The organism is Amycolatopsis sp. NPDC051373 (assembly GCF_040689465.1).
In the GTDB taxonomy this organism is placed as follows: domain Bacteria; phylum Actinomycetota; class Actinomycetes; order Mycobacteriales; family Pseudonocardiaceae; genus Amycolatopsis.
On sequence record NZ_JBFBAE010000024.1, the window covers coordinates 114,115 to 168,802 of the forward strand.

A 54,688-nucleotide genomic window follows, 5' to 3' on the forward strand; every position below is an offset into this window, starting at 1 on the left:
GCGCCGGTGAGTAGGTCCGCGAGCACGGCCGCCTGCTCCCAGGCGGGTTGCACGAGCCCGGCCGGTGCGTGGGCGTGGCGCGCGCAGTCACCGAGTGCGTGAATGCGGCCGTCGCTGGTGCGCAGCAGGTCGTCGACGAGCACGCCGCGGTCCACCGCGAGCCCGGCGGCCTCGGCCAGCGCCGTGTCCGGGCGGACGCCGGCGGCGACCACCACGAGGTCGGCCGGGACGAAGCTGCCGTCGTCGAGCTTCACGCCGTCACCGGGCAGGTGGCGCGCGGCCGTCGCGTCGAAGCGGAAGGTCACGCCCAGCTCGGCGAGCCGCCGCGCGAGCACGCGGCCGGCGCCGGCGTCGAGCTGACGTTCCATCGGGTGGCCGTGCGGGTGCACCACGGTCACGTTCGCGCCGCGCCCGGCCAGGCCCCGTGCCGCTTCGAGGCCGAGCAGCCCGCCGCCGAGCACCACGACCGGAGCACCGGGCCGGGCGGCGTCGAGGATGCGGGTGCAGTCGTCGAGGGTCCGGAACGTCGCGACGCCCGGCCCCGGCTCGAGCCCTTCGACCGGTGGGAGCCACGGCGTGGCGCCGGTGGCGAGCACGAGCGCGTCGTACGCCAGCGGGCCGTCGGTGGTCTCCACGCGACGGTTCGCGCGGTCGACCCCGGTGACGGACGTGGCCAGCCGCAGGTCGACGCAAGCCCGAGCCGCCCAGTCCTCGTCGTGCAGCCGCACTGTCGCCGCGCTCAGCCCGCCCGCAAGCACGGACGACAGCAGCACCCGGTTGTACGCGGGATGCGGCTCGGCGCCCACGATCGTCAGCCGCACCCGTTCCGCCGACGGGTCCCGGCGCCGGAGCTCGTCGGCCAGCCGGGCGCCGGCCATGCCGTAACCGGCCACGACCACGTGCCGGGCGCTCATGCGTCCACCCCGGCGTCCACTCTGGACAGCGCGACCGCGCAGACCTTGAACTCCGGCATGCGGCTCACCGGGTCGAGCGCCGGATTCGTCAGGAGGTTCGCGCGCCCCGCACCGGGGAAGTGGAACGGCAGGAACACCAGGTCGGGCCGCAGCGAGGCGACGCACCGCACTCGGGCGACCGTCTCCCCGCGTCGCGAACGGACCAGCGCCCGCTCTCCCTCCGCGAGGCCCGCGCGGGCGGCGGTGTCGGGGTGGATCTCCACGAACACCTCGGGCACGACGTCCACCAGCTCCGCGATCCGGCGCGTCTGGGCACCGGACTGGTAGTGCTGGAGCACCCGGCCCGTGGTGGCCTGCAAGGGAAACTCGGCGTCGGGCAGCTCCGCGGGCCCGGTGTGGTCGACGGCGGCGAACCGGGCCCGGCCGTCCGGGTGGGCGAAGCGATCGAGGAACATCCGCGGGGTTCCGGGGTGCTCCGCGGAAGGCACCGGCCAGTGCAGCGCCTCACCGGAGCGCAGCCGGTCGTAGGTGACGCCGGAGTAGTCCGCCGTGCCGCCCTTGGACGCCGCGCGCAGCTCCTCGAAGACAGCCGGGGGGTCCACCGGGAACCGCTCGGCGGGCTGGCCGAGGCGGGTGGCGAGCTCCTGCAGCACGTCGAGGTCGGACCGGACGCCCACCGGCGCGTCGACGGCCTTGCGGCGCAGGAGAATTCGGCCTTCGAGGTTGGTGAGCGTGCCGTCTTCCTCGGCCCACTGCGTCACGGGGAGCACGATGTCAGCGCGCTCGGCCGTCTCCGACAGCACGAAGTCGGCGACCACGAGAAGGTCCAAAGCGGACAGTCGATCTTCGACCCGCCGGGACCGCGGCGCCGATACCACGACGTTGCTGCCGAAAACCAGCAACGCTTTCGGCCCGCCCTCCTGCCCCAGCGCCTCGAGCAATTCCGTCGCCGAACGCCCCGGCCCCGGCAGGCTTTCCGGCGCGACACCCCACACTCCGGCGACGTGCTCGCGCGCGGCCGGGTCGTCGATCTTCCGGTACCCCGGCAGCTGGTCCGCCTTCTGCCCGTGCTCGCGCCCGCCCTGGCCGTTGCCCTGCCCGGTGAGGCAGCCGAACCCGGAGCCGACGCGACCGGGCAGCCCCAACGCCAACGCCAGGTTGATCCACCCGCCGACGTTCGCCGTCCCCGTCGCGTGTTGCTCGGTGCCCCGCGCAGTCAGCACGTACGCGTTGTGCGCCTCACCCAGCATCGCGGCAGCTCGGCGTTGATCGGCCGCCGCGACCCCGGTCACGCGCTCGGCCCGCTCCGGCCACCACGCAGCGGCAAGGCGCCAGGCTTCGTCGAACCCGGCCGTCCGAAGATCCACATAGGACTTGTCGAGATGCCCGTCGGCGACCACCGCGTGCAGGATTCCCAACGCCAAAGCCAGATCCGTCCCCGGCGCCGGCGCGAGGTGCAGGGTCGCGAGCTCGGCCGTCGGCGTGCGCCGCGGGTCGATCACGATCAGCTCGGCACCTCGCAGGTGCTGCACGAACGGCGGCATCGTCTCCGCCGGGTTCGCCCCGGCCAGCAGCACGACGTCCGCGTCCGCGAGATCCGTGACGGGGAACGGCAACCCGCGATCGGCGCCGAACGCCTTCAGGCCCGCCGCCGCGGCCGACGACATGCAGAACCGGCCGTTGTAGTCGATCTGCGAGGTGCCCAGCGCGATCCGCGCGAACTTCCCCAGCAGGTAAGCCTTTTCGTTGGTCAGCCCACCGCCGCCGAACACCGCGACGGAGTCGGGCCCGTGCGAAACCCGCAGGTCGCGCAGCTTCGCCGCCACGAGGTCCAGCGCCTCGGCCCAGCTCGCCGGCACCAGCTCACCGTCGCGCCGGACCAGCGGTGTGGTCAGCCGATCGCCGGAACGCAGGAGCTCCCCCGACGTCCAGCCCTTCTGGCACAGGCCACCCGCGTTGACCGGAAAGTCGCGCGGCGTGACGCGCGTGCCCGCCAAGCGCATCCCGCATTGCAACGCGCAGTAGGGGCAGTGCGTGTCGACGTGCGGCACGGGCGCTCCTCGGGGTCGGCGATGGCCCCGACGCTAAGCACGCCGTGTTACCTGGAGATGCCTGATTGTTTCAGGCAGTTGACATCACTCGCCACTTCCCGCGACCCCACGGTGAGGTCGGAAAAACTCAGAGGATCGCGCTGACCTCACGCGCCGCCGCGCGCAGACCGTCGAGCGCCGCACCCGTCGAACGCGGGTTCAACGCGTTGGCCGCCAAGCGGAACAGCACCGCGCGCAGCAGCAGCTGCGGCCACTCCGGCAGGTGCGCCCAGCGGTCGAGCAGCTCGCCGGTGGCACCGCCCCAAGCCATGGCGTCGACGGCCACGATGGCCGCGCCCCACTCGCCCGGCCGGTAGTACGGCACGAAGTCGACGATGCCGGGCGCGGCATCACCGTCGAAGAGCACGCCCGCGAGCAGCTCGCCGTGCGCGACCTGCAACGGCAGCTTGATCGGCCGGCGCGACGGCGCGAGCACCTCGAACCAGCGGCCGCCCTTGGCCTCGTCGAGCGGACGGTCGAGCTCTTCCCACGCGATGCGGTCGGCCACCGCGTCGAGGTCGTCGCGCGCGGACAGGAAATCGGGCCGCGGCAGGTCGGCCGTGGCGCGGTGCAGCTTCACGGCGGCGAGCATGGCGCCGTCGACGTGGTTCTCGGCCGTGCCCGAGACGTAGCGCCAAGCCGACCAGTCGCCGACGATCCAACGGCCGTCACTCGCGCGCACCGGCTTCGCGATCCGCAGGCCCGGGTCGTCGGCGTGCTCCAGCGCGCGGGCGGTCCACAGCGTGCGCGAGCGGTCGGAAACCGGCTTCAAAACCAGCTCCCCACAGCGCCAGGCCGTCGAGTCCGGCAACGCCGAAACGAGGCCGATGTCGCCGCCGAAGGCCGCGCACACCCGCTCGGGTGGCCGTTCGAGAGTGGACCGCACGAGAACCGAAGGTACCCGCCCGTGCGCGCCACGAACGAGAAGACGCGCTGGTCACGGACCGCTTTCATATTTCCGACACACCCGCCGCCGCGCGCCCAAAACGCCACGATGGCCTCCCCGGGCGAACCGGGAAGGCCATCGTGGATGGAAACCGTCAGTAGGTGGGCAGGCTCGGGTCGATCTGCTTGGCCCAGGACAGGATGCCGCCACCGAGGTGTGTGGCGTCCTTGAACCCGGCCGCGTGCAGAGCGGCCAGCGCCTCCGCCGAACGCGCACCCGACTTGCAGTGCAGCACGATCGGCTTGTCCTGCGGCAGCTCGGCCAGCGCCTCGCCCGAGAGGATGCGGTCCTTCGGGATCAGCGTCGCGCCCTTGATGTTCACGATCTCGTACTCGCCGGGCTCGCGGACGTCGATGAGGGCGAAGTCGTCGCCGTTGTCGAACTTGGCCTTGAGCTCCGCCGGCGTGATCGTGCTGCCCGAGGCGGCCTGCGCGGCCTCGTCGGACACGACACCGCAGAAGGCTTCGTAGTCGATCAGCTCGGTGATCTTCGGGGTCTCGGGATCCTTGCGGATCTTGACCTCGCGGTACTTCATCTCCAGCGCGTCGTAGCTGATGAGCCGCCCGAGCAGGGGCTCACCGATGCCGGTGATGAGCTTGATCGCCTCGGTCACCATGATCGAGCCGATGGACGCGCACAGCACGCCCAGCACGCCACCCTCGGCGCACGAGGGGACCATGCCGGGAGGCGGCGGCTCCGGGTAGAGGTCGCGGTAGTTCAGGCCCTTGCCGTTGGGCGCGTCTTCCCAGAAGACGCTGACCTGGCCCTCGAAGCGGAAGATCGAGCCCCACACGTACGGCTTGCCCAGCAGCACGGCGGCGTCGTTGACCAGGTAGCGAGTGGCGAAGTTGTCGGTGCCGTCGAGGATCAGGTCGTACTGCTCGAAGATCTCGAGCGCGTTCGCCGACTCCAGCCGCTCGACGTGCAGGTGCACCTTGACCAGCGGGTTGATCTCGGCGATCGACTCCTGCGCCGACGCGGCCTTGAGCTTGCCGACGTCGGACACGCCGTGGATGACCTGGCGCTGCAGGTTCGACTCGTCGACCACGTCGAAGTCGATGATGCCGAGCGTGCCGACACCCGCCGCGGCGAGGTACAGCAGCGCGGGGCTGCCGAGGCCGCCGGCACCGATGACCAGGACCTTCGCGTTCTTGAGTCGCTTCTGCCCGGTCACCCCGACGTCCGGGATGATGAGGTGGCGGCTGTACCGGGCCACCTCTTCCTTCGTGAGCTCCGCAGCCGGCTCAACGAGCGGCGGCAGTGCCGTGTCTGACATCGGGTCCTCCATACTCGCGTGGATCGCGTAGTCAATCCCAGTATCCACAACGCCCACAGGCAAGGTGGGCTTCCCGGCGTCCGGATCGTGGGACGAGGGTTGCTTTGTAACGCGAGACCGTTATTGCGCCGGCGGCGTGGGGTTCGGCCAGGCGTTGGGCACGCAGACGTGGTGGTCGGACGCCACCTTGCCCTTGTCACCGCCGGGGATGTTGTTGAGCATCGCCACATAGTCGTCGGCCACGCCGAACGACTGCTGCATCATCACGGGCGCGGGGTCGCCGGTCGCGGGACAGCCGACGTGGATGTTGCCGAGCGCGTGGCCCACCTCGTGGTTGATGGCGTACTGCCGGTAGCCCGTCATGTCCGCGCCGTAGGCCTTCGCGCCACGCACCCAGCGGGCGAGGTTGATGAGCACCCGGCCCATGCTGCGGCGGTAGCACGAGGCCTCGAACTTGATCTGGAACCCGCACGCGTCGGCGCGGTGCGTGGTGTTCGGCGTGGTGAGGCTCACGCGGAAGCTCGGGTCGGGGTAGCTCGCGTCCACGCGCTGCAGCCGGATCTTGCCGTTCCACGTCCAGCTGCGCGGGTCGGACAGGATGCCCTGCACGGCCGTGGCGAAGCTGTCGTCACCGGCGTAACTCGACGGGTCGATGCCGTCTTCGACCTCGACGGTGTAGGTGTACAGCTTGCCGCTCTTGCCGACCGTCGGGCCGGAGCCCGGCACGACGTGCCAGGTGCCCTTGCCGCTCTCGGTGTAGTTGCCGCCTGTGGGCAGCTCGGCCGTCGGCACGTTCACGTCCGCCGGCTTGGCGGGGTTCTCCGGGATGGCCTGGCCACCGTCGATCGCGCCGGCCGCCGCGTCGCCCACCGCCGACTCGCCGCTGCCCGCGGTGGTGGTCGAACCGGGCTCGGCCGGGCTGGTGGCCGTGTTCACCACGACGAGCGCGGTGATGACGACCAGGATCGGCAGCGCGTACACGCGCCAGCCGTAGGTCTTCACGAACCCGCCGACGCCGCGCTTCTTCGCGGCCGGCCTGCGGGCGGCGGGCTTCTCCTCATCACCCTTCGGCTGCCACGACGCCTTCAGCGGCTCCGCGCTGGTGCGCCGGGAGCCGGGGCGGTAGCGGTCCTCGCCCACGCGCTGGGCGGGCGGCTTCGACGGCCGGAACTGGCCGACGCGCGGGGAGCCCGTGTCCGTGAGTGGAGAGTTGCCGGAGCTCCTCGAGCTGGATGACGAACTACTCGACGAATTCTTTGACGAGGCCGACGTCGCACGCCTGGCTGAACCGGCGTACGAGGCTCGCCGGTCGTCTCCTCGTGCGTCCTTCGGCCGGTCCACCGCCCCAGGGTGCCATATCCAAACCGTGATGCTCTCGGCGACTGGCTGATGACCGAGAGATGATCTGTCACTCGTTCGGACTACCAAGTGCCCTTCTCGGCGGCCTCCCACAACCCCAGAACGGCCCGGGCTACGACATTCGGGCGCTCCATCTGAGCCACGTGCCCGGTTCGGGGAAGGACCAGCAGCCGGGCGTGTCGGAGCAGCCGGGCGGTGCGGGGCGCGCGCCGCACGGAGATCACCCGGTCGTGAAGGCCCCAGACGACGAGTGTGGGGATGCTCACCCGCGCCGCGACGGACCACAGCGACGCGTCGCCGACCGCACTCCAGCGCCGGAAGATGCCGAACGTGCTGCGCGCCATCGCGGGCGCGGCCCAGGCCAGCGCGGCGCGGGCGCCGTGCTCCTCGGTCAGCTCGTCGAGCCGCTGCTCGGGGAACTTCGCCGGGTCGTAGAAGCACAGCTTGATGACCTGCGCCGCACGTTCGCGGGCCGTCGTCGAGGCCAGCCGGCGGCGCACGCGCGCGCCGACCACCGGCAGGTACGCCAGGGCCATCATCGGGTCCGACAGCCGCCGTGGGTCCGGGCGGCGGTCGGGCATCGCCGGCGAGATCAGCGTGAGCGTGCGGACCAGCTCGGGGCGCGCGGCGGCCACGAGCAGCACGATCGCGCCGCCCATCGAGTTGCCGACCAGGTGCACCGGCCCCGCGTCGAGGCCCTCGATGTAGCGCGCGATGACCTCTGCGTGCTCGTCGAGACTGAAGTCGAAGCCGGGGGCGGGCTCTGAAAAGCCGAAGCCCGGCAGGTCGATCGCGCGGCCGCTCGCGGTGGGCGCGAGCAGCGCGGCGAGGTCGGTCCAGTTGCTGGACGACCCGCCGAGCCCGTGGACGTAGACGGCGACGGTACCGTCGGGCCCAGGGGTGCGGCGTACGTTCAGCGAAACACCGCCCACGTCCTCGACAACGCCGGGCCAGGGCGGCAGCACCGGCTCGAGCGCGGGCAGCGGCGCCGTGGACAGCGGCACGTGGGTCACAGCCGGGCGCACCGCCGTCGCGGTCGCCGGGCGCGTCGTGGATGTGGTCACCACCCCAGGATGCCCGACACTTGGCGTTCCGGGCGTACCCACGAGTAATCTCAAACCCGCTTCACGCGGTGGTGCTACTGCCCGGCGAAGCCGTGGACGGGAGGAAGAATGACGGAAATGGCGCGACTGCAGCAACGGGGCGTCCGGCTGCCCAGGACCGAACGCCGCGCCCAGCTGCTGACGGCCGCGCAACGCGTCTTCGCTGAAAACGGCTACCACGCCGCGGCCATGGACGAGATCGCCGAGGAGGCGGGCGTCAGCAAGCCCGTGCTGTACCAGCACTTCCCCGGCAAGCTGGACCTCTACATCGCACTGCTCGAAAGCCACGTCGACGCCCTGGTGAGCCGTGTGAAGGGGGCGCTCGACTCGACGAGCGACAACCGCCAGCGCGTGCCGGCCACGGTCGGTGCCTTCTTCGACTTCGTGAGTGAAGACGCCGGCGCGTTCCGGATGGTCTTCGAGAGCGACCTGCGCGGCGAGCCGGCCGTGCAGGAGGCGGTGGACCGCGCGACTTCGGCGAGTGTCGAGGCCATCACCGAGACCATCACGGCCGACGCCGGGCTCGACGACCACAAGGCGCGGCTGCTGGCCGTCGGCCTCGTGGGCATGTCGCAGGTGTCCGCGCGCTACTGGCTCCAGCACAACCAGGCGATGTCGCAGGAGGAAGCCGTGGCGCTCACGGCCAACCTCGCGTGGCGCGGCATCGGCGGTGGCTTCCCGCTCAAGGACGGCTGACGCGCTTGGCCCCGCTCGTGGTGGCCGTCCCCGGCACGCTCTGCAGCCCGGCGGTCTTCGGTCCGCTGGCGCGGGCGTGGCCGGGCGTCGTGCACGCCGTGGACTGGATGTCGGCGCCCGGGCCGTGGCGGATCGAGGACGTGGCCGAGCGGATCGCTGCGCGGATCGACAGGCCGGTGCTGCTCGTGGGGCATTCGACGGGTGGCTGCATCGCGTTGCGGCTCACGGCCGAACACCCCGGGCTGGTGTCCGGGCTCCTGCTTGCGAACACCGGCGCGCACATGCGGGGCCACGGTGACGTCGACGGGATCCTTCAGACGATTTCGCAGGCTTGGGGGCCGAAGCTGCACGCGGCGGTGCTGGACCGGTCGTTCGCTTCACCGTTGCCGGTGGAGCTGCGTGACGACCTGCTCGCGTACGCCGCGCGCGTGCCGCAGGAGGCCGCGCTGGAGGTGCTGACGAGCCAGCGCGATCTCGACCTCACACCGGAGCTCGCGTCGATCCGGTGTCCGGTGCGGGTACTGCACGGCGTCCACGACCGAGCGCGGTCCTTGGCGGACGCGCGCTACCTGGTGGCGCTCCTGCCTGACGCGGAACTGACCACAGTGGACACTGGGCACACCCCCGTGTTCGAGGATGTGCCGGCGACCGTCGCGGCGTTGAAGTCCCTTATGCAGCAGGGGTTCTAGCGGACACGGCCTGCAGCAGGGTCTTGAGCCGCGCGGCGACTTCGGCCGCGCGTTCCTGCGGAAGCATGTGGCCGGCGCCCGGGTAGCGGATGAACTCGGCGTCGGGCAGCTCGTCGGCGATCACCTTCGCGTGCGACAGCGGGCACAGCCGGTCCTTCTCCCCCGCCAGCACCACTGCGGGCACAGTCCGCAGCGCGCGCAAGGCCACGCGGCAGTCGTGCACGGAGATCGCGTCCTGGAATTCCCCCAATGATGCTGGATGCGCGCACAGCAGCTGGTCCACGACACTGTTCACGTCGCCGCGGTTCGGTTTGTCGCCGAACACCAGGAACCGCGCGCCGGACCGCACCATCGCCGGGCTCAACGGCAGCCGTTCGCCCTTGCGGTGCGCCAGCGCTTTGGCCAGCCGCCGCTCGAACCGCGCCGACATCGACCCGGCCAGGCCCGGCAGCCCCAGCGTGATGCGGTCCATCTGGCCCGACGACGTGGCCACGAACGCCACACCGGCGACGCGCGCCTTCACCAGCTCCGGATGACGTTCGGCGAGCGCCATGATCGTCATGCCGCCCATCGAATGGCCCGCCAGCACGAGCGGTCCCTTCGGTACGCGTTCGGCGATCAGCTCGGCGAGGTCGTCCGCGAGTCGCGGGATCGTCGCAGCCCCCCGCCGAGCCGGCGACGATCCCCCGTGGCCGCGCAGGTCGTAGCGCAACACCCGCGTGGCCGGACCGAGGTGCCGCACGACGCCGTCCCACGTGCGGTGGTCCTGCGTCCAGCCGTGCACCAGCACGAGCGTCGTCGGTGCGTCTGCCGGACCGGACGTCTCGACCTGCAGGGCGGCACCGTCGCCGGCCACGAACCGGTGCTCGCGCGCCGGGTCACGCAGCCCTTCGAGCGTGGTCACTTGCCCTCCGGCAGCAGGAAGGACTTCTTCCAGAAATAGCGCCCCGGCAAGCCGACCAGGCCCGACTCCTGCAGGAAGGGCATGATCTTCTCGCCGGCCCACGCGATCGTCGCGCGCCAGTGCGGGTTGTTCAGCGCCGCTTCGACGCCGTCGCGCGGGCGGATGCCGACAGCCTTGTAGACGTTGGGGTTGATGAACGCGCGCGTGACGAAGTACGAGATCAACGCGATGATGAACTGCTGGTAGGCGATCTCGTGCTTGCCCAGCTTGGCCATCCCGCGCGTGACCTCTTCGCGCGCGAAGGTCACGTGGCGCGCTTCTTCGAGCACGTGGATGCGGTTGACCATGCGCACCAGCGGCTGCACGTTCTCGTCGACCATCTGCTCGCGCTGCAAGCGGTCGAGCACCTCTTCGGCCACGAGGATCGCGCCGTAGCGGGCGGGGCCGTAGGAGATGGTGGGCATGAGCTTCGCGAACTGGCGCAGCGCCGGCACCGGGCCATAGGCGGGGCAGCCGATGCGCGCGGCCATGCGGGCGAACATCGTGGAGTGGCGGCATTCGTCGGCGATCTCGGTGAGGGCGAACTGCGCGTGGGAGCTCGTGGGGTCCTCGTCGTAGACCTCCTTGAGCAGCATCTGCATAAGGAGGATCTCGAACCACAGGCCGGTGGTGGCGACGCTCGCGACCTCGTGCTTGCCGAGCTCGATGCGCTGCTCGGGGGTGAGCTCGTCCCAGAGTTTCGTGCCGTAGAGCGACGAGCGCTCGGGGAGGATGAAGTTCTTGCCGTCGACGAGCGGTGCGTCCCAGTCGATGTCGACATCGGGGTCGTAGAACTTGTTCGCCGAAGACTTCAGCAGCCGGTCGGCGGTCTTCTCCCGATCGGTCTCCTTGAGCGTCCGCGTCATCGCTCGCCCTCTCTCCTGTAGCGGTAACCTCTAGCTGTAACTTGAGGTAACAGTTACCTCTGGTAGCATGACCCGGGTGATCGAACGTGTCAAGCGCTCCAGCAAGCAGTCCGGCAAGCACCCGGCTCCGGGCGAGGCCGCGACCGGTGACGCCCGGCGGGACCGGTGGCGCAAGCACCGCATCGCGCGCCGGGCGGAGTTCGTGGAGGCCGCGCTGCGGGCGCTCGACAGCCATGGTCCGGACCTGGGCATGGAGGACGTCGCGGCGGAGGCCGGCGTCACGAAACCCGTGCTGTACCGGCACTTCGAGGACAAGGCCGACCTGTACGTGGCCCTCGGCCAGCGCGGCACGGAGATCCTCTTCGAACGCCTGATCCCGGCGATCAACGCGGAGCTCGCGCCGGTGCCCCGCATCCGCATGGCGCTCGACGCGTTCTTCTCCGTCATCGAGGAACACCCGAACCTCTACCGCCTGCTCGCCCGCGGCGGTCTGCACGAGAAGACGGTGAGCGACTCCGACGTCGTCGCCGAGGACAAGGAAGTCATCGCCACCGCGCTGACCGCCCTGCTCGGCGACTACATGCGAATGTTCTCCATGGACTCCGGCGCGGCCGAACCGTGGGCACACGGGATCGTCGGCATGGTCCAGAGCACCGGCGAGTGGTGGCTCGACCGCCGTTCGATGAGTCGCGACTCCGTGGTCGAGTACCTCACGCAGATCATCTGGGCGGCCATCGACGGGCTCACCCGCCAGCACGGCGTCGTGATCGACCCGAACCTGCCGCTGGAGGAGAACAAGGTCGTCCGGCTCGGACGCGCCAAGACCGACGCCCCGGCGGACAGCGACGCGGGCTGAGCTGTTTTCTCTCGTTGGGAGGCTTTTCATGAGCGACGAAGACGGTTACGCCGGCACTGCGACCCTCGTCGTCGATGGCGTGGAAATGGCTGTGCAGGTCGACCTGCGCGGCTACTTCCAGCCGATCGACGGGTACTACCACTGGTACGGGCGGGTCTCCGCTTCGGGCGAGCTGACCGCGGCGGTGGGCGGCCGGAAGAAGGCTTGCACGGTCGTGGTGGAGGATCGTTCGGCTGACGGTGAGCTGTCGGATCCGGACCCCTGGGGGCGGTACCGGATCATGGGGACGTCCACGCCGCCGTTTTCGGTGCCGACGAGCTTGGAAGAAGTCGAAGCGGCGACTGCCTGATTCGGGGCCCAGCGACTCATCAAAGCTCCCCAAGACAGGAAAAAGCCGCCCCGGGCCAAAGCCCAGGGCGGCTTTTCGTCAAACCGCGAAAACTCGAGAACCGCCAGAACTCGCGAGCCTCAGTCGCCGACGCCGAAGCCGACCTTGCGGACGTCCGAGGGGGCGATCTCGACGTACGCGATGCGGTCGGACGGGACGATGTACTTGCGGCCCTTCTCGTCGTTGAGGCGGAAGAGCCCGTCACCGGCCGTCAGGGCCTCGGCGACCAGCTTCTCCACCTCGTCGGCGGTCTGGCCACTGGACACCACCAGCTCGCGCGGCGTGTCCTTGATGCCGATCTTGACCTCCACGTGGGACCTCCGCTGGAAATTCGTTGTCGTTACGCCTGGCAAGGCTAGCCCAACCGCAGCGCTGCGGTGTCGCGCCACCGCGTGGTGAACCGGCACTTCAGCCGAGACCGAGCGCCTGCATGCGCTTCGTGTGCCCCTGCTGCAACCGCCGGAACAACCCGGCGATTCCCGACAGGTCGCCGGAGCCCGAGACGATGAGTTCGGCCAGGCCATCGCGTTCGGCGACCACGTACTGGGCCTGCGTGAGGGCCTCGCCCAGGAGCCGGCGGCCCCACAGCGCGAGCTTGTCGCGCGTCTTCGGGTCAGCCTTGATGCCTGCGGCGACTTCGCGCTCGGCGAACGCGGAATGACCCGTGTCGGCGAGGACGGTGAGCACCAGGTCCTTCGTCTCCGGGTCGAGCCAGCTGGCGATCTCGCGGTACAGATCCGCCGCGAGGCCGTCGCCGACGTAGGCCTTGACCAGCGATTCCAGCCACGACTTGGGCCGCGTCGAGGCGTGCCACGCGTCGACCTGGGCCACGAAAGGGCGCATGGCGTCGTCGACGGACACGCCGTGGGCGGCGAGGTGGGCCGAAAGCATGTCGAAGTGACCGATCTCGGCCGCGGCCATGGAGGCGAGCGCGGCGCGGCCGGCGAGCGTCGGCGCGGTGCGGGCGTCCTCGGCCATCCGGTCGAACGCGGAAAGCTCGAGATAGGCGATCACGCCGAGCAGGTCGACGACGCCTTCGCTGATCTCTTTCGGGTCGGTCACGGCGACGAGGGTATCGCCGAACCCGTGGTCGACGCCGTGAAGAGACCGATCCCACGCCGCGCCGTCGCGCCCGGTAGTGTTGAAAAACTCCTGACCAGGTACACTGCGGAAGAATTGACAAGGCTTCCGCACGTCTTCTGGCTGCGGGAAACAGGCGGGCGACCGGCGCCACCAGGGCTGCCGGGGCTCGCTGCAATTGTGCGTGCACGCCTCCAGCGGCATTCCCGGGAGGGCGGCTGCGGCGCCGGATCTTCACGGTGCCTGCCCAGACCCCCCGGTCGAGTGTCGAGTGACAACCGGCCTGTGCGCGCTGGTCACGAGAGAGGCGATCACCCTGACCGCAGAACAGTCCACAACCGAAGAAACCACCACCCCCGCAGTCGCGCTGGAGCACAGCGAGACCGGCCCGGCCGCGCTCGACACCTCGCACCCGCTGCAGGCGGGCGTCGAGGTCGAGCCCGAGGCGCCCACCTTCGCATCGTTCGGCGTGAAGCCGGAGATCGTGAAGGCGCTGGGCGAGGCCGGCATCGAGCGCACGTTCGCCATCCAGGCGCTCACGCTGCCGCTGGCCATGGCGGGCGACGACCTCATCGGCCAGGCCCGCACCGGCATGGGCAAGACGCTGGGCTTCGGCGTCCCGTTGCTGCACCGCGTGCAGGTGCCCGGCGACGGCACCCCGCAGGTGCTGGTCGTGGTCCCGACCCGCGAGCTGTGCATCCAGGTCGCCAACGACCTCAAGGGCGCCGGCAAGCACCTCGGCATCCGCACGCTGGCCATCTACGGCGGGCGGCCGTACGAGCCGCAGATCGAGGCGCTGCGCAAGGGCGTCGACGTCGTGATCGGCACCCCGGGCCGCCTGCTCGACCTGGCCGAGCAGCAGCACCTGGTGCTGGGCAAGGTCCGCGGGCTCGTGCTCGACGAGGCCGACGAGATGCTCGACCTGGGCTTCCTGCCCGACATCGAGCGCATCCTGCGGATGGTGCCGGACGAACGGCAGACCATGCTGTTCTCCGCCACGATGCCGGGCCCGATCATCACGCTGGCGCGCACGTTCCTGCGTCAGCCCACGCACATCCGCGCCGAGGAAAACGACGCGAGCGCGATCCACGAGCGCACCACGCAGTTCGTCTACCGGGCGCACTCGATGGACAAGCCGGAGGTCATCGCCCGGGTGCTGCAGTCCGAAGGCCGCGGGCTCACCATGATCTTCAGCCGCACCAAGCGCACCGCGCAGAAGGTGGCCGACGACCTGGTGGAGCGCGGCTTCGCGGCCGCCGCCGTGCACGGTGACCTCGGCCAGGGCGCTCGCGAACAGGCGCTGCGCGCGTTCCGCTCGGGCAAGGTCGACGTGCTGGTGGCCACCGACGTCGCGGCTCGCGGCATCGACATCGACGACGTCACCCACGTCATCAACTACCAGTGCCCCGACGACGAGAAGACCTACGTGCACCGCATCGGCCGCACCGGCCGCGCGGGGCGCACGGGTGTCGCGGTCACACTCGTCGACTGGGACGAGATGCCCCGCTGGAAGCTTATTTCCGACACGCTGGGTCTGGACAAGCCGGAGCCGGTGGAGACGTACTCGTCGTCGCCGCACCTGTTCAGCGACCTCGGCATCCCGGAGGGCACCACCGGCCGGCTCCCGCTCGCGAAGCGGACTCGCGCCGGGCTGGCCGCCGAGGAGGAAGAGGACCTGGGCGGCAGGCGCCGTGGCCGTGGTGGCCGGGGCGCCGCTGCCGAGGAGGCCGCGCCGCGCAAGCGCACGCGGGCTCCGCGCAAGCGCACCCGTGGTGGCGCGAATGCGGCTGAGGCGGTCGAGAAGGCGCACGCTGCGGCTGCCGCCGACTCCGCTGCGTCGGGTTCGGGTTCGGGTTCGGGTTCGGGTTCGGGTTCGGGTTCGGGTTCGGGTTCGGGTTCGGGCGAGGAGCGCACGCGGTCGCGTCGCCGCACCCGTGGTGGTGGCGGTGGGGAGTCGACCGGCCCTGCCGGCGCGGCCACCGCGTCGGCCTCGGCTTCGGGCGAAACCGGAGAAACGGGTGAGCGTCCGGCACGTCGGCGCCGTCGTCGCCGCCCCTCCGCGACGTCTGATACACCTGCGTCGGCAGACTGAGGGGACCAGCGGAGCCGAAGGCGGGAGCCAGGTACGTGAGCGACCACGAAGACGGCGCACCGGACCAGTCTGAACCGGACGTTCCGGCTTTTGTACCGCCTTCGGACTCCGGGGTGGTTTCGCACCGTCCCCTCGGCACCGAAGATGTTTTGCCCCCGTCGCAGAGTTCTGCGAGCACTGTGACGGGCCCTCCCGTTCGCGTGCGGCGCTCGCCGTGGAACCGCGGGCGGGACCGCGTGATCGCGGCGTTGATCGCTGTGGTCGTGGTGGTTGTGGCGCTGGTTGTCGTGTTGAACAGCGACAACCTGCACACGAGCCGCGCGCTCGCTTCCACGCCGCCGAGGTTGCCGCCGGCGCCCACGGCTGTGCCGGGTTCGATGGCGCAGCTGTGGCAGGCGCCCAGTTCGGCCACGCCCGTGCCGATCGGCGAGGGCGACACCGTGACCACCGCCGACGGCGGCGAGATCGCGGGCCGCGACCCGCTCACCGGGCAGATCCGCTGGCACTACACGCGCGAGAACCTGCAACTGTGCACTGTGGACACCGCGTGGGGCCGCGTGAACGCGGTGTACCACAAGGCAATGGGCTGCAGCGAGGTCACACAGCTCGACCCGACCACGGGCCAGATCACGGCCCAGCGCAACGGCGACGCGGAGCTCGGCACCCAGCTCGTCAGCGACGGCAGCCACGTGACCACCACCGGCAAGCACCTGCTCGACACCTGGCGCGACGACCTCGTGAAGAGCATGGAGTACGGCCAGGTCCCGTTCATGGTCAACCCGAACAAGCAGCCGCGCACGGGCTGCACGTACGGCACGGTCGCCGCGGCCGCCGAGAAGGTCGGCGTGATCGAGCGCTGCCCCGGCGATCCCCACGACCGCCTCACCGTTTACAAGGCCACGGCCGAACACGAGGACGAGCCGCAGGTCGTCTTCAGCACCATCCTGGCCGGCTCGCGCGCCCGCGTGATTGCCATGTCGGGCGACTTCACAGCCGTGCTGCTGCCCGACCAGAAGCTCCTGGTCATCTACGGCCCGGACGGCAATGAGCGCTCCGCGTACCCGATGGACCTGCCGGCCGGCGATTTGGCCGGCGACCCCGCGGGCGGCGTCGAACAGACCACCCGCACCGACAGCGGCGTGTACTGGTTCACGGGCACCAAGACCGTCGCTCTGTCGCGCGACGACCTCACCCCGCGCTGGACCCTCGACAGCACCCGTGGCCCCGGCATCACCTTCGCCCGCCAGCTCGTCGTCCCCATCAACGGCGGTTTGGCCGTGCTCAACGAATCCAACGGCGCCACGATCCGCACGGTCGGCGTCGACCGTGGGGCATACCGAGGGGTTGTACGGCTTACAGCTTTGGGGCCGGTGCTGCTTGAGCAGCGCGGTCCTGTGGTTGCCGCACTGCGCTAGCGATCGTGACGATCTCGCGGCTCTGCTCCGTCAGGGGGCCGCGTTCGCAGTCGCCGAACCGCTCCTCGACGACGAACCCCGCCGCGGCGAGAAAGTCGTCCAGCTCGGCCGGGCCGAGGAACCGCAGCGCCGCGCGGTCGACGCGCAGCACGGTGCCTTCGGGGTCGGCGGCGGTCTCGGTGAACGTGACAACGCCGCCGACGACCGACTCGACCTCGTGCCACAACCGGAGGGGACGCGGCTGGGAGACGGTGACCGGGTGAGCGGGAGTCCAGTCCTCCCAAGCCTTTGCCCGCGGGTGGCGCGTCTCGAACGCGAACCTTCCGCCGGGTCGTAGCGCGCGACGGATGGCGGTGAGGGAGTCGCGCAGCTCTTCGTCGGTGGTGAGGCACTGGAACGCGTGGCCGGTCATCGTGGCCAGGTCGAACTCGGCTTCGGCGGTGAGCGCGGCGGCGGTTCCTTCCCGCCACTCGACGTCCGTGCGCCGCCTTGCCCGGGCGAGCGCCGCGCGATCGGGATCGAGGCCGAGGAGCCGGCCTCGGTGGCCTCGGTCGCGGGCGTGGTGCAGCATGCCGCCGGTGCCGCACCCGACGTCGAGGACGTTGTGCGCGCTCTCGACGAGGGCGTCGTAGAAGTGATCCGCGGGGAAGTCGCCCCAGCTGTTGAGGACGTCGTACAGCTCCGCCGCGTCGTCCTCGGAGAGCACGCGGGTCAGGCCCACCAGAACACGGTGAGCGCCACGAAAGCGACCACCAGCACCCCAATGCCCGCCAGGCCGGCGGCGCGGCCGTAGCGCCGATCCGCGACCCGCTGCAGCACCAACGCGACCACCGCGGCGACGGGGTGGCCCACCAGCAACAGCACGCTCGGCCCGGGCGCCCCGGTGGCGAGGCAGGCCGCGCCGACACCCAGCACGCCCACCGCCAGCACGGCCAGTCCCGCGGCGATCGACCCCGTCAACCCCCGCCACCACCGCCCACGCGGCTTCCCCGCGCCGACGGCGTCGATCCGCTGTGGCGCCGCGACGGGCAGGTACTCGGCCGCCGTCTCAGCCGCGTGCGTCGCCGTGGCCGGGTCGGGCTCGGCGTCGACGGCCGCCGACTCGGCGACAGACGCTTCCGAAACAGGTTCCGACGGCTGACCGTGCTCGTCAGCCTCCGCCGGCGGAGCTTCGACGTGGGCGTCCGACGGACCGGTGCCCTCGCGAGTGGCGACGTCCGCCGCGGCCAAGGGGGCGGTGGTCAGTTCCTCGGTGTCGGGTGAGGCCACGGTGGAGGGTCCGTCCAATCGTCGGCTCGAAGGGAGGGCGGTCAAGGCGCCAGGAGGTCCCACGGCTGGGACGCGGGCGCGGCCTGCTGGCCTTCCGCACAGCTCGGACGGAAGTCGCACCAGGAGCAGCGGCGGTCGGGGCGGGCGGGGAACAGGGCGTCGCCGTCGGCGCCTGCGTCGAGGGTATCCGTGGCGAGGCGTAAGTCGCCCGCGGTTTCTTCGGCGCGTTGGAGGTGGCGGCGGAGCGAGTCGGGCGTGTGTTCGGCCGCGGCGATCGTGCCGGTGGGCAGGTGGTGGAGCTCGACCTTGGTGCAGGGCATGCGAAGTGTGCGAGAAGAAGCCACCGCGTACATGGCCAACGCCTGCGAAGCGCGGGCCTCGTACTCGTCGGGAGCGCGCCGGCCGGTCTTGTAGTCGACGATGACCAGTTCGCCGCCGCGCCGGTCGATGCGGTCGGCGCGGCCCTCGATGATCATCGTGGGCTGCCCGCCGGTGGTGCTGACCGGCGCGGACACCCAGCGCTCGAGGCCGATCGGGTCGTCGGTGACGTCGTGGTCCTCCACGTACTCCCCGACCCAGCCCTTGGCCCGCGCCCGGTAGCGCGCGGCCTGTTCGGCGTCCTCGAACCCCGCGTCCTTCCAGTACTCGCCCACGAGCGCCATCGCGCGCTGCGCGGTGCGCTTGGCGACGGGCAGGTCGAACAATGCCCGCAACGCGTTGTGCACCACCGCGCCCAGCGTGCTGTGCGCCCACGGGCCGGTGCGCTGCGGCGTCGGGCGCTGCAGGTAGCTCAGGCGGTAGCGGCGCGGGCAGTCCTCGAACGTGCTCAGCCGCGCCGGCGACACCTTCGTGAGCCGCTGCGGCTGCTCGACGCCGAAATCGAACCCCAGCTGTTCCTTCACTCGACCCCCGTTCGGTTCCGGCGTCCACGCTACGCACCACCACCGACACTTTCCGGCGCGGGGCGGCCCTCGGCCGAACGCCGCGGCTCGTGGCCCGGCAACCGCGAAACCGTGTCGGTGCGCGAGATCCACGCCTCGGGCAGCGACTGCCGGCCGAGCCTAGAAGTTCCCGGCGATGAAGCCTTTCACGGAGTTCGCCACCAGCTCCACGGCGATCGCCGCCAGCAGCAGACCCGCGATCTTCGCGACGAGCGTGATGCCGCTTTCCTTGATCAGCCGGATGACCACGCCCGAGAAGCGCATGCACGTGTAGATCACGAAGTGCACGGCGATGATCGCGCACCCCAGCGCGATGTAGGCGCCGAGGTGGCCGTCGGCCTGGCGGACGAACACGATCGTCGCCGCGATGGCGCCCGGGCCGGCGAGCAACGGCGTGCCGAGGGGCACGAGGGCGACATTGACGTCGTCGGTCGCTTCGGGTTCGTTGCCGCCCTTGCCCGTGAGCAGCTGCAGCGCGATGAGCAGGAGCAGCAGGCCACCAGCGCCCTGCAGCGCAGGGATGCCGATGCCGAGGTACGCGAGGATCGCTTGCCCGGCGACGGCGAACAGCGTGATGACCAGCAGCGAAACCAGCACCGCTTGACGCGCCGCCTTCACGCGCGTGGCCATCGGCTTGCGGCCGACCAGGCTCAGGAACACCGGCACCGTGCCCGGCGGGTCCATGATGACGATGAGAGTGATGGTGGCACTGATGAACAGCTTCGCGTCGAAGAACTGCGCGACGCCCATCTCAGCCCTTCACGATCTGCGACCCGGTGGCGCGTGCGACGAGCTGCTCGAACTGACCGGGGTCGGTCGTCTCCTGGCCGAGGCCGATCGTCTTGTTCGTGCCGTGGTAGTCGCTCGACCCGGTGCGGATGAGCCCCAGCTCGTCGGCGAGCTCACGCGTGCGGACGCGCGTGGCCGGCTCGTGGTTGGGGTGGTCCACCTCGACGCCGGTCAAGCCTCGGCGGGCGAGGTCGCGCAGGGTGTCCTCGCTGATCGTCGCGCCGCGGCTGTAGGCGAACGGGTGCGCGATCACCGTGACGCCACCCGCGGCGACGATCATGTCGATCGCCTCCTCGACGGGGGTGTCGTGGCGCGGCACGTAGTAGCCGCGGCGGCTGCCGAGGTACTCCGCGAAGGCCTCGTCGACGCTCGACACCAGCCCGGCGCGCACGAGCGCCTGCGCGAGGTGCGGCCGGCCGGCCGGCGAGTCGGCGGGCAGCAGGCCCATGATCTCGTCGGCGTCGATCGGGAGGCCGTCGGCGGCCATGCGGGCCGCCATCGCGCGCAGCCGCGTGCGGCGTTCGGCCCGCAGGCGCGTCTGCTCGGCGACCAGCGCGGGCGCGGTCGGGTCGAAGAGGTATGCGAGCAGGTGCACGCTGATCCGCCAGCCCGTTTCCGGGTCGACGGACACGGTGGACAGCTCGGCGCCGGGGACGAGAGTCAGCCCGGGCGGGACGGCCTCCGCCGCCGGCGCCCAGCCGGCGGTGGTGTCGTGGTCGGTGATCGCGACCACGTCGAGGCCGGCCCGGACGGCGGCTTGGACAAGCCCGGAAGGGCTGTCAGTGCCGTCGGAGGCCGTGGAGTGGGCGTGCAGGTCGATGCGCATCGTGACCATTCTCGACGATGCGCTGCATCACAGCGACGCCGGTACCTGGGACAACGCCCGCAGGTCAGCCGACGGGCTTCTTGCCCCTCGCGGCACGCTGCGCCTTGATCATGGAGAAGCGCTCGGCCTGTTTCTGCTTGTCGCCGAACACGAGCTCCGAGATCGTGTCGTAGAACTCCTCGGGCCGAGGCAGGTAGTCGATGCGGTTCAGCGCCTGGATCTGACCGGCGGACTCGACGACCATCGTCCCGTAACCGAGCACCCGGCCCCAGCCGGGCCGCTCGTAGGTGAGGTCGGTGACCTTCGTGATGGGCATCATCAGCACCTTCGTGGTGATGACGCCCTTGGTCAGCACGAAGCGCTTGTCCGTGACGACGAGGCGCTCGACCCACCACTGGACGACCGCGTAGGCGAACCGCAGCACGACCAGCAGCGCGACGTACCAGAGGATGTTCTGCACCACCCACAACGACGGTGGCAGCAGGTACGAGACCAGCACACAGACGGCGAGCAGGGCCGCCGCCTCGAACGTGTCCCAGAGCAGCACTGCCCAGTGGCGGCGGATGCGAATGACCCGCCGCTCGGTGTCGAGCAGGTACTCGTCGGGGTCGCGTGGCGCGAACATGTCTCGAGGTTATCCTCCGTCAGCCGTTGAACACGTTGCTGACGAACGAGACCACCGATTCGGCCGAGCTACGGAGGAATTCGACGATGTTGCCGACGAGTCCCGCCGCCTGGTTCGGCTGAGCGATCACGAAGAACAGCACCAACGCGATACCCACGAGACCCGCAAGCTTCTTCGCGTTCACAGCGATCAATCCCGTCTCTAAACGTGGCACCGGAAAACTGACTTTCTACGTTGTACCGCACCAACCACCCACGCGGCAGGAAAGTCCCGCGCATGGGTCAGCAGGCCGTCCGAAGTGTACCGTATGGCTACTCTCCGTGTACAGCGTGACGAATCCAGGGGTTGACACTCATGGACATCCGAGTGCCCTGCGTGGGCGGCATCGTGTTCGACGACCAGGGCAGACTGCTGCTCATCCAGCGCGGTCACGATCCGGGCAAGGGCCTCTGGTCGTTGCCCGGCGGCCGGGTCGAACAGGGCGAAACGGACACCGAAGCCGTCGTTCGCGAGCTGCGCGAAGAGACCGGCCTCGACGTGACACCGCACACATTCGTGGGCATGGTCGCCCGCGGCCCCTACGACATCCGGGACTACGAGTGCACCGTCGCGGCCGGAACCCTCACCGCCGGCGACGACGCCGACGACGCCCGCTGGGTCGACTCGGCCGAACTGGTGGAGCTGCACACCTCGGGCCTGCTCGTGGACTTGCTTTTCATCACGCTGCGTGACTGGGGCGCGCTGCCGAGGACCTGAGTCAAGTCGGTGCATTTCCGCGGTGCGCCGATTGCTTGCGCGAATGTTCGTGGGTTTCGTACGTCGGTGAATGGTGTTATCCCCGCACCGATCGGCGGATGAGCACGGGAAATGCGGGTTGAGCAATTCCGCATCAATGCATGTGCATGTGTGGACGCATGGGCGAGCGGTGCGCGGGTGTGACCGATGGGGTGAATGTGACACAGGTGACACAGCGTGCAGCTGGTGCAGCTGGTGCGCCTGCGCGAGCGGTCAGGCGGGCAGCCACGTCATGCGCTGCCCGCGCGGCGTGGTCCGGGCCAGCGCACGGGCCACGGGCTTGCCGTCGGACCACGAGACCAGGCCGAGCACGCAGGAGTCCGACGAGGCGGGCGCCGGTGCGTCCAGGTCCGTGCGATCCGGCATCACGAGCTTGAGACCGGCCGCGTAGAAGCCCTCCGTGACCCACCACAGGGGGCGCGTAGCCGCGAGCGAAGCCAACGCGGCCACGAAGTCGGCCCGGCGGTCGCCGAAGTAGGCCAGCGCGTGGCTGGTGAGGACCACCAGCGGCAGCTCGGCCGGCAACGTCGCCGCGGCCGCGGCCAGGTCGTCCACGCCGTCGCCGGCGATCAGGGGCGGCACGTGTTTGCGCTGTTCCGCGGCGGCCGTGCGAAGGAGCCGGATGCGATCCGGCTGGTCGGCCCAGACGCAGGCTTCCAGCCAGGCCAGCTCGTCCTCGTCGGCGAGGTCGACGGGGGCACGGTCCAGACCGGCGCGCGCGGCGATGGAGACCTTCTTCGGCAGCTTCGGCAGCACCGCGCCGGGCGCGAGGTCCAGGGCGCAGTGCAGGCCGACGGCGGCCTTGGCGGGTCCGGCGACGAGCTGCTCGCCGCCGTCGCACTGGTAGCGGTAGGAGAAGCGGTCGAGGCCGAGCAGCAAACCCGCGCTGCAGCCGACCTCGAGCAGGGCGATCTTGCCGCCCGCTTCCTTCGCGGCCGCTGCGACCGCGGGGTACACGAGCGAGGCGCGGCGGACCTCGTTGGTCTGGGTGTAGCGAGTCGAAATGATCTGACGGGCCTTGTCCGCGCGCTCCAGCAGGAAGGTGCGGAACAGCGGCCAGGTCTCGTTGTCCACGCCGTCGAAACCGCCCAGTGACGGGTAGTAGCGCGACAGCGGGTGGATCGGGTCGGCCTGGATGAGGCGGTGGGCCGTGGCCAGCAGCAGGGTGCCGCGAGCCTCGCCGCCGCGAGCGTCGGTGAGCAGGCCGGCGACGTCGTCGTCCTCGGCCGACTGCGCGGCGAGGTGCTCGTACAGCGGCGAGACGCCGCGCGCCTCGACCTCGGCGAACGTGCGCAACCGCTGCTTGATCTCTTCCAGGGCGATGGCCACCCGCGCTCCTCTTCGAACAACTCCGTGCCGGGGTACTGTGCCGATCGTTACCAATCCGACCACATCACGCCGAATGACTTCGTAGCAACGGTTACGTGCCGCGTGGGGGTCGGCCTGCTTTTGGCCGGATCGGTAACCCCGCCTGAGCCACTTGCGACACTCACCGGTGGTGAGGAGTACCCTCGACCATTGGTGTTCGTGCGTCAACGCGAGCCCCACCACTCTCCGCGTCTCACAATCGCGCCGGCCTGAAGGAGGTGAGGAACGCCCCATGAGTAGTGGCGATAGTCCGCTCCCTAGTAGTCCCAGCGTTCCCGCCGAGCCGGCCGGCCGATCTCTCTCCTGGTAGGTCCGGCGAACAGGGAACGCCGGTGATGCCGGACGGACGCTGAAGTCCGCCTGGCCGTCGTCTTCGTGCTCCACCACGACGCCAGCCCAGGAGATCCCATGCCTGCCATCCCCTCCCTCGGAGGCCTTCGCGGCCGCGGCGGCAGCCGCACCAAGCCGATGCTCGAGCGGCCGATCCCCGTGCCCTTGTCGGCGTACGTCGTCGACTGCGCGGTGTACGTCGACGGCGCGCGCTTGCCCGGCCGCTGGACGCATTCCGACGCCATCAAAGAGGTGCGCAAGCGGCACGCGGGGTTCGTCTGGATCGGACTGCACGAACCGGACGGAGAGCAGATCCAGGGCATCGCCGACACGTTCGGGCTCCACGAGCTGGCCGTGGAAGACGCACTGGAAGCCCACCAGCGGCCGAAGCTCGAGCGCTACGACGACACGCTCTTCCTGGTGCTCAAGACCGTCCGCTACGTGGAGCACGAGTCGCCGACGACGGCCAACGAGATCGTCGAGACCGGCGAGCTCATGGTGTTCCTCGGCCGCGACTTCGTGATCACCGTGCGCCACGGCAACCACTCCGGCCTCGCCCGGCTGCGCCGCGACATGGACGACGACCAGGAACGCCTGAACCTCGGCCCGGCCGCGGTGGTCCACGCCATCGCCGACCACGTGGTGGACCACTACCTCGAGGTCTCGAGCCGCATCGAGTCCGACATCGACGAGATCGAGGCACAGGTGTTCGCGCCGCGTTCGCTGGTGAGCGCCGAGCAGATCTACCTGATGAAGCGGGAAGTGCTGGAGCTGCGCCGCGCCGTGCTGCCGCTCGCCACGCCCGTCTCGCGCCTGGCCGAGGGCTACACGCGGCTGGTGCCCGACGAGGTGCGCTCGTACTTCCGCGACGTCGCCGACCACCTCGTGACCGTGTCCGAGCGCGTGGCCGCGTTCGACGAGCTGCTGAGCACCCTGGTCGACGCCACCGTCGCGAAGATCTCGCTGCAGCAGAACACCGACATGCGCAAGATCACCGCGTGGGCCGCGATCATCACCGTTCCCACGATGGGCGCGGGGATCTACGGCATGAACTTCGACTACATGCCCGAGCTGCACTGGAAGTTCGGCTACCCGATCGCGGTCACGGTGATCTTCGCGATCTGCCTGCTCCTGTACCGAATATTCCGGAAGAACGGCTGGCTCTAGGCCGCCACGCGGTCCCCGTTCCTTCACCCGGTAGCACTACAGGAGTACTCCCATGCCTCGTTTGCTGACCAACCTCAAGTTCTGGGCCCTGACCCTCGGGATCGTCTGGATCCTCGGCATCGTCACCGTGATCACCCTCAACCCGGGTTTCTCTCACGGCATGAAGTGACGCCACCAGGCCTTACCCTGGGCGCATGCCGAAAGCGCTGGTGGTGGCCGACGAGGTCGACGAACGGCTGTGGACCGGTGCGGTCCGCTCGCTCGACGTCGACCTCGTGGTCGCCGCCGGCGACCTGCCGTACGACTACCTCGAGTTCCTCGCCGGCGCGCTCGACGTGCCGTGCGTGTTCGTTCCGGGCAACCACGATCCCGACCTGAGTGGGTACACCCGCTACGGCGGACTGTCCATGAAGGACGGTTTCCCCACCGAATGGCCCGGCCCCGCGGGCGGGATCAACGCCGACGGACGGGTGGTCGACGTCGCCGGCCTCCGGTTCGCCGGGCTCGGCGGCTCGATCCGATACAACGACGGCCCGAACCAATGGACGCAACGCCAGCAGTCGCGCCGGGCCCGCAGGCTCGAATGGCGCGCGAAGTGGCGCCGCCGCGACGGGCGCGAGGTCGACGTGCTGCTCACCCACTCCCCTCCGCTGCACCTCGGGGACCGCGAAGACCCACCGCACCGCGGTTTCGCCTGCCTGCACCGCACGATCGCCACGCTGCGGCCGCGCTGGCTGCTGCACGGCCACATCCACCCGCACGGCGAACCGGTGCCCGACCGCGTGGTCGGCACCACCCGCGTGCGCAACGTGGTGGGCCACCGGATCATGGAGTTCCCGCAATGACCAGACCCACTGGCTTCCCGCGCGCCGACGCCGAACACGACTTCCTGCGCGCCCGCCGCGGCCAGGTCCTTTCGCGACTGTCCACGTGGCTGCGCCGCGAGCCCGACGACGTGAACATCATGCTGCCGTTCCACGAAGTCGTCGACGCGCTGGGTTACGCCGGCGAGTCGCGCATCGGGCTGCGAGTGATCACTTTGGACTCGATCGTGGGCACCGTGGACCGCAGCCGCGACTTCGACCGCCGCTTCCGCCCGACGTCCGGGCGCGTGCGCGAACGCTGGGAGCGGCTCGCGCTCGCGGCCCGCCGAGGGGAAGCGATCCCGCCGATCGAGGTGTACCGCGTGGGCGAGCTGCACTTCATCATCGACGGCCACCATCGCGTGTCCGTCGCCCACGCACAGGGTCTGTCCACACTAGAGGCCCAGGTCACCGCGGTGCGCACGAAGCTCAACCCCAACGGCATCCGCTACCGCGGCGACCTGATCGTGAAGGACTACCGGCGGCTGTTCCTCGAACGCGTGCCGCTGACCGGCCACGCGCGGGCGTCGGTGATCATGTCGGACCCGTGGGACTACGCGCAGCTCGGCGAGCACGTGGAGGCGTGGGGCTTCCGGCTGATGCAGGACGAGGGCCGCTTCACCGATCGCGCCGGGCTCGCGCAGCGCTGGTTCGACGAGGAGTTCACGCCCGTCACCGGCATGCTCCGCCAGGCCGACCTGGTCGGCGACCGCACCGACGCCGAGGCGTACCTGTGGGTCGCCGCCGAGCGCTACCGGCTCATCCGCACCCACCGCTGGGACGACGACGTGATCGAGGCGCTGCGCTCCCGTCGCCACTGACCCTTGTCAGGACCTCCCTGACGCGGCTAGTGTCAGGGACGTCCTGACATGTTCCTGGGGAGGTCCGATGACCGACGACAGCTACTGCTCCTTCTGCCTCAAGCGCGCCGACGAGGTCAGCAAGCTCATCTCCGGCGCGGGTGTGTACATCTGCGACGGCTGCGTGAGCCTGTGCGGCGAGATCCTCGCCGGGCAGCACGAGCCGGCCACGCCGGAAGTGACGCTGTGGGAACGGAAGTCCGACGACGAGATCCTGCAGAGTATCCCGCGCATGGCCATGGTGAGCGCCCAGGCCGACGGACGCATCCAGGCTCAGGTGGACCTGCTGCGGTCGCGCGGTGTGGCCTGGGCGCGCATCGGCGAGGCACTGGGCGTGACGCGGCAATCGGCGTGGGAACGGTTTTCAGCAGTTTCTTCTGCCTCGGTTCCGCCGAGGCGGTGAGATCGCCGCAAGCCGGCTTCTTCCCTCCCGATTTCCGCGCGACCCAGGGGCCGCACGGAAATCGCTCAGTCCAGAAGCCGGCGCGATCTCACAACGTCTTCGACAGCCACGGGTAGACGGTGCCCGTCCACACCTGCTGGCCGAGGCCGGCGCAGTGGCCGTCGACGCCTTCGGCCGCGGTGAGCCGGACGACCTGGGCTTTGGTGGTGAGCGCGTCGCGCAGTGTTGGGCCGCCGCCGCCCGTGAAGTCGTGTTCGGACTCCACGAGCAGGGCCGGGCAGGTGATGTTCGCCGCGTCGGCGAGCATGGTGAACCGCCGCAACTCGGCGAAGTACTCGCGGACGGAGTCGATGCCGTGGGCGGCCATGCGGGCGCGGAAGAACTCCGCGCGGTCGGCGTTGCGCCGCATCTGCACCCGCACCGCGGGCGCGGCCGCCAGTGCGGCCGGGCCGGACGGCACCCGCGCGCCGAGGTCCGGCTGCGCCGGGTCGCACACGAGCGCGACGATCCGGTGCTCGGCCGTCGCCGCGCGCGGCGCGAGGTACCCGGCGAACGACCGGCCGACGAGGACCACCTTCTCCGGGTCGACCTCGGGCCGGTCGAGCAGCCAGTCGAGCACGGGGGTGAGCACGTTTTCGAAGTCGTGGCGCAGGTACCGGTGCTGGATGTAGAGCGTCTCGCCTTGCCCGGGGCCGTCGAACACGAGCACGTTGTAGCCGCGGTCGACGGCGCCGGGCACGTCGAGCCAGCCGGATTCGGCCGTGGAGTCGTAGCCGCACGGCAGTACGACGGTGGGCCGCGGCGTGCTGGACGCGTGCGGAGCGAAGAAGTAGCCGTGCAGAGTCGTGTCCTCGTATGGGATCCGCACCGCTTCGGCGGGGTACTCGAGGAGCTTCGCGGCCTCCGCGAACGCCTCGACGTGACCGCGGTACGCGGACTGCAGCCGCGGATCGTCCACATCGGACCGAATGAAGAAGTACGCCTGCCGGAAGTACTCGCTCGCGCGCAGGAACGCGTGGCGCGCGCTCACGCGGTCCCCGGCGGCCAGCGCCGAGTCCGCCGCGACGCGAGCACGATCCGCGGTGGCCAACCACGCGTCGTACCAGCCACCGCCGGAGAGCTTGTCGAGGCCGCGCGCGGTCGCGAACGCCTCGCCGAGGTCGGCCGCGTGCACCACCGCGGCGTTGAGCGTGCGCACGAACTGGCCGTCGTAGCTCGGATTGCGGAAGAAGACCTTCGCCGGGTCCGTCATGTCCGGTGAGTCGCGCGGGCCGCGGCGTGGGTTACCGGTGTTGAAAAAAGAACGGTCAGTGGTCAGACGCCCAGCCACTCGCGAGATCGCGCCGGCTTCTGGACTGAGCGATTTTCGTGCGGCCCCTGGGCCGCACGAAAATCGGGAGGGAAGAAGCCGGCTTGCGGCGATCTCGCCGCCTCGGCGGAGCCGAGGCAGACAACAGTGGTCAGACATGGACCGCCGACACCACGGCCGTACCGCGCGGGGCGCCCGGGCGCAGCAGCAGCCCGGTGATCACCGCGCCGACCGCGAAGATGACCGCGGCCCAGGTGAACGCCGTGGTGTAGCTGTGCACGGCTGCCTCCGCGACGAGCTGCGGCGTGGGCGCGCGCCCGGCCAGAAACGCCGTCGCGGCGTTGCCCGCGAGCGTGCTCAGCAGCGCGGTGCCGATCGAGCCACCCACCTGCTGCATCGTGTTGACCGTCGCCGACGCGACGCCCGCGTCGTGCAGCTCGACCCCGAAGGTCGCGACGCTCATCGCCGGCGCCATCGACAGGCCGATGCCCACGCCGAGCACCATGAGCGGTCCCAGCACGCCTCCGGCGTAGGTGCTGCCGGCGTCGATCGCACTCAGCCACAGCAGACCGCCCGCGGCGATCAGCATGCCCGTGGGCACCAGCGGCTTCGGCCCGAATCGCGGCAGCAGCACGCTCGTCGCCGTGGTCGCGGCCGCCATGAGCGTGGCGACCATCGGCAGGAAGCCGAACCCGCTCTCGATGGGCGTGAACTTCAGGTTCTGCTGCACGTAGAACGTGAGGAACAGGAAGATCGAGAACATCCCGATCGCGATGAGGAACATCGCGATGTACGAGCCGCCGCGGTCGCGGTCGAGCAGCACGCGCATCGGCAGCAACGGGTGCTTCACGCGTTGCTGCAGCACGACGAACGTCGCCAGCAGCGCCAGCCCCGCCGCGAGGAAACCCCACACCGAGATCGAGCCCCACGAGTCGTGCTCGGCGTTGGAGAAGCCGTAGACGAGCGCGAAGAGACCGGCCGACGCGCTGATCGTGCCCGGGAGGTCGAGCTTCGGCCGCGGGCCGTCGGACTCCTGGCGGCGCAGCAGCAGCGCGCCGCCGATGAAGGCGATGACCGCGAACACGATGTTCACGAACATGCACCAGCGCCAGTCGAGGTACTCGGTGAGCACGCCGCCCAGCAGCAGGCCGATGGCGGCACCGCCACCACCGATCGCGCCGAACACGCCGAACGCGCGGCCGCGTTCCTTCGGGTCGGTGAACGTGGTGGTGAGCAGGGAAAGCGCGGCCGGCGCGAGCAGCGCGCCGAACACACCCTGTGCCGCGCGGGCGATCAGCAGCATCTCGATGCTGCTCGCCGCGCCGCCGATCGCGGACACCGCGGCGAAGCCGGCCAGGCCCACGAGGAACGCGTTCTTGCGGCCGAACAGGTCCGCGAGCCGCCCGCCGAGCAGCAGCAGGCTGCCGAACGCGAGCGCGTACGCGGTGACGACCCACTGGCGGGCGTCGTTGGAGAAACCGAGGTCGACCTGCGCGGAAGGCAGCGCGATGTTCACGACGGTGGCGTCGAGCACCACCATCAGCTGGGCCAGGCCGATCATCACGAGGATGGCCCAGCGTCTGGAGTGGTGCGGGTTTTCGGCGTGGCTCGGCGCGTCCTCCCCCGGACGCTCGAGCGTGGCCGTCGAGTCAGGCATGCGGATTTCTCTCACGGATAGTGCTCAAAGCGCTATGCGGAGTAGGTCCCTCCCCTTACTTGGCCCAAGGTACACAAAAACCGGAGATGGTGCCTCGACTTCTTTTGGTAACCTGGGCGTCATGCCACCGGACGCCGCACCGGCGCGGCCGCTGCGGCGTGATGCCGAGCTCAACCGCCGGCGCATCCTCGAATCCGCTCGCGCCGTCTTCGGCAAACGCGGGCTGGAGGCGACGCTTGACGACGTCGCCCACCACGCCGGCCTGGGCGTCGGCACCGTCTACCGGCGGTTCCCCAGCAAGGAACACCTGGTCGAGGCGATGTTCGTCGAGCAATTGCAGGACATCGCCGACCTCGCGGAGCAGGCGCTGGGCGCCGAAGACCCGTGGGACGGCTTCGTCGACTTCGTGTGGCGCACGGTCGAGCTGCACTCCGCCGACCGCGGGCTGCGGGAGATCATGCTGTCCAAGGCGTTCGGGCACGAGCACGTGGCCGAGGTGAAAGCGCACATGGTGCCGCTCATCACGCGGCTGATGGAGCGCGCGCAGGAGTCCGGGCAGCTGCGGGCCGACCTCGTGCCCACCGATCTGCCGCTGATCCACCAGATGGTCGGCGCGGCGGTCGAGTACACCAGCGCCGTGGAGCCGCACCTGTGGCGCCGCTGTCTCGCGCTGATCCTCGACGGCCTGCGCGCCGAGCCGGGCCGCGCGACCGAGCTGCCGCACCCGGGGCTCGACCAGGCCGAGATCGATCAGGCGATGTGCGCGTGGCGCCAGCCGCGCCACCCGCATCCGGCCGCTCCCCCGGTTCCGCGCGAAAAGCCGTGAAGAGCACCACGCGGGTGCCCTTCACGGCTTCGGTGCGGCCGGACGTCACTCGCTGGGCATGACGGCCCAGAGGATCAGGTAGGCGACGAACTGCGGGCCGGGCAGCAGGCAGGACAGCAGCGCGAGCACGCGGACCTTGCCCGGCGTGGTGCCGAAGCGGCGGGCGAGCCCGGCACACACGCCGCCGATCATGCGGTCGTTGCGCGGGCGGCTCAGCCTCTGCGTGACAGGTGCGGTCATCGTGGTCCCTCCCGTTGGGTTCGTGACTCCAGGACACCAGGAACGCGCCGCGAGCACATCGCTCCCCGGGACGATTCGGACCCCTAAGGGCCCGAGCCGGCCCGCCCGCCACGCACGGACCGGCGTCCGATTTCACGGCGCTGACCTGCGTGAACACCACAGCGCACTGTGGGATTTCCCTGTCAGGGCTGATTTTTCGCACGATTCGTGGTGATACTGCACCCCGTGCGCTCCCCCTTCGGACCCGTTGTCGTCGCGCTCGGTGGCGCGCTCCTGCTCGCCGGCTGCTCCTCGGCCGCCGCCCCCGCGCCCGTCTCGCAAGCCCCCTCGCCGATGACGGCCGTTGCGGCGCTCGGCGACTTCACCACGCTCGACTACTGCAGCCTGCTCGACGTCTCCCGCCTGCGCGGCGCGACGGCCGACGACCCCGACTCGTCGTTCACCGACTGCCGGACCGACTACGTGCGCAGCGGCAGGCAGCACACGGTGAGCGTGGGCCCGCTGGCCGCCGACGCCGACCCGAACGTGAAGCCGTACGAGTACTCCGGGCCGCTCCCCGACGGCGTCGCCGTGCAGCAGGCCGGGTTCACGCCCGACAAAACCTGCTCACGCGTGGTGACATTCGCCGACGGCATCCGCCTCAACGTCGCCGTGACCGACGCCGAGGGCGCCGGCGCGTCGGCCGACCGCTGCTCCGACGCCGACGCCGTGGTGGGCGGGGTCCTCGCGGCCGCGAGCGGCGGCAAGGTGCGCCACCACCAGTTCCCCGACCGCTCGTGGGGCCGCGTCGACCCGTGCGCGCTGCTCAACGTCCACGAGCTCGACACGATCGCCGGTGCCGGCACGCAGCCCTCGGCCGGGTTGTCGGGCCACTCCTGCATCCGCGGCACGGTGAGCGTCGCGTTCTCCGTGCAGAAACAGGCACCCACCGGCGCGACCACAACCCTCGGCGGCCGCACGGCGCGCCAGAGCACCGACGGAGCGTTCTGCCACCTGACGACCACTCAGCCGTCGCCCGACACCCCGGGGCGCGGCGAGCAGGCGGTGGTGAGCGTGGTGGACACGAGCGGTTCGAGCGGCGCGGCCGCGTGCCCGGTCGCGAGCCAGGTCGCGGCGCTGGTGTTCGCGAAGATCCCCTGAGCACGACGAAGGCCCCTTCCCGAGCTGAGCGTGAAGGGGCCTTCGCGGGCAGGAACCTATTCCTGGTAGGTCAGGTTCCGGCCGTTGCTCGGGTCGAACAGCTTCACCTTGTCCGCGTCGAACCAGATCTCCAGGTCCGCGTTCTCCGCGGCCTGGGACTCGGCCGAGAGCCGGGCCACGATGAGTGACTCGGCGCCCGGCACGTCGGCGGAACCGCTGTCGGCGGCCAGCTCGGCGAGCTCGGCCGACGTGGCCACCTCGCCTTCCACGGTGAAGTGCGCGAACTTCTCCGAGCCCATCGACTCGAGCACGTCGATGTGCGCGGTGAACGTGGAACCGGCGCCGCGCTGGGCGGCGTCGACGAGCGACGCGTCCTCGAAGTTCTCCGGCCGGATGCCGGCGATCACCTCGCGCGGGGCGTTGGCGGCCTCGGCCATGCGGCGGACGCGGTCGGTGAGCGGCGTGGTGCCCAGCGGGCTGTGCAGCTCGCCGTTCTCCAGCGTCGCCGGGACGAAGTTCATCGACGGCGAGCCGATGAACCCGGCCACGAACAGGTTCGCCGGGTTGTCGTAGAGGAACTGCGGCGAGCCGATCTGCTGCACGTACCCGGCCCGCAGCACCACCACGCGGTCACCCAGCGTCATGGCCTCGGTCTGGTCGTGGGTCACGTACAGCGTGGTCGTGCCCAGCTGCTTCTGGATCTTCGACACCGACGTGCGCATCTGCCCACGCAGCTTGGCGTCCAGGTTGGACAGTGGTTCGTCCATCAGGAACGCCTTGGGGTTGCGCACGATCGCGCGCCCCATCGCCACGCGCTGGCGCTGGCCACCGGAGAGGTTCGACGGCTTGCGGTCCAGGTGCGCGGTGAGGTCGAGGATCTTCGCCGCCTCCTCCACCTTCGCCTTCACCGTCGCGTCCGCCACCTTGGCCAGCCGCAACGGGAACGCCATGTTCTCGCGCACGCTCATGTGCGGGTAGAGCGCGTAGGACTGGAACACCATCGCGATGTCGCGGTCCTTCGGCGCCCGCTCGTTCACACGCTTGCCGTCGATGCGCAGCTCGCCGGACGAGATGTCCTCCAGCCCGGCCACCATGTTGAGGGTGGTCGACTTCCCGCAGCCGGACGGGCCGACGAGGATGATGAACTCGCCGTCCGCGATGGTGATGTCCACTTCGGACACCGCAAGCGCGCCGTCGGGGTAACGCTTCGAAACTTTGTCGAGGACGATTTCAGCCATGGGTCAGCCCTTCACCGCACCGGACGTCAGCCCCGCCACGATGCGACGCTGGAAGAACAACACGAACAGGATGATCGGGATGGTGATCACGACCGCGGCCGCGCTCACCTGGCCCGTCGGGTCCTCGAACTGCGAAGACCCGGTGAAGAACGACAACGCGGCCGGCACCGTGCGCGACGCCGTGGTGGACGTCAGCGAGATGGCGAACAGGAAGTCGTTCCAGCAGAAGATGAACACCAGGATCGCCGTGGTGAACACGCCCGGCGCGGCCAGCGGCGCGATCACCTTCCGGAAGGCCTGGGCCGGCGTCGCGCCGTCCATCTTCGCCGCTTTTTCGAGCTCCCACGGGATCTCCCGGAAGAACGCCGAGAGCGTGTAGATCGAAAGCGGCAGGGCGAACGTGATGTAGGGCAGGATCAGGCCCGTCCACGTGTCGAAGAGACCCAGGTTGCGCTCGATGTTGAACAGCGGCGTGACGAGCGAGACCTGCGGGAACATCGCGATCAGCAGGGAAAGCCCGACGAGCAGCTGTTTCCCGGGGAACTCGAGGCGCGCGATGGCGTAGGCCGCCATCGTGCCCAGCACCACCGCGATCACCGTGGAGATCACCGCGATGCCGATCGAGTTCACCAAGGCCCGCAGGAACTCCGACGTCTGGAAGATGTCGGCGTAGTTCTTCAGCGTCCACTGCTGGGGCCAGAAGCTGCCGTCGTTGAGCGTGTCCTTCGTCTTGAAGGACAGGGAGATGATCCACAGCACGGGGATCAGCGCGAAGGCCACGACGAGGATGTCGATGAGGCCCCAGCTCACTTTGCGGCCGGTCGTGACCGCACCACCGATGGCCATCAGCGTTTACCCCCGTCGTCCGTACCGGGTGCGGCGGTGCCGAACACCTTGATGAACAGGAACGCGATGATCGCCACCGTGATGAAGATCAGCACGGCCATCGTGGACCCGATGCCGAGGTTGAGACCCTTGACGAGGTTGTCGTAGGTCATCATCGACACCGATCCCGTATCCTGCGCTCCGTTCGTGAGCACGTAGATGTTGTCGAAGATGCGGAACGCGTCGAGCGTGCGGAACAGCAGCGCGACGAGGATCGCGGGTTTCATCACCGGCAGCATCACCTTGGTGAACCGCTGCCACGCGCTCGCGCCGTCCATCGCGGCGGCCTTGAGCAGGTCCTCCGGCACCAATGCGAGACCGGCCATCAGCAGCAGCGCCATGAACGGCGTGGTCTTCCACACCTCGGCGAGGATGATGATGAACAGCGACGGCCACTGCTCGGTGAGCGGCGCCGCGCCTTCGCCGAGGGCGTTCGCGAGGTAGCCGGTCTCCGGCGTCCACGCGAAGTACCACGAGAACGCGGCCACGACGGTGACGATGCCGTACGGGATCAGCGCGACGGTGCGCACGAGCCCGCGACCCACCAGCGTGCGGTGCATGATCAACGCGAGCGCCATGCCGAGCGCGAACTCGATCGCCACCGACACCACGGTCAGGAACATCGTGGTGCCGAACGCGGTCCACCAGTACGAGCTCGTGAGCACGGCCCCGTAGTTGGCGAACCCGACGAACTCCTGCTGCGCCGGGAACCGCAGGTCGTAGCGCTGCAGCGAAAGCCAGATCGAGTAGACGATCGGGTAGCCCGTCACCGCGATCATCACGAGGAAGGCCGGCGCGCAGAGCCACAGGCCCAGCCGCCGTTCGGCCCTCTTCCCCTCGCTGAGAGCGGGTTTTCCCTTGCGGTGGCTCACGACCTCGTGCGCGGCCGGTGCGCCGGTGGTGTCGGTGGTGTCGGCGGTACCGGTTGAGGGGTCCTGGACGGTCACGGGATCACTCCCTTCGACTGGAGCGCGTCACTGAGTTGTTCCCGCAGCTGCTGGGCCGTCACGGGCGGGTTGATCTCCGAAGGCGGCGACAGGATCTTCGACATGACCGTGGACGCGTTCTGGTACGCCGGGGAAAGCGGGCGCACCGCGGCAGTCTTCAACGCGTCGAGGATGGTGTCGCGCATCGGGTACTTGATGGCCATGTTCGGGTTGTCGTTCGACGCCGGCTTCGACGGGTCGAGCGGAACGTCGTTGTGGTACACCGATTCGATGGTCGGCGGCACGCCGTCGTTGATGGCCGAGAACTTCTGGTTCTCCGCACTGCGCAAGCACAACGCGGCTTCGAACGCCTCGGGCTTGTGCTGCGAGTACGTGCTCACCGCGAGGTCGTAACCGCCGATGGTCGTCTTCGCCGGCATGCCGGCCTTCGCCTCGGGGTACACCGCCCACTTGAAGTGCGACAGGTCCTGCGGCTTCTCCTCGGCGTAGGAGGCGTAGACGAACGGCCAGTTGAGCTCGAACGCGGCGTTGCCGCGCTGGAACGTCTGGCGGACGTCGTCCTCCTTCTGGTTGGTCAGCGACGGGTCCGTGATGCCCGACGACGTGACCTGCTTGAGCAGCGCCAGCGCGTCCACCGCGCCCTGGTCCATCACCACGGACTTGCCGTCGTCGGACAGGATGTGGCCGCCGAGTGACTCCACCAGCGTGTTGTAGATGACGACCAGGCCTTCGTACTGCGCACCGGTGAACACGATGCTGTACGGCTTTTTCTCCTTCTTGAGCTGCTGCGACATCTGCATCATCTCGTCCCACGTCTTCGGCGGGTTCGGGGTGATGCGGTCGTCGTACCAGAGCAGCTGCACGTTGGTGTTCTTCGGTGCGGCGTAGAGCTTCCCGTTGTAAGTGGCCGTCTCGAGCGGGCCCTGCAGCACGCCGTCGGACGCGGCGGCCTTGTTCTGGCCCGTCCACTCCTCGGCCCAGCCGGCCTCGGCGAACTCCGACACCCACGTCACGTCGAGACCGAGGATGTCCATGGACGTGTCACCGGCGGCGAGCCGCCGCGCCATCTGGATTCGCTGGTCGTCGGCACCGCGCTGGAGTTTGTTGTAGACGATTTCGTAGCGCCCGTTCGCGGCTTTGTTGCAGTTGTCCACAACGGTCTGGAAATTGTCCTCGGGCGCGTAGTACACGTTGATCTTCATCGGTCCCGAGCCTGTGCCACACGCGGCGAGCAGACCCGTGGTCATCAATCCGGCGGCCAGCAGCGCACCCGTTCGGGCGGGCGAGCGACCCCGTAGCCTCTTCTTCCCCATCGAACAAAAGCCTCCTCACCCGCGCACGCCGGTTACCGTGACGCCCCCAGGCATCACGACGCGATGAGGCGAGTCGCGCCAGCACCCCGACGTGCCAGTGCTCGGCCGGTCGCGCTGGAGGACGCGGCCGCCCGACTGGTGTCGGACAACCTATGCCCGGCGATCACACCCCGCAAGCAGTATCCGTAACGATTCAGGCTTGCGCAGCGCGAAACGCCGGAATTACCGGGGTGAACTGTCGGCCGACCGTGCTTCCATTCGGGTGACTCAGCACGAATTCGCCAACGGCACAACCCGAATTCGGCCCAGGACGCCCCCTAATCGGCCCCAGTTCTTCACTGCTCGGCACCACGGGGATGCGGCGCCGGGCAGTGGAGAACGGGTGTCAGGCAGTGGCGGGTGGCGGCTTCAACGCCAGCTTCGAGAGCAGTTCCCGCCCCTGTTCGGCCGAACGCGGCTGGCACAGCACGTCGTAACGCCCGGCCACCAATTGGCTCGCGGACGAGAAGTCACGGCGCCCGCGGGCCGCGCGGTAACCGATGCCGGCGAACAACAGACCCGAAAGGACACCGAGCACGAGCCCGGTGAGCAGTTGCAACGCGAAGCCCTGGTTCACGAACAGGCCCAGCAGCAGCCCGGCGAACAAGCCGAACCACGCGCCGGACATCGCGCCCGCGCCCAGGACCCGGCCCCACGTGAGCCTGCCGATCACGCGCTCCACAAGCATCAGGTCAACCCCGACGATCGTCACGTCCGTGACCGCGAACTCGCTCTCCGCCAGGAAGTCCACCGCGCGCTGGGCTTCCTGGTAAGTGCCGTACGACCCGATCGGCCAGCCGGTGGGCGGCGTCGGAAGCCGCGGCGGCCCGGCCGGCCGTCCACCACCAAAGGGACTGCTCACCATCATCACCTGCGTACTCGTCCGGTCCGAGGGGTCCATCTTGTCAAGAACCGGCGAACCGTGCGAACCGCGTACTGGTGAATGCCGTTCACCCTCGGTGCGTCAGTGGTCCAGGCCCTTCGCGAAACCGACCACCGCGTCGGCGAACAGCTCGGGCTCCTCCAGGTGGCCGAAGTGCCCGCTGTGCTCCAGGACCACGAGCCGCGAGCCCGGGATCCCGTCGTGCAGCTCGCGGCCCCAGCGCACCCCGCAGATCACGTCGTAGCGGCCGACGACCACGAGTGCCGGCACCTCGATCGTGTTCAGCACCGGGCGGTCGTCGAACAACTCGGGCGTGCCCTCGGCGTCGCGGCCGGAGATGTACCCGCCGCTCACCTGGTCCTGCATCGGGCCGAACTCGGCGACGCGGCCGCGGAAGTCGGCGAAGTACGCGGGCAGGATCCCGCGCACGGCAGTGGTCACGTCTTCGTCGGACGACAGCGAGCCGAGCGACTGGAACGCGGCGAGCACGGCGGGCAGACCGGGGTCGCCTTCGGAGCGGGCCGCGTACTCCTCCAGCTGGCGCATCAGCTCCTCGCCGTGCTCCGCTCCGACGACGGGCGCGCTGTCGTAGAGCACGATCCCGGAGACGCGCTCGGGGTGCGTCAGCGCGAGGCGCTGGGCGACGAAACCGCCATGGGAATGGCCGAGGAAGAGGGTCTTCCCGAGCCCGAGGTGGTCGAGCAGGGCGAGGACCGCGCGGACGTAGCGGTCGCGCGTGTAGCCGTCGGGGTGCGTGGCCAGCCGGCTCGAACCGCCGGTGCCGATGGGCTCCGGGTAGACGACGGTGAACTGCTCCTCCACGGCCGGCATGCGCAGGTACTCCCAGTCGATGCCGGGGCCGCCGGAGTGCGCGAGGCACACCGGGCCGGTGCCGTGGACGTGGTAGCGCTGCACGAGGCCGTCGAGCTCGACGGTGTGGGTGCCGGGGGCGAGGTGGTCGGTCACGTTTTGGTCGGACACGGGGTGCTCCGTCTCGTACGGGGTGTGTGGACACCCGCACGATGCGCAGCGGTGAGGGTTGGTTCGATCAGTTCGCTGTGACGGCGGCCATAGGCGCGTGGTGGAGCCGCAGCTCTGCCACGCGGCCGCCATCCAGCCTCATCAGCCAGGCGACGCCGGGCGGGCAGTGCGTCGGGTTGTCGGGTGGGTTGAGCAGGTCCATCTCCCACACCACGACCTCGCGGCTCGCGACGATGTGCACCGGCCGCTGGCGCACGCCGGCGGCGAGGTCGCCCTCCATGCCGCGCAGCAGGAAGTCGTGGCCGACACCGCGGACGTCGCCCGCGGTGAGCACGACGTCCTCGGCCCACCGGTCGGCGAGGACCCGGGTGAACTCGCCGCGTTCGGCCGCGGCCAGGGTGTCCAGCGCGTCGAGCTTGCTGCCCGCGACGAGCGCGCCGGCGTCGTCGTGGGCCGAAGCCGCGGTGGCGCGCAGGGCTTCGGCGAGCTTGGCGCGGCCCTGGTTCAGCCGGCTGCGCACGGTGCCGACGGGGATGCCGAGCGCCCGCGCGATCTGCTCGTACGACGTCACGCCGAGCGAGAAGTGCCGCAGCAGCATCACGAGCCGCACGGGCGGCGAGAGCTGTTCGACGGCGTGGGAGACCCAGTCGCGCAGCGCGTGGTCGTCGAGCAGCTGCTCGGGAGTGGCGAGCGTGGACGCCGTGAGGTCCCAGCCGTCGGCGACGGGAATGTCGCGTGTGGACCGAAGCCGTGCGCGGCAGGCGTTGCGCACCACCATCCGCAGCCACGCACCGACCGCGGCCGGGTCGCGGACGTCGCCGATCCGCCGCAGCGCGACCACGGCCGCGTCCTGCAGGGCGTCGTCGGCCTCGGCCGTGTAACCGAGGAGCGCGATCGCGACGCCGCGCATGCCGGCTTCGTGGCGCGCGAGCAGCGCGCCGAGCGCCGTCACGTCACCGGACTGCGCTGCGCGCGTCAGCTCGGTGTCCGAAAGCTCGCTCACTGGTCCAGGGTACGAGCGGTTTCGCGCACTCCGGTGTGAACTCGGGTACTCGGAGCCGCTCAGGATTTCGACTTGTACTCGCGCAGCAGCCCGCGGCTGATGATGGTCTTCTGGATCTCGCTGGTGCCTTCGCCGATCAGCAGGAACGGTGCCTCGCGCATGAGCCGCTCGATCTCGTACTCCTTGGAGTAGCCGTAGCCGCCGTGGATGCGGAACGCGTCCTGCGTGACCTCGGCGCAGTATTCCGATGCGAGCAGCTTCGCCATGCCGGCCCCGACGTCGTTGCGGACGCCGGAATCCTTGAGCCGCGCGGCGTTCACCATCATCAGGTGGGCGGCCTCGACCTTCGTCGCCATCTCCGCGAGCTTGAACGCGATGGCCTGGTGCTCGGCGATCGGCTTGCCGAACGTCTTGCGCTGCTGCGCGTACTCCACCGCCAGCTCGAACGCGCGGATCGCGATGCCGCACGCCCGCGCCGCCACGTTCACGCGGCCGACCTCGACACCGTCCATCATGTACGCGAAGCCCTCGCCGGGCGCGCCGCCGAGTACCTGGCCGGCGCCGATGCGGAAGCCGTCGAACACCGCCTCGGTGGTGTCGACGCCCTTGTAACCCATCTTCTCGATCTTCCCCGGGATGGTGAGGCCCGGCAGCACCTCGCCGTAGCCCTCGGGCTTCTCGACGAGGAACGTCGTCAGGTTGTGGTGGGCCTTCGGCGCGCCTTCGTCGGTCTTCACGAGCAACGCGATGAGGTTCGAGGTGCCGCCGTTGGTGAGCCACATCTTCGCGCCGTCGATCACGTAGTCGTCGCCGTCGCAAAGGGCCCGGGTCTTGATCGCGGCGACGTCGGAACCCAGGTCCGGCTCCGACATCGAGAACGCGCCGCGCACCTCACCCGTGGCCATCCGCGGCAGGTAGCGCTGCTTCTGCTCTTCGGTGCCGTGGCGGGAAATCATGTGCGCGACGATGAAGTGCGTGTTGATGACGCCCGAGACGCTCATCCAGCCGCGCGCGATCTCCTCCACGACGAGCGCGTAGGTGAGCAGCGACTCGCCGAGGCCGCCGTACTCCTCGGGGATGGTGAGGCCGAACAGGCCCAGCGCCCTCATGCCCTCGACGATCTCCGCCGGGTAGGCGTCCGCGTGCTCCAGCTCCTGAGCGTGCGGGATGACCTCCTTGTCCACGAACGAACGCACGGTCGCGAGGATCTCGGACTGCACGTCGGTCAGGCCGGCGGTCTGGGCGAGGCGGGCCATCCTGGGCTCCTTCCGCGGGGTTACCGCGGAGTATGGACGGCCGGGCGGGTACGCGCCTATGAGGGTGCTCACGCCGGGACCGCGTTTGCCCCGGTACTGTGTCGATCGTTACCAATCCGGCCACAGTCACGGCCGAATGGCTTCGCGGCAACAGGTTACGTGCCGCGCGGGGTCGGCCTGCTTTTGGCCGAATCAGGAAAGTCCGGTTCCGGGCAACCTGTGGCCGGGAAGGAGCGTGATGAACGAGAGCTACGAACACCCGTCGTTCGAGCACCAGCCGTACCCGCCGCAGGGCCCGCCGCCCGGCGCGGGTCTGGCGATCGGGTCGCTGGTGTGCTCGATCGCGGGCTTCATCGTGTGCGCGCCCGCCGCGATCGCCGGGATCGTGATGGGGCACATCGCCTACTACCGCTCGCGCCACGGGCGGGCGACCGGCGGCGCGCTCGCGATCGCCGGCTTCGTGATCGGTTACCTGGCGCTGGCCGTGTGGGGGATCATGATCCCGCTCGTGCTGCACGAGCTCGACAAGTACGGCGCCTTCGGCTGAGAAGGCTCGCGGTGGGCGACCACCAGAACCGAGGGGGAACCCGATGACCAACCCGTCCGAGCCGCAGGACCGGCCGAACGAGACCACGGCGTACGAGCCGCCGGTGACCGCCGACCCCGGCTCGTACGACCCGCCGGCCACCGCGGACCCGGCCCCGTACGACCCGCCGTCGGGCGACGCGACGGCGTTCAGCTCGCCCGACAGCGTCAGCTCGGCGAGCGACCAGCCGACGACCTTCGCGGCGCCGGACAGCACCGGGTCTTCGTTCGCCGCGCCGGGCTCGACCGAGACCGCGTCGTCCTACGCGGCGCCGGGGAGCACGACCGGTGAGCAGCCGTCTCCCTACGCCGCGCCCGGCAGCCAGCCCTCCGGCGGCTTCGCGGTGCCGGGCCAGCCCGAGCCCGCCGCCTACCCCGGCGTGCAGCCGGCCGGTGCGTATGCGGCTCCGGCCTACCCCGGCCAGCCGTACCCGGGCCCGACCGCCTCGTACCCGGGCGCTCCCGGCGCTCCCGGTGTGCCCGGCGCTCCCGGCATGCCGGCCGCCGCGCCGTACTCGCCGTACGGCCCGCCGCAGCCCTACGGTCAGCCGTACTCGCCGTACGGCCAGCAGCAGTCCAACGGCCTCGCCATCGGCGCGCTCGTCTGCTCGCTGCTGGGCCTGATCACGTGCCTGATCGCGATCCCCGGGATCGTCATGGGCCACATCGCGCTCGCCAAGGCCAATCGCGGCGAGGCCGGCGGACGCGGCATGGCGCTGTCGGCAGTGGTGATCGGTTACGTGATCGTGGCGCTGTACGTGGGCTTTTTCGTCACCATCGTGATCCTCGGAACCAACGGGTACCTCGACAACTGACCGGACAGCACACTCGCGCGGCCCGTCGACCAAGGCGGGCCGCACCGGTGCCTCACTCGGCCAGCGCGTCGCCTTCGTGGCGCGGCTGCGGCGGCCCCGCGAACCCGTTGGTCTCGGACTTGTCGAGCGCGGCGGGCTCCGGCGAAACCGCCTCCTCGGGCACCGATTTCGTGGCCTTCGGCGTGTTCGCGTCGAGGAACCGCAGCAGCTCAACGGGGAACGGCAGCACGAGCGTCGAGTTCTTCTCCGCCGAAACCTGCACCACCGTCTCGAGCAGGCGCAGCTGCAACGCACCCGGGTGGTCGCTCATCGCCGCCGCGGCCTGCGCGAGCTTCTCCGACGCCTGCAGCTCACCGTCGGCCGAGATCACCCGGGCGCGGCGCTCGCGTTCGGCCTCGGCCTGGCGGGACATCGAGCGCTTCATCGACTCCGGCAGCGCCACATCCTTGATCTCGACGCGGTCGATGTGGATGCCCCAGTCGATCGCGGGGCTGTCGATCATGATCTCGAGGCCCTGGTTGAGCCGTTCCCGGTTCGACAGCAGGTCGTCGAGGTCGCTCTTGCCGATGATGGACCGCAGCGACGTCTGGGCCACCTGGCCGACGGCCGCGCGGTAGTCCTGCACGTTGACCGCGGCCAGCACCGGGTCGACCACGTTGAAGTACACGACGGCGTCGACCCGGACCGTCACGTTGTCGCGTGTGATGCCGTCCTGGCCCGGCACCGGCATGGTGACGATCTGCATGTTCACCTTGTGCATGCGGTCGACCACCGGCACCAGCAGTGTCACGCCCGGACCGCGCACCTCCGGCCGGACCCGGCCGAAGCGGAACACCAGGCCGCGCTCGAATTGCTTCACGACCCGAACGCCCGACGCGAACCAGACCCCGCCCGCGACGATCACGGCACTGAGAATTTCAACGATCATGGCAACTCCCCGGGATCGCAGAACCCCTGGAATTTCACTGTACGCGCGGAATCGGCCCAAAGAAATGACTCGACGTGACCGGCACGATTAAGGACGTGCCCCGACTCGTGACCCGCCGTCGTTCGCCGCTCGCGCACCCCGGGTCCTCGGACCCGAGTGTCTGCCGTGGCTGACGTCGTTGCCCGATCTCGCCGGCCGCTTCGCCCGCGAATGGGACCTGGAGTTCGAAGGCGAGGCGATGCACGGGTTCGTCGGCGTCGTGCAGCCCGCGCGCCGGGCCGACGGCACGCCCGCCGTGCTCAAACTCGGCTGGCCGCACGAGGAATCCCGCGACGAGCCGCTCGCACTGTCCACATGGGCCGGTCAGGGTGCGGTGCTGGTGCTGGAGTCCGCGCCGGACGAAAGCGTGCAACTGCTGGAACGCCTCGACCACACGCGCACGCTGCACACCGAGCCGGTGCTCGAAGCCGTGGAAATCATGAGCGAGCTCGCCCGCCGGCTGGGGTTGCCGGCGCCACCCGCGTTGTCGCGGACGTTGAGCAGCGAAGCCGAACGTCTCCTGGAGGAACTGCCGAAGAGCTGGCACGACCTCGGCGGCCCGTTCGCCCGCCGTGAGCTCGACGCGGCCCTCGAAGTGTGCCGCGACCTCGGCCCCGCCGCGGGCGCGCTGCTCGTGAACGAGGACCTGCACTACGAGAACGTGCTGGCCGCCCGGCGCGAACCGTGGCTCGTGATCGACCCCAAACCGATCGCCGGCGACCTCGAGTACGGTGTGTTCTCCTTGCTGTGGAACCGGTTCGGCGAATCCACAGTGGACGAAAAACTGCGAGCCACCGGACTCGACCCCGACCGCGCTCGCGCGTGGACGCTCGTGCGCGCGGTGCAGAACCGGCTCTGGTCCGAGTCGGATCTGCGCGACTTCACCGGTCTCGGCGACGAGCAGCCCTTCTACGCGGTTCTTCCCGCTATGACCGCCTGGGCCTGCAAGTCCTAGCTGAGAGGACGCTGGCAAGACACGGTTGCGCGACGCGGGCGCAGGGGCCGCCTTGCGGATAGTGTCTGCCCCATGGCTGCCGTGAACAGGGTTTTTGTGGCTCGGCTGGCGGGTCTGCCGGTGTTCGGGCCCGACGGCGAGTCGATCGGCAAGGTCCGCGACGTCGTCGCGGGCCTGCGACTCGACCAGCAGCCGCCCCGCATCCTCGGCCTCGTGGTCGAGCTCGCGACGCGGCGGCGCGTTTTCGTGCCGATGCTGCGCGTCACCACGATCGAGCCGACGGCTGTGACGCTGGCCACCGGTTCGGTGAACATGCGGCACTTCACCCAGCGCCCCAACGAGGTCCTCGTCTGCGGGCAGCTGCTCGACGCGCACGCGTCGCTCGCCGGCACGGAGACGCGCGTGACGGTGGTCGACGCCGCGATGGAACCCACCCGCACCCGCGACTGGGTGCTCGCGAAGCTCGCCATCCGCGAACGCCAGACCCGGCTCGGAATCGCCCGCCGCCGCACCGCCATGCACGTGCTGCAGTGGAACGAGGTCGCCGGGCTCGGCCTCACCGACCTCACCGGACAGCCGCAAGGCGCCGGGCAGCTGCTGATGCTGTTCGACACCATGCGGGCCGTCGACATCGCCGCGACCGTGCGCGACCTGCCGCTCAAACGCCGCCACGAGGTCGCCGACGCGATGGACGACGAACGCCTCGCCGACGTGCTCGAAGAGCTGCCCGAGGACGACCAGAAGGAGCTGCTGGCCTACCTGTCGGAGGAGCGCGCGGCCGACGTCCTCGAGGCGATGAGCCCGGACGACGCCGCCGATCTGCTGGCCGAGCTGGCGCCCGCCGACCAGAGGCGGCTGCTCGCGCTGATGGAGCCCGAGGAGTCGGCGCCGGTCAAGCGGCTGCTGGCCTACTCGTCCCACACCGCCGGCGGTCTGATGACCCCGGAACCGGTGGTGCTCACGCCCGACGCGACCGTGGCCGAGGCGCTCGCGCACATCCGCAACGCCGACCTGCCCGCCGCGCTGGCCAGCATGGTGTTCGTGTGCCGCCCGCCGACGGCGACGCCGACCGGCCGGTTCGTGGGCGTGGTGCACTTCCAGCGCCTGCTGCGCGAGCCGCCCGCGGAGCTCGTGGCGAGCGCCGTGGACACCGACCTCACGGCGCTGCGGCCCGAGGCCTCGCTGGCCGAGGTCACGCGCTACTTCGCCGCGTACAACCTCGCATGCGGCCCCGTGGTCGACCCCGAGGAGCACCTGCTGGGCGCCGTCACCGTCGACGACGTGCTCGACCACCTGCTGCCCGACGACTGGCGCGAAACCGGCCTGCACGACGTCGCCGACGTGCCCGTCGAGGTCCACGACCAGGCCGAAGCCCACACCCAGGAGGCCGACCGTGCCTGAACTCTCCTCGGGCCGCCGGCTCGACCAGCCGCGCAGCCAGGCGCGGTTCCGGCTCAACATCGACCCGGACACCTTCGGCCGCTTCACCGAGCGCATCGCGCGGTTCCTCGGCACCGGCAAGTACCTGTTCTGGCAGACGCTCATCGTCATCGTCTGGATCGTGCTGAACCTGGTCGCGGTGTCGCTGCGCTGGGATCCGTACCCGTTCATCCTGCTCAACCTGGCCTTCTCCACGCAGGCCGCGTACGCCGCGCCGCTCATCCTGCTGGCGCAGAACCGGCAGGACGACCGCGACCGCGTCTCGCTGGAAGAGGACCGCACGCGCGCCGCGCAGACGAAGGCCGACACCGAGTACCTGGCGCGTGAGCTGGCGGCGCTGCGGCTCGCCGTCGGCGAGGTCGCCACCCGCGACTACCTGCGCAGCGAGCTCGATCGGCTGCGTGACGACCTCGCGGTACGACCGAAATCACGCAAGCCGAAGCAGGCGGCGAAATCGGACGTGCCGACCGGTACGTAACATGGGTCTGGTGACGAGTACACAGCAGTTCCCCAGCGTCGAAGACGTCCGCACCGCGCTGAAGGACGTGTACGACCCCGAAATCAAAAAGCCGATCACCGACCTCGGCATGGTCAAGGACGTCGTGGTCGGCGAAGACGGCGTGGTCGCCGTCGGCATCTACCTCACCGTGGCGGGCTGCCCGCTCAAGGCGACGCTGACCGAGGACACCACCAAGGCCGTCAAGAAGCTCCCCGGCGTCGCCGACGTGCGGGTCGAGCTCGACGTGATGAGCGACGAGCAGCGCACGGAGCTGCGCAAGTCGCTGCGCGGTGACTCCGCCGAGCCGGTGATCCCGTTCGCGCAGCCGGGTTCGATGACCCGCGTTTACTGCGTGGCTTCGGGCAAGGGCGGGGTCGGAAAGTCTTCGGTCACCGTGAACCTGGCCGTCGCGATGGCCGAGCGCGGCCTGTCCGTCGGTGTCGTCGACGCGGACATCTACGGCCACTCGATCCCCCGCATGCTGGGCGCGCGCGAGAAGCCGACCAAGGTCGAGACGATGATCATGCCGCCGCAGTCGCACGGCGTGAAGGTGATCTCGATCGGCATGTTCACGCCGGGCAACGCGCCGGTGGTGTGGCGCGGCCCGATGCTGCACCGCGCGTTGCAGCAGTTCCTCGCCGATGTGTTCTGGGGCGACCTCGACATCCTGCTGCTGGACCTGCCGCCGGGCACCGGCGACATCGCGATCTCCGTCGCGCAACTGGTCCCGAACGCGGAGATCCTCGTGGTCACCACGCCGCAGCAGGCCGCCGCCGAGGTGGCCGAGCGCGCGGGGGCGATCGCGATGCAGACGCGTCAGCGCGTGGCCGGCGTGATCGAGAACATGTCGTGGCTGGAGACGCCTTCGGGCGAGCGCATGGAGATCTTCGGCTCCGGCGGTGGCCAGGCCGTGGCCGACTCGCTGTCGAAGTCCGTGGGCTCGCAGGTGCCGCTGCTGGGCCAGGTGCCGCTCGACCCGCGCCTGCGTGAGCAGGGCGACGAGGGCACGCCGATCGTGCTGGCGGAGCCGGACGCGCCGGCGTCGCTGGTGCTCAAGGAAGCGGCGAAGAAGCTCACCGTCCGGGCCCGTGGCCTGGCGGGGATGATGCTGAACGTCAGCCCCGCCGGCCGCTGAGGGGTTCGTCGGCGCCTAGGAGGCCTAGGAGGCGCGGACGGTCGTCAGGATGGTCTTGTCGGCGCCCAGCGTCACCGCGGTGGCGCCGGGCTGCGTGACGGCCCAGTCGACGTTCGCGGAGTCGCCGGGGCCGACGGCGGTGGCGGCTTCGGGGTGGCCGTCGACGTTCACGTCGACCTGCTGGTCCGAGGTGAGCACGACCCGGACGCGGTCGCCGACCTGCACGTCGACGGTGCCGGCGGGCGGGTTGATCTTGCCCTTGGCCCAGTCGAGCGTGATGAGGACGTCGACGTCGGGCACGCCGGTCTGGGCGCCGCGCTTCACGTAGGTCTGGTCTCCGGCCGGGGCGTTCAGCGTGCTGCTCGGGGACGGCGAGCCGAACGGCCCGCCGGTCGTCGCGGGCGCCGGCACCGACGTGTAAGTGGCCGGCGGCTGGGTGCTGGGCTCGTCGTCCGCGGTGCACCCGGCGGCCAGGACACCCGCTGCGGCGATGATTGCGGCCAGGGCGCCCGCACGGCGTGACATGTCAGAGACCTCCAGGGTCGTTATGGGCGGTTTGCCCGAGGCTACCCAGGAAGTTCGTTTCGTCGTGCGAGAGGTCGGGTCACGTCGGGCCGGCCGCGACACCGGCAGCCCGCCACAGCCAACTCGCCCGTTCCGACCGCCGCAAGTCGGCCCTCGCCCGACGTCGCGAGGTCCGGCCGAGGTCACACCCGGACCGGTCGCAAGCGGACGGACCCGGCGCTCAGGTGGCGTCGGGGTCGACCGGGGGCCGCTCGCCCGGCTTGAGCGGTTCGGCCTGAGGCGTGGCGCTCTGCGGCTTCACGGCGTGGGAACCGTTGGACCCGTTCGTCCCGTTCGAACCGTTCGTGGAGTTGAAGCTGTTGAGCCCCAACGGATCCGCGTCCCCGTCGAACAAGTGCTGGGTCACGACCCGCTTGGGGTCGAAGTTGCGGAGCCCGCGCAGGTCTTCCAGCGGCTTGCGAAGCTGGTCGAACTCCGGCCCCATCTCCTCGCGCAGCTGCGCGCGCGCACCGTTGGCGAACTCGCGAACCTTGCGCACGCTCTTCGCCATCCACGACGCGGCTTCCGGAAGGCGCTCCGGGCCGAGGATGAAGAGACCGGCGACGATGAGCACGAGGATCTCGCCCCATCCGACACTGTCGAACACCCGTGAACCTCCGCTCGGTGCTTCCCCGGTCAGAGTACCCGGGCCGCCCCGTGTTCCGGCAGGCCCGAAGGACGAAGCGGGGCTTAAGACGATGTGACGTCGATCAGTCGGATCCGAGCGTCACGTCGACAACCAGCACCGCGCCGGCGCGCGCGAGCTGGACCGGCACGACCTCACCGACGTCGTGGTTGCGGACAGCCACGGTCAGCTCCGCGGAGTCGCGTACCAGGCGGTCGCCGATCTTCGTGATCACGTCGCCCTCCTTGATACCGGCCGCGGCCGCGGGGCCGTTGGGCTCGACGTTCTTCACCTGCGCGCCCATCGTGGCCGAGCCGGCGACCGTGGAGGAGGCGTTGATGCCGATGTCCGCGTGGACGACCTTGCCGTCCTTGATCAGCGCCTTCGCGATCTTCATCGCGTAGTCGCTCGGGATGGCGAAACCGATGCCGATGCTGCCGCCGTCGGCACTCGACGAGCGGATCGACGAGTTGATGCCCACGAGCGCGCCGGTGGAGTCGACGAGCGCGCCACCGGAGTTGCCGTGGTTGATGGCGGCGTCGGTCTGGATGGCCTCGTAGGTCACGGGCGGCTCGCCGCTGTCGCCGCCGGCCGTGATCGGCCGGTCGAGCGCGCTGACGATGCCCGACGTCACGGAGTTCTGCAGGGCCAGCGGCGAACCGACGGCGATCACGGCGTCGCCCACCTGCAGGTCGGACGACTTGCCGATCTGCATCACCACGGGGTTGGTCACGTTGACCTTCACCACGGCGAGGTCGGTCTTCTGGTCGGAGCCGACGATCTTGGCCTCGGTGCGCGTGCCGTCGTTGAAGATCGCGGTGATCTTCACGGTCGAGTCGGCGACGGCGGTGGTGACCACGTGCTCGTTGGTGAGGATGTAGCCCTGCGGGTCGATCATCACGCCCGAGCCCTGCTCACCGGAGTCGGCGCCGGGCTTGAAGACCTCGAGCGACACGACCGCGGGCGAGACGCGCTTCGCGATGTCGGCGATCGACCCCGGCGGGCGTTCCTTTGCCGCTTCGGCCTCGGAGATCGTGGCGCTGCCGGTGAGCGCCGAGCCCGTGTCGGCGATCCACCAGCCGACGAGCCCGCCGACCGCGCCCACGAGCAGCGCGACCACACCGAGCAGCGCCAGGGCCTTCGGCTGCACGCGGCGGCCGAACAGCACCTCGGGCAGGCTCAGCAGCGCGCCGGACGGGCGTTTGCGGGGCTTCTCTTCGTCTTCCGCGGGCATCGCCGGGCCGGCCAGCACGGCGCCGGCCGCGGGATCACGCCACGGGTCGCGCGGGTCCGTCCACAGGGGATCTTCGGGCGCGGCCTGCTCGCCGGTCGCCTCGCGCGGGCGCTCCAGCACCACGCCTTCGGCACCCGGCGGGCGGCGGAACGCCTCCGCGAGCGACTCCGGTGTGGGCGGGGCGAGGTCGAGGTTGCCCTTGCCGTTGGGGGCGGGTGTGTAGAGCTTGTCGAACGCGCCGTCGACACCGCGCGGCCGGCCGAACACCGCTTCCTGCGCCGGGTCCACGGCGGGGCGGTCGAGCGGCCGGGGTCCCAGCCGGTCGTCGCCCGCGGCAGGCGGCTGGGCGGAGTTCGCGTTCGGCTGCTCGGTCATCATTCCCCGGGGCTGAGATCAGGTGGCTGGGCGTGACGATACCCAAGCCTCGACGTCCGAGTCTGCCCAGACGACGGTGAAATGGCTGTTGGCCCGAGCCGCACCACACGATCTGCCTCGGTGGTCGGGGCCGTTCGCCGAGCACATTCGGGCCGGCCACGCGACCAGCCGCGTGGCAGTCGGCGGCAGATGGCCGGCCGCGCGCTGGCTCTGCGCGCTGGAACGCGGCGAGCGCTCAGCCAACCGGGGCAGTGGCCGAACACACCGGCCTCATGAGCTGTTGCCCCGCACCGCTACCTCCCCCTGGAGAAGCGGTGCGGGTGGCTCAGCGAGCCGGAACCGGAGTCAGCCGGTCGACGACCGGCGTGGCCGTCGGCGACGTCGGGGGCGGCAGCGTCGGCTCGGAGCGGGGTACGGCCATTTGCGCGGGCAGCAGGTTCGCGTTGGGCTGCGGCACACCGCCGGTGTCCGGGGCGCCTTCGCCGCTGTCGGCGGTCGTGCCGACCAGGGCCAGCGCGCTCAGCACCAGCCCGGAGACGACAACGCCCGCGCCTTGTGCGGCGCGCTTACGGGTGAGGGTAAAACGGCCGCCGCCGAGCACGTGGGACGAGTGCCCGAGCGGCGTGGACGAGCCCAACGGGGCAGTACCTCCGAGGACCCCCGCGTCACGCAGGCCCGCGACCCGGTCCGGGCGCTGGATGGCGACGAGCTGGCCGTCGGCCGTCATCGCCAGGTTGTCGGGAGTGCCGGGCAGCTCGGTGTGGTCCGGGATCGACCGCAGGCTCGCGAGGAACGCGGCCGACATCGACGGCTCGCCGGCGCGCTTCACAGCCGCGACGGCCTGCCGCTGGGCGGCGACCTCGGCAGCGCACCCCGGGCAACGGGCGATGTGGGCCGACGCGCGGTCCTGCGCGCCGAGCGACAGCTCGCCGTCGACCAGCGCGACCACGACATCGGGAAGCAGGTGCGACTCGGGGAGACCCCACCCTCGCGCAGCGGTCATACCGGCACCTTCACAGACTCGTCCCGGAGCGCACGGCGGCGCTCCAGCGACGCACGCAGCGCCTGCCGGCCGCGGTGGATGCGGCTGCGAACGGTGCCGAGCTTGACACCCAGCGTGGCGCCGATCTCCTCGTACGAGAGGCCTTCGACGTCGCAGAGCACCACGGCGGCCCGGAACTCCGGGGGCAGCTCGTCGAGCGCCTCCTGCAAGTCGGGGTCGAGGTGCGTGTCGGTGTAGACCTGCTCGGGGCTCGGGTCGTCGCCGACGATGCGGTCGGTGTCGTCCGGCAGCCCCTCCATGCGCACGCGCGAGCGGCGGCGGGCCATGTCGAGGAACAGGTTCGTGGTGATGCGGTGGAGCCAGCCCTCGAAGGTGCCCGGCTTGTACGACGCGAGCGAGCGGAAGACGCGGATGAACGTCTCCTGCGTGAGGTCCTCGGCGTCGTGCGTGTTACCGGTGAGGCGGTAGGCCAGGCGGTAGACGCGGTCGGCGTGTTCGCGCACGACCTCGTCCCAGGACGGGGGCGTCCAGGTGGCCTCGCCCGAGTCCACGGTCACCGGCTCGGGTTCCGACTTGTCAGCGGTCTGCATCAGGGGAGCAGGCACCTCCATCTGCGACTCTCCTCTTCTGCTCAGCCAACGCTGCTCTCGGGCACGGTGTTCCCGCGCGGTCGAGATTGAGTTTGTCGGGTCTCCTTATGGTTCTAGTGAGACGGGACTGAGAGCAGGCTGAGAAGTTATTTCGGCGGGCTTACCAGGGAGCCTTCGCTGATTTATCGACAAGCAACGCTAACCTTCGCGCGTGAGTTCCGGGACGCATGCGGCCTCGGCGGCCGAGCCGGTCGGCGCCGAGTACGTCGACGGGTACCTTCCCGACGACGACGTACTGGCCGCAGCGCGGGCGCGCGCGGCCGACCTGGGCTGCGCCCCGCTGGCGTCGGGGGCGGGCGCGACCTTGCGTTTCCTCGCCGCGACGCTCGGCGCGCGGGCCGTGGTGGAGGTCGGCACGGGGGTCGGGGTGAGCGGCCTGCACCTGCTGCGCGGGATGGCCCCCGACGGCGTGCTGACGTCGATCGACCTCGAGCCGGAGTACCAGCGCGCGGCGCGCAAGACGTTCCTCGAAGCCGGCATCGCACCCGGCCGCACGCGGCTGATCGTCGGCCGCGCCCTCGACGTGCTCCCCCGGCTCACGCCCGGCGGCTACGACCTGGTGTTCGTCGACGCGACGCGCCTCGAGTTCCCCAACTACTATGAGAAGGGCGTCTCGCTGCTGCGCCGCGGCGGGATCATCGCCTTCCACAACGTGCTGGCCGGCGGCCGCGTCGCCGACCCGTCGCGGCGAGACCCGGAGACGCTCGCCCTGCGCGAGGTCGCGCGGGCGATGCGGGAGGACGAACGCCTGGTCCCGGCCCTGTTGCCGGTCGGTGGCGGGCTGCTGGTGGCGGCGGTCGGCTGAGGTCTTACGTGTGCGCCAGCTCGCGGGTGCGGACGTGGACCGTGGTGCCCACGCCGACGGCGGCCGCGGCGAGCAGGAGCCACACGGCCACGGCGGCGATGAGCCAGGCCCAGCCGGCTTCGCCGTAGATCACCGCGCCGACCGCGCCGCCGACGCTGCTGCCGAGGTAGTACATGAGCGTGTAGCAGCCGCCGGTCTGGCCGCGGGCGTTCTCGGGTGCCTCGGCGGCGGCCCAGCTGTTGGCGATGGCGTGAGCCGCGAAGAACGAGCAGGTCAGCACCACAAAACCGACGGCGACCATCGCCACGGAGTCCGGGATGGTGAGCGCCGCACCGACGGCCATGAGCAGCAGCGCGCCGATGATCGCGCGGCGGCGGCCGATCCTCGTCGCCAGCTGGTTGGCCGTCGCCGAGGAGACCGAGCCCAGCGCGTAGGCGAGGAAGACGAGTGACGCGATGGCCGGCGAGAGGTGCAGCTCACCGGTGAGGCGGAAGCCGGCGGCGTTGTAGAGCGCGACGAACGAGCCCATGGCCAGCAGCGCGACGGCGTACTGGGCCAGGAGCACGGGTTTGCGCACGGCGTGGAGCAGGCCGATGCCGACGTCACGCAGGGATTGGCGGTCTTCCTGGTGCTGCCGGCCGCGCGGCAGCGCGACGACGGTGACGATCGCGCAGACCAGCGAGATGCCGGCCACGACGTACAGCGCGCCGCGCCAGCCCAGCGGGCCCGCGGTGAAGCCCGTCGCGAGGCGGCCGGTCATGCCGCCGATGGAGTTGCCGGCGATCATCGCGCCCACCGCCGCCGCGACGCCGACCTTGCCGAGCCGCTCGACGAGGTACGCCGTGGCGACGCCGGGGAACCCCGCGATCGCCACGCCCTGGACAGCGCGCAGCACCAGCATCACCGAGTACGACGGCACGAGCGGCAGCAGCAGCCCCAGCACCGCCGAGATCACCACCGACGCGATGATCACCGACCGGCGCCCGACCACTTCGGACAGTGCCGCGATGGGCAGCACCGAGATCGCCAGCGCCCCCGTCGCCACGCTCACCGCGAGCGACGCGCCACCGGGGTCGAGGTGGTACTGCTGCGCGAGCTGCGGCAGTACCGGCTGCGGCGCGTAGAGCAGCGCGAACGACGTGAACCCGGCAGCGGCGACGGCGACCTTGACCCGAACTGTGGTACTGGCTGTAGTGGTCACGTCTGCCGAAAGTAAGGAGAGCTAACCAATACGTCCAATACGGTTATGCGCGATAATCCATACCGTGACGCATGAAGACCTGACTTCCCAGCTCGCGCCCCACCTGCTGCTCCTCGCGACCCTGCGGAGCACGAGGAACGTCACACGCGCGGCCGAGCTACTGGGTGTGCCGCAGCCCACGGTGAGCCGCCGGCTCACGGCCCTCGGGGAGTCGCTGGGGGCGCCGTTGACGGTGTCGGATGGGCGGGGAATCCGGCTGACGCGGGCGGCGGAGTTGTTGGCGGAGGCTTCCGAGCGGGCGCTGGCTTCCGTCGACGCGGGAGCGCGGCTGGCTCGGGAGGAGATCGAGCCGGAGAGCGGGCGGGTGGTGCTGGGGTTCCTGCACCTGCTGGGGAGGTCGTTGGTGCCGTCTTTGCTGCGGGGGTACCGGGCGCAGGTGCCGGGGGCGCGGTTCACGTTGGTGCAGGGGTCGCGGCAGGAGATGGTGGATCGGCTTGCCGGTGGCGAGCTGGATTTGGCGTTGCTGGCGCCGGTTCCTGAGGATGTGGTGTTCGAGACGGCGGTGTTGTCCACGCAGCCGATTTTGTTGTCGGTGCCTTCGGGGCATCGGTTGGCTGGGCGCAGTGGGGTGCGGATGGAGGAGCTGGCGGATGAGGAGTTCGTGTTGCTGGAGCCCGGGTATGGGCTGAGGCGGATCACGGACGAGTTGTGTGCGGCGGCGGGGTTTTCGCCGAAGATCGCGTTCGAGGGGCAGGAGTCGGACACCGTGCGGGGGTTGGTGGCGGCCGGGTTGGGGGTGGCGTTGTTGCCGCATTTCGAGCCCGGGGCGCCGGCGGGGGTGGCGGAGGTGCAGATCGAGCCGCCGGTGGGGAGGACGATCGGGTTGGCTTGGCGGAGGGGGGAGCCGGTTAGTCGGGCTGTGGGGGTGTTTCGGGAGTTTGTGTTGGGGATGGCTCGGTGAGGTGGGCTTTGGGTCCTCGCGGGGCGTGTTGCGGTGGGGGCGGGTTCGGGCCTCGCGGGGCGTGTTGCGTTGGGGGGGCGGGTTCGGGCCTCGCGGGGCGTGTTGCGTGGGGCGTGCGGGTTCTCGGGCCTCGCGGGGCGTGTTGCGTTGGGGGTGCACCCCGAAGCTGGATTGTGTTGACGGCCGGTGACGTGTTGTCAAGGCGGGA

The 54,688-nt window shown here is 70.3% G+C and carries 57 protein-coding genes (1 of these 57 cut by a window edge); 21 read left to right on the plus strand and 36 right to left on the minus strand.

Features of this window, described 5'->3' with window-relative positions; translation table 11 throughout:
• From AB0383_RS36275 to AB0383_RS36300, 6 genes are all read right to left on the minus strand, one after another.
• Positions 1-914, minus strand: the 5' portion of a protein-coding gene (locus AB0383_RS36275; protein WP_364186514.1) for an FAD-dependent oxidoreductase. Its footprint begins 502 nt before the window's first position; only the first 914 of its 1,416 coding nucleotides appear in the window; the start codon lies at positions 912-914; the stop codon falls past the left edge of the window.
• Positions 911-2,965 carry a molybdopterin-dependent oxidoreductase gene (locus AB0383_RS36280; protein ID WP_364186512.1) on the minus strand — a complete coding sequence of 685 codons (2,055 nt, stop codon included), beginning with the start codon at positions 2,963-2,965 and terminating at the stop codon, positions 911-913. Before AB0383_RS36280 ends, AB0383_RS36275 begins: the two co-directional genes overlap by 4 nt.
• 127 nt (positions 2,966-3,092) lie before the next feature.
• Positions 3,093-3,890 (minus strand): TIGR02569 family protein, encoded by a 798-nt coding sequence (locus tag AB0383_RS36285; RefSeq protein ID WP_364186511.1) that lies wholly within the window; start codon positions 3,888-3,890, stop codon positions 3,093-3,095.
• 154 nt (positions 3,891-4,044) lie between these two features.
• Complete coding sequence (moeZ, locus tag AB0383_RS36290; RefSeq protein ID WP_364186509.1) at positions 4,045-5,226, minus strand: adenylyltransferase/sulfurtransferase MoeZ; 1,182 nt, start codon at positions 5,224-5,226, stop codon at positions 4,045-4,047.
• Between the two features lie 120 nt (positions 5,227-5,346).
• Positions 5,347-6,567 carry a DUF3152 domain-containing protein gene (locus AB0383_RS36295; protein WP_364186507.1) on the minus strand — a complete coding sequence of 407 codons (1,221 nt, stop codon included), beginning with the start codon at positions 6,565-6,567 and terminating at the stop codon, positions 5,347-5,349.
• 80 nt (positions 6,568-6,647) lie between these two features.
• Positions 6,648-7,568 carry an alpha/beta fold hydrolase gene (locus AB0383_RS36300; protein ID WP_364186571.1) on the minus strand — a complete coding sequence of 307 codons (921 nt, stop codon included), beginning with the start codon at positions 7,566-7,568 and terminating at the stop codon, positions 6,648-6,650.
• A 189-nt stretch (positions 7,569-7,757) separates the two neighbouring features.
• Between AB0383_RS36300 and AB0383_RS36305 the strand changes: the two genes are divergently transcribed.
• Both AB0383_RS36305 and AB0383_RS36310 read left to right on the plus strand, forming a co-directional pair.
• Positions 7,758-8,384, plus strand: a complete 627-nt coding sequence (locus AB0383_RS36305) for a TetR/AcrR family transcriptional regulator (RefSeq protein WP_364186506.1) — start codon at positions 7,758-7,760, stop codon at positions 8,382-8,384.
• A gap of 5 nt (positions 8,385-8,389) precedes the next feature.
• The gene (locus tag AB0383_RS36310; protein WP_364186505.1) at positions 8,390-9,073 is read left to right on the plus strand and encodes an alpha/beta hydrolase; all 684 of its coding nucleotides are present in this window, start codon (positions 8,390-8,392) and stop codon (positions 9,071-9,073) included.
• Here AB0383_RS36310 and AB0383_RS36315 read toward each other — a convergent pair.
• Positions 9,054-9,977, minus strand: a complete 924-nt coding sequence (locus tag AB0383_RS36315; RefSeq protein WP_364186504.1) for an alpha/beta hydrolase — start codon at positions 9,975-9,977, stop codon at positions 9,054-9,056. The two genes, AB0383_RS36310 and AB0383_RS36315, sit on opposite strands and share 20 nt — an antisense overlap.
• Complete coding sequence (locus tag AB0383_RS36320) at positions 9,974-10,882, minus strand: diiron oxygenase (protein WP_364186502.1); 909 nt, start codon at positions 10,880-10,882, stop codon at positions 9,974-9,976. The genes AB0383_RS36315 and AB0383_RS36320 overlap by 4 nt, the downstream gene beginning before the upstream one ends.
• Before the next feature lie 67 nt (positions 10,883-10,949).
• Here AB0383_RS36320 and AB0383_RS36325 point away from each other — a divergent pair, with 67 nt between their 5' ends.
• Positions 10,950-11,738: a TetR/AcrR family transcriptional regulator gene (locus tag AB0383_RS36325; protein WP_364186501.1), complete on the plus strand. Its 789-nt coding sequence runs from the start codon at positions 10,950-10,952 to the stop codon at positions 11,736-11,738.
• A gap of 28 nt (positions 11,739-11,766) precedes the next feature.
• Complete coding sequence (locus tag AB0383_RS36330) at positions 11,767-12,087, plus strand: DUF4873 domain-containing protein (RefSeq protein ID WP_364186499.1); 321 nt, start codon at positions 11,767-11,769, stop codon at positions 12,085-12,087.
• Between the two features lie 119 nt (positions 12,088-12,206).
• On the opposite strand, the gene AB0383_RS36335 is transcribed toward AB0383_RS36330, so the two are convergent.
• Together AB0383_RS36335 and AB0383_RS36340 are read right to left on the minus strand one after the other, a co-directional pair.
• Positions 12,207-12,437, minus strand: coding sequence for a DUF3107 domain-containing protein (locus AB0383_RS36335; RefSeq protein WP_220246448.1), 231 nt, complete (start codon positions 12,435-12,437; stop codon positions 12,207-12,209).
• A 97-nt stretch (positions 12,438-12,534) separates the two neighbouring features.
• Complete coding sequence (locus tag AB0383_RS36340) at positions 12,535-13,188, minus strand: ferritin-like fold-containing protein (RefSeq protein ID WP_364186497.1); 654 nt, start codon at positions 13,186-13,188, stop codon at positions 12,535-12,537.
• Positions 13,189-13,477: 289 nt separating this feature from the next.
• On the opposite strand from AB0383_RS36340, the gene AB0383_RS36345 reads away from it, so the two are divergent.
• Both AB0383_RS36345 and AB0383_RS36350 read left to right on the plus strand, forming a co-directional pair.
• A complete protein-coding gene (locus AB0383_RS36345) occupies positions 13,478-15,298 on the plus strand; it encodes a DEAD/DEAH box helicase (RefSeq protein ID WP_366189720.1) in 1,821 nt (606 codons plus the stop codon).
• A 35-nt stretch (positions 15,299-15,333) separates the two neighbouring features.
• Positions 15,334-16,713 carry a hypothetical protein gene (locus AB0383_RS36350; protein ID WP_364186494.1) on the plus strand — a complete coding sequence of 460 codons (1,380 nt, stop codon included), beginning with the start codon at positions 15,334-15,336 and terminating at the stop codon, positions 16,711-16,713.
• Here the strand turns inward: AB0383_RS36350 and AB0383_RS36355 are convergent.
• The 7 genes from AB0383_RS36355 to AB0383_RS36385 all read right to left on the minus strand — a co-directional run bounded on the left by AB0383_RS36355 (position 16,652) and on the right by AB0383_RS36385 (position 21,347).
• A complete protein-coding gene (locus AB0383_RS36355; RefSeq protein WP_364186493.1) occupies positions 16,652-17,434 on the minus strand; it encodes a class I SAM-dependent methyltransferase in 783 nt (260 codons plus the stop codon). The genes AB0383_RS36350 and AB0383_RS36355 overlap by 62 nt on opposite strands.
• Positions 17,425-17,982, minus strand: coding sequence for a hypothetical protein (locus AB0383_RS36360; protein WP_364186492.1), 558 nt, complete (start codon positions 17,980-17,982; stop codon positions 17,425-17,427). The genes AB0383_RS36355 and AB0383_RS36360 overlap by 10 nt, the downstream gene beginning before the upstream one ends.
• A gap of 41 nt (positions 17,983-18,023) precedes the next feature.
• Positions 18,024-18,884, minus strand: coding sequence for a PD-(D/E)XK nuclease family protein (locus tag AB0383_RS36365; protein ID WP_364186490.1), 861 nt, complete (start codon positions 18,882-18,884; stop codon positions 18,024-18,026).
• Positions 18,885-19,043: 159 nt separating this feature from the next.
• Positions 19,044-19,673 carry a MarC family protein gene (locus AB0383_RS36370; protein WP_354871416.1) on the minus strand — a complete coding sequence of 210 codons (630 nt, stop codon included), beginning with the start codon at positions 19,671-19,673 and terminating at the stop codon, positions 19,044-19,046.
• A gap of 1 nt (position 19,674) precedes the next feature.
• Positions 19,675-20,547: a PHP domain-containing protein gene (locus tag AB0383_RS36375; RefSeq protein WP_366189721.1), complete on the minus strand. Its 873-nt coding sequence runs from the start codon at positions 20,545-20,547 to the stop codon at positions 19,675-19,677.
• Between the two features lie 55 nt (positions 20,548-20,602).
• On the minus strand, positions 20,603-21,163 hold the full coding sequence (locus tag AB0383_RS36380; RefSeq protein ID WP_220246440.1) for a PH domain-containing protein: 561 nt from the start codon (positions 21,161-21,163) through the stop codon (positions 20,603-20,605).
• 19 nt (positions 21,164-21,182) lie between these two features.
• A complete protein-coding gene (locus tag AB0383_RS36385; RefSeq protein WP_204091374.1) occupies positions 21,183-21,347 on the minus strand; it encodes a hypothetical protein in 165 nt (54 codons plus the stop codon).
• Positions 21,348-21,517: 170 nt separating this feature from the next.
• On the opposite strand from AB0383_RS36385, the gene AB0383_RS36390 reads away from it, so the two are divergent.
• A complete protein-coding gene (locus AB0383_RS36390) occupies positions 21,518-21,919 on the plus strand; it encodes an NUDIX domain-containing protein (RefSeq protein WP_364186486.1) in 402 nt (133 codons plus the stop codon).
• Between the two features lie 252 nt (positions 21,920-22,171).
• Here the strand turns inward: AB0383_RS36390 and AB0383_RS36395 are convergent, their stop codons facing one another.
• Positions 22,172-23,287 (minus strand): DUF2332 domain-containing protein, encoded by a 1,116-nt coding sequence (locus AB0383_RS36395; RefSeq protein ID WP_366189722.1) that lies wholly within the window; start codon positions 23,285-23,287, stop codon positions 22,172-22,174.
• Between the two features lie 447 nt (positions 23,288-23,734).
• Here AB0383_RS36395 and corA point away from each other — a divergent pair, with 447 nt between their 5' ends.
• From corA to AB0383_RS36415, 4 genes are all read left to right on the plus strand, one after another.
• On the plus strand, positions 23,735-24,823 hold the full coding sequence (gene corA, locus AB0383_RS36400; protein ID WP_364186483.1) for a magnesium/cobalt transporter CorA: 1,089 nt from the start codon (positions 23,735-23,737) through the stop codon (positions 24,821-24,823).
• A gap of 194 nt (positions 24,824-25,017) precedes the next feature.
• The gene (locus tag AB0383_RS36405; RefSeq protein WP_364186482.1) at positions 25,018-25,668 is read left to right on the plus strand and encodes a metallophosphoesterase; all 651 of its coding nucleotides are present in this window, start codon (positions 25,018-25,020) and stop codon (positions 25,666-25,668) included.
• On the plus strand, positions 25,665-26,507 hold the full coding sequence (locus AB0383_RS36410; RefSeq protein WP_364186481.1) for a chromosome partitioning protein ParB: 843 nt from the start codon (positions 25,665-25,667) through the stop codon (positions 26,505-26,507). Before AB0383_RS36405 ends, AB0383_RS36410 begins: the two co-directional genes overlap by 4 nt.
• Before the next feature lie 67 nt (positions 26,508-26,574).
• Complete coding sequence (locus AB0383_RS36415; protein WP_364186479.1) at positions 26,575-26,949, plus strand: ClpX C4-type zinc finger protein; 375 nt, start codon at positions 26,575-26,577, stop codon at positions 26,947-26,949.
• An 88-nt stretch (positions 26,950-27,037) separates the two neighbouring features.
• Here AB0383_RS36415 and AB0383_RS36420 read toward each other — a convergent pair whose 3' ends face one another.
• Together AB0383_RS36420 and AB0383_RS36425 are read right to left on the minus strand one after the other, a co-directional pair.
• Complete coding sequence (locus AB0383_RS36420; protein ID WP_366189723.1) at positions 27,038-28,201, minus strand: alpha/beta hydrolase family protein; 1,164 nt, start codon at positions 28,199-28,201, stop codon at positions 27,038-27,040.
• Between the two features lie 208 nt (positions 28,202-28,409).
• Positions 28,410-29,915, minus strand: a complete 1,506-nt coding sequence (locus AB0383_RS36425; protein WP_364186476.1) for an MFS transporter — start codon at positions 29,913-29,915, stop codon at positions 28,410-28,412.
• Positions 29,916-30,036: 121 nt separating this feature from the next.
• Here AB0383_RS36425 and AB0383_RS36430 point away from each other — a divergent pair, with 121 nt between their 5' ends.
• A complete protein-coding gene (locus AB0383_RS36430) occupies positions 30,037-30,741 on the plus strand; it encodes a TetR/AcrR family transcriptional regulator (protein WP_364186474.1) in 705 nt (234 codons plus the stop codon).
• Between the two features lie 45 nt (positions 30,742-30,786).
• On the opposite strand, the gene AB0383_RS36435 is transcribed toward AB0383_RS36430, so the two are convergent.
• Positions 30,787-30,981 (minus strand): PspC domain-containing protein, encoded by a 195-nt coding sequence (locus tag AB0383_RS36435; protein WP_220246430.1) that lies wholly within the window; start codon positions 30,979-30,981, stop codon positions 30,787-30,789.
• A 225-nt stretch (positions 30,982-31,206) separates the two neighbouring features.
• On the opposite strand from AB0383_RS36435, the gene AB0383_RS36440 reads away from it, so the two are divergent.
• Positions 31,207-32,121: a hypothetical protein gene (locus tag AB0383_RS36440; RefSeq protein WP_364186472.1), complete on the plus strand. Its 915-nt coding sequence runs from the start codon at positions 31,207-31,209 to the stop codon at positions 32,119-32,121.
• A 56-nt stretch (positions 32,122-32,177) separates the two neighbouring features.
• On the opposite strand, the gene ugpC is transcribed toward AB0383_RS36440, so the two are convergent.
• The 8 genes from ugpC to AB0383_RS36480 form a co-directional block, all read right to left on the minus strand.
• Positions 32,178-33,359 carry a sn-glycerol-3-phosphate ABC transporter ATP-binding protein UgpC gene (ugpC, locus tag AB0383_RS36445; protein WP_364186470.1) on the minus strand — a complete coding sequence of 394 codons (1,182 nt, stop codon included), beginning with the start codon at positions 33,357-33,359 and terminating at the stop codon, positions 32,178-32,180.
• Between the two features lie 3 nt (positions 33,360-33,362).
• A complete protein-coding gene (locus tag AB0383_RS36450) occupies positions 33,363-34,205 on the minus strand; it encodes a carbohydrate ABC transporter permease (RefSeq protein ID WP_364186469.1) in 843 nt (280 codons plus the stop codon).
• On the minus strand, positions 34,205-35,116 hold the full coding sequence (locus AB0383_RS36455; RefSeq protein ID WP_364186569.1) for a sugar ABC transporter permease: 912 nt from the start codon (positions 35,114-35,116) through the stop codon (positions 34,205-34,207). The genes AB0383_RS36450 and AB0383_RS36455 overlap by 1 nt, the downstream gene beginning before the upstream one ends.
• Before the next feature lie 71 nt (positions 35,117-35,187).
• Positions 35,188-36,504, minus strand: coding sequence for an ABC transporter substrate-binding protein (locus tag AB0383_RS36460; protein WP_364186467.1), 1,317 nt, complete (start codon positions 36,502-36,504; stop codon positions 35,188-35,190).
• A 385-nt stretch (positions 36,505-36,889) separates the two neighbouring features.
• Entirely contained in the window at positions 36,890-37,411 is a 522-nt protein-coding gene (locus AB0383_RS36465; RefSeq protein ID WP_364186568.1) for a general stress protein, read from the minus strand.
• A 96-nt stretch (positions 37,412-37,507) separates the two neighbouring features.
• Positions 37,508-38,407: an alpha/beta hydrolase gene (locus tag AB0383_RS36470; RefSeq protein ID WP_364186465.1), complete on the minus strand. Its 900-nt coding sequence runs from the start codon at positions 38,405-38,407 to the stop codon at positions 37,508-37,510.
• Positions 38,408-38,474: 67 nt separating this feature from the next.
• Positions 38,475-39,410: a sigma-70 family RNA polymerase sigma factor gene (locus tag AB0383_RS36475; protein ID WP_364186463.1), complete on the minus strand. Its 936-nt coding sequence runs from the start codon at positions 39,408-39,410 to the stop codon at positions 38,475-38,477.
• A gap of 59 nt (positions 39,411-39,469) precedes the next feature.
• Positions 39,470-40,666 (minus strand): acyl-CoA dehydrogenase family protein, encoded by a 1,197-nt coding sequence (locus AB0383_RS36480; protein WP_364186461.1) that lies wholly within the window; start codon positions 40,664-40,666, stop codon positions 39,470-39,472.
• Between the two features lie 238 nt (positions 40,667-40,904).
• Between AB0383_RS36480 and AB0383_RS36485 the strand changes: the two genes are divergently transcribed.
• Together AB0383_RS36485 and AB0383_RS36490 are read left to right on the plus strand one after the other, a co-directional pair.
• The gene (locus AB0383_RS36485; protein ID WP_220246425.1) at positions 40,905-41,213 is read left to right on the plus strand and encodes a DUF4190 domain-containing protein; all 309 of its coding nucleotides are present in this window, start codon (positions 40,905-40,907) and stop codon (positions 41,211-41,213) included.
• A 43-nt stretch (positions 41,214-41,256) separates the two neighbouring features.
• Complete coding sequence (locus tag AB0383_RS36490) at positions 41,257-42,066, plus strand: DUF4190 domain-containing protein (protein WP_364186459.1); 810 nt, start codon at positions 41,257-41,259, stop codon at positions 42,064-42,066.
• Positions 42,067-42,118: 52 nt separating this feature from the next.
• On the opposite strand, the gene AB0383_RS36495 is transcribed toward AB0383_RS36490, so the two are convergent.
• Positions 42,119-42,994, minus strand: a complete 876-nt coding sequence (locus AB0383_RS36495) for a slipin family protein (RefSeq protein WP_364186458.1) — start codon at positions 42,992-42,994, stop codon at positions 42,119-42,121.
• Between the two features lie 160 nt (positions 42,995-43,154).
• Here AB0383_RS36495 and AB0383_RS36500 point away from each other — a divergent pair, with 160 nt between their 5' ends.
• The 4 genes from AB0383_RS36500 (at position 43,155) to AB0383_RS36515 (ending at position 47,062) form a co-directional block, all read left to right on the plus strand.
• The gene (locus AB0383_RS36500; protein WP_364186566.1) at positions 43,155-43,988 is read left to right on the plus strand and encodes an aminoglycoside phosphotransferase family protein; all 834 of its coding nucleotides are present in this window, start codon (positions 43,155-43,157) and stop codon (positions 43,986-43,988) included.
• Between the two features lie 72 nt (positions 43,989-44,060).
• Entirely contained in the window at positions 44,061-45,389 is a 1,329-nt protein-coding gene (locus AB0383_RS36505) for a CBS domain-containing protein (protein WP_364186456.1), read from the plus strand.
• Complete coding sequence (locus AB0383_RS36510) at positions 45,382-45,906, plus strand: DUF1003 domain-containing protein (protein WP_364186454.1); 525 nt, start codon at positions 45,382-45,384, stop codon at positions 45,904-45,906. Before AB0383_RS36505 ends, AB0383_RS36510 begins: the two co-directional genes overlap by 8 nt.
• Before the next feature lie 10 nt (positions 45,907-45,916).
• Positions 45,917-47,062 carry an Mrp/NBP35 family ATP-binding protein gene (locus AB0383_RS36515; protein ID WP_364186452.1) on the plus strand — a complete coding sequence of 382 codons (1,146 nt, stop codon included), beginning with the start codon at positions 45,917-45,919 and terminating at the stop codon, positions 47,060-47,062.
• Between the two features lie 24 nt (positions 47,063-47,086).
• Here AB0383_RS36515 and AB0383_RS36520 read toward each other — a convergent pair whose 3' ends face one another.
• The 5 genes from AB0383_RS36520 to sigE form a co-directional block, all read right to left on the minus strand.
• Positions 47,087-47,587, minus strand: coding sequence for a hypothetical protein (locus AB0383_RS36520; protein ID WP_364186450.1), 501 nt, complete (start codon positions 47,585-47,587; stop codon positions 47,087-47,089).
• 220 nt (positions 47,588-47,807) lie between these two features.
• Positions 47,808-48,233 (minus strand): Sec-independent protein translocase protein TatB, encoded by a 426-nt coding sequence (tatB, locus tag AB0383_RS36525; RefSeq protein ID WP_364186448.1) that lies wholly within the window; start codon positions 48,231-48,233, stop codon positions 47,808-47,810.
• 103 nt (positions 48,234-48,336) lie between these two features.
• Complete coding sequence (locus AB0383_RS36530; protein WP_364186446.1) at positions 48,337-49,860, minus strand: trypsin-like peptidase domain-containing protein; 1,524 nt, start codon at positions 49,858-49,860, stop codon at positions 48,337-48,339.
• A gap of 325 nt (positions 49,861-50,185) precedes the next feature.
• Positions 50,186-50,863, minus strand: a complete 678-nt coding sequence (locus AB0383_RS36535) for a zf-HC2 domain-containing protein (RefSeq protein ID WP_366189724.1) — start codon at positions 50,861-50,863, stop codon at positions 50,186-50,188.
• Positions 50,860-51,474, minus strand: a complete 615-nt coding sequence (gene sigE, locus AB0383_RS36540; RefSeq protein ID WP_364186443.1) for an RNA polymerase sigma factor SigE — start codon at positions 51,472-51,474, stop codon at positions 50,860-50,862. The genes AB0383_RS36535 and sigE overlap by 4 nt, the downstream gene beginning before the upstream one ends.
• A gap of 190 nt (positions 51,475-51,664) precedes the next feature.
• On the opposite strand from sigE, the gene AB0383_RS36545 reads away from it, so the two are divergent.
• Entirely contained in the window at positions 51,665-52,318 is a 654-nt protein-coding gene (locus AB0383_RS36545) for a class I SAM-dependent methyltransferase (protein WP_364186441.1), read from the plus strand.
• Between the two features lie 4 nt (positions 52,319-52,322).
• Here AB0383_RS36545 and AB0383_RS36550 read toward each other — a convergent pair whose 3' ends face one another.
• Positions 52,323-53,519: an MFS transporter gene (locus tag AB0383_RS36550; RefSeq protein ID WP_366189725.1), complete on the minus strand. Its 1,197-nt coding sequence runs from the start codon at positions 53,517-53,519 to the stop codon at positions 52,323-52,325.
• Between the two features lie 64 nt (positions 53,520-53,583).
• Between AB0383_RS36550 and AB0383_RS36555 the strand changes: the two genes are divergently transcribed.
• Positions 53,584-54,480: a LysR family transcriptional regulator gene (locus AB0383_RS36555; RefSeq protein ID WP_366189726.1), complete on the plus strand. Its 897-nt coding sequence runs from the start codon at positions 53,584-53,586 to the stop codon at positions 54,478-54,480.
• Positions 54,481-54,688: the final 208 nt, after the last annotated feature.

What these genes read in the sequence shown, in the direction of transcription:
- AB0383_RS36430 (WP_364186474.1), top strand. Translation starts at nt 30,037, where the DNA reads ATGCCACCGGACGCCGCACCGGCGCGGCCGCTGCGGCGTGATGCCGAG.
- AB0383_RS36325 (WP_364186501.1), top strand. Translation starts at nt 10,950, where the DNA reads ATGACCCGGGTGATCGAACGTGTCAAGCGCTCCAGCAAGCAGTCCGGC.
- AB0383_RS36465 (WP_364186568.1), bottom strand. Translation starts at nt 37,411, where the DNA reads ATGATGGTGAGCAGTCCCTTTGGTGGTGGACGGCCGGCCGGGCCGCCG.
- AB0383_RS36420 (WP_366189723.1), bottom strand. Translation starts at nt 28,201, where the DNA reads ATGACGGACCCGGCGAAGGTCTTCTTCCGCAATCCGAGCTACGACGGC.
- AB0383_RS36505 (WP_364186456.1), top strand. Translation starts at nt 44,061, where the DNA reads ATGGCTGCCGTGAACAGGGTTTTTGTGGCTCGGCTGGCGGGTCTGCCG.
- AB0383_RS36450 (WP_364186469.1), bottom strand. Translation starts at nt 34,205, where the DNA reads ATGGCCATCGGTGGTGCGGTCACGACCGGCCGCAAAGTGAGCTGGGGC.
- AB0383_RS36330 (WP_364186499.1), top strand. Translation starts at nt 11,767, where the DNA reads ATGAGCGACGAAGACGGTTACGCCGGCACTGCGACCCTCGTCGTCGAT.
- AB0383_RS36305 (WP_364186506.1), top strand. Translation starts at nt 7,758, where the DNA reads ATGACGGAAATGGCGCGACTGCAGCAACGGGGCGTCCGGCTGCCCAGG.
- AB0383_RS36405 (WP_364186482.1), top strand. Translation starts at nt 25,018, where the DNA reads ATGCCGAAAGCGCTGGTGGTGGCCGACGAGGTCGACGAACGGCTGTGG.
- ugpC (WP_364186470.1), bottom strand. Translation starts at nt 33,359, where the DNA reads ATGGCTGAAATCGTCCTCGACAAAGTTTCGAAGCGTTACCCCGACGGC.
- AB0383_RS36495 (WP_364186458.1), bottom strand. Translation starts at nt 42,994, where the DNA reads ATGATCGTTGAAATTCTCAGTGCCGTGATCGTCGCGGGCGGGGTCTGG.
- AB0383_RS36320 (WP_364186502.1), bottom strand. Translation starts at nt 10,882, where the DNA reads ATGACGCGGACGCTCAAGGAGACCGATCGGGAGAAGACCGCCGACCGG.
- AB0383_RS36415 (WP_364186479.1), top strand. Translation starts at nt 26,575, where the DNA reads ATGACCGACGACAGCTACTGCTCCTTCTGCCTCAAGCGCGCCGACGAG.
- AB0383_RS36435 (WP_220246430.1), bottom strand. Translation starts at nt 30,981, where the DNA reads ATGACCGCACCTGTCACGCAGAGGCTGAGCCGCCCGCGCAACGACCGC.
- moeZ (WP_364186509.1), bottom strand. Translation starts at nt 5,226, where the DNA reads ATGTCAGACACGGCACTGCCGCCGCTCGTTGAGCCGGCTGCGGAGCTC.
- AB0383_RS36370 (WP_354871416.1), bottom strand. Translation starts at nt 19,673, where the DNA reads ATGGGCGTCGCGCAGTTCTTCGACGCGAAGCTGTTCATCAGTGCCACC.
- AB0383_RS36410 (WP_364186481.1), top strand. Translation starts at nt 25,665, where the DNA reads ATGACCAGACCCACTGGCTTCCCGCGCGCCGACGCCGAACACGACTTC.
- sigE (WP_364186443.1), bottom strand. Translation starts at nt 51,474, where the DNA reads ATGGAGGTGCCTGCTCCCCTGATGCAGACCGCTGACAAGTCGGAACCC.
- AB0383_RS36480 (WP_364186461.1), bottom strand. Translation starts at nt 40,666, where the DNA reads ATGGCCCGCCTCGCCCAGACCGCCGGCCTGACCGACGTGCAGTCCGAG.
- AB0383_RS36425 (WP_364186476.1), bottom strand. Translation starts at nt 29,915, where the DNA reads ATGCCTGACTCGACGGCCACGCTCGAGCGTCCGGGGGAGGACGCGCCG.
- AB0383_RS36530 (WP_364186446.1), bottom strand. Translation starts at nt 49,860, where the DNA reads ATGACCGAGCAGCCGAACGCGAACTCCGCCCAGCCGCCTGCCGCGGGC.
- AB0383_RS36460 (WP_364186467.1), bottom strand. Translation starts at nt 36,504, where the DNA reads ATGGGGAAGAAGAGGCTACGGGGTCGCTCGCCCGCCCGAACGGGTGCG.
- AB0383_RS36485 (WP_220246425.1), top strand. Translation starts at nt 40,905, where the DNA reads ATGAACGAGAGCTACGAACACCCGTCGTTCGAGCACCAGCCGTACCCG.
- AB0383_RS36535 (WP_366189724.1), bottom strand. Translation starts at nt 50,863, where the DNA reads ATGACCGCTGCGCGAGGGTGGGGTCTCCCCGAGTCGCACCTGCTTCCC.
- corA (WP_364186483.1), top strand. Translation starts at nt 23,735, where the DNA reads ATGCCTGCCATCCCCTCCCTCGGAGGCCTTCGCGGCCGCGGCGGCAGC.
- AB0383_RS36390 (WP_364186486.1), top strand. Translation starts at nt 21,518, where the DNA reads ATGGACATCCGAGTGCCCTGCGTGGGCGGCATCGTGTTCGACGACCAG.
- AB0383_RS36375 (WP_366189721.1), bottom strand. Translation starts at nt 20,547, where the DNA reads ATGGTCACGATGCGCATCGACCTGCACGCCCACTCCACGGCCTCCGAC.
- AB0383_RS36490 (WP_364186459.1), top strand. Translation starts at nt 41,257, where the DNA reads ATGACCAACCCGTCCGAGCCGCAGGACCGGCCGAACGAGACCACGGCG.
- AB0383_RS36380 (WP_220246440.1), bottom strand. Translation starts at nt 21,163, where the DNA reads ATGTTCGCGCCACGCGACCCCGACGAGTACCTGCTCGACACCGAGCGG.
- AB0383_RS36520 (WP_364186450.1), bottom strand. Translation starts at nt 47,587, where the DNA reads ATGTCACGCCGTGCGGGCGCCCTGGCCGCAATCATCGCCGCAGCGGGT.